Source organism: Sphingomonas sp. 3-13AW (assembly GCF_049311085.1).
Lineage (GTDB): Bacteria > Pseudomonadota > Alphaproteobacteria > Sphingomonadales > Sphingomonadaceae > Sphingomonas.
In genome coordinates, this window is the sequence record NZ_JASNVZ010000030.1 from 1 (window position 1) to 43,583 (window position 43,583).

The 43,583-nt window shown below is 66.4% G+C and carries 52 protein-coding genes; 20 read left to right on the forward strand and 32 right to left on the reverse strand.

What is annotated here, in order from left to right:
* From QP045_RS19295 to QP045_RS19330, 8 genes are all read left to right on the forward strand, one after another.
* Positions 1-1,038, forward strand: a 1,038-nt coding sequence (locus tag QP045_RS19295; protein WP_422516634.1) for an ATP-binding protein, incomplete at its 5' end; no start/stop codon positions are given.
* 73 nt (positions 1,039-1,111) lie between these two features.
* Positions 1,112-2,143 (forward strand): substrate-binding domain-containing protein, encoded by a 1,032-nt coding sequence (locus QP045_RS19300; protein ID WP_422516684.1) that lies wholly within the window; start codon positions 1,112-1,114, stop codon positions 2,141-2,143.
* Between the two features lie 7 nt (positions 2,144-2,150).
* Entirely contained in the window at positions 2,151-3,527 is a 1,377-nt protein-coding gene (gene pstC, locus QP045_RS19305; RefSeq protein WP_422516635.1) for a phosphate ABC transporter permease subunit PstC, read from the forward strand.
* Positions 3,520-4,815, forward strand: coding sequence for a phosphate ABC transporter permease PstA (gene pstA / locus QP045_RS19310; RefSeq protein WP_422516636.1), 1,296 nt, complete (start codon positions 3,520-3,522; stop codon positions 4,813-4,815). The genes pstC and pstA overlap by 8 nt, the downstream gene beginning before the upstream one ends.
* Positions 4,816-4,850: 35 nt before the next feature.
* Positions 4,851-5,597 carry a phosphate ABC transporter ATP-binding protein PstB gene (gene pstB / locus QP045_RS19315; protein WP_422516685.1) on the forward strand — a complete coding sequence of 249 codons (747 nt, stop codon included), beginning with the start codon at positions 4,851-4,853 and terminating at the stop codon, positions 5,595-5,597.
* Positions 5,598-5,607: 10 nt separating this feature from the next.
* Positions 5,608-6,306, forward strand: coding sequence for a phosphate signaling complex protein PhoU (gene phoU, locus QP045_RS19320; RefSeq protein WP_422516637.1), 699 nt, complete (start codon positions 5,608-5,610; stop codon positions 6,304-6,306).
* Between the two features lie 11 nt (positions 6,307-6,317).
* Positions 6,318-7,010 carry a phosphate regulon transcriptional regulator PhoB gene (gene phoB, locus QP045_RS19325; protein ID WP_422516638.1) on the forward strand — a complete coding sequence of 231 codons (693 nt, stop codon included), beginning with the start codon at positions 6,318-6,320 and terminating at the stop codon, positions 7,008-7,010.
* Between the two features lie 71 nt (positions 7,011-7,081).
* Positions 7,082-7,336 (forward strand): hypothetical protein, encoded by a 255-nt coding sequence (locus QP045_RS19330; RefSeq protein ID WP_422516639.1) that lies wholly within the window; start codon positions 7,082-7,084, stop codon positions 7,334-7,336.
* A gap of 92 nt (positions 7,337-7,428) precedes the next feature.
* On the opposite strand, the gene QP045_RS19335 is transcribed toward QP045_RS19330, so the two are convergent.
* Positions 7,429-7,773, reverse strand: coding sequence for a DUF2794 domain-containing protein (locus QP045_RS19335; RefSeq protein ID WP_422516640.1), 345 nt, complete (start codon positions 7,771-7,773; stop codon positions 7,429-7,431).
* The gene (gene epsC / locus QP045_RS19340) at positions 7,773-8,453 is read right to left on the reverse strand and encodes a serine O-acetyltransferase EpsC (RefSeq protein WP_422516641.1); all 681 of its coding nucleotides are present in this window, start codon (positions 8,451-8,453) and stop codon (positions 7,773-7,775) included. Before epsC ends, QP045_RS19335 begins: the two co-directional genes overlap by 1 nt.
* A gap of 154 nt (positions 8,454-8,607) precedes the next feature.
* On the opposite strand from epsC, the gene QP045_RS19345 reads away from it, so the two are divergent.
* Entirely contained in the window at positions 8,608-9,510 is a 903-nt protein-coding gene (locus QP045_RS19345; protein WP_422516642.1) for a hydrogen peroxide-inducible genes activator, read from the forward strand.
* A gap of 101 nt (positions 9,511-9,611) precedes the next feature.
* A complete protein-coding gene (locus tag QP045_RS19350; RefSeq protein ID WP_422516643.1) occupies positions 9,612-10,235 on the forward strand; it encodes a fasciclin domain-containing protein in 624 nt (207 codons plus the stop codon).
* 33 nt (positions 10,236-10,268) lie between these two features.
* On the opposite strand, the gene QP045_RS19355 is transcribed toward QP045_RS19350, so the two are convergent.
* From QP045_RS19355 to pgsA, 3 genes are read right to left on the reverse strand one after another with little or no spacing between them, the layout of a single operon-like run.
* On the reverse strand, positions 10,269-10,706 hold the full coding sequence (locus tag QP045_RS19355) for a molybdenum cofactor biosynthesis protein MoaE (RefSeq protein ID WP_422516644.1): 438 nt from the start codon (positions 10,704-10,706) through the stop codon (positions 10,269-10,271).
* On the reverse strand, positions 10,703-10,960 hold the full coding sequence (gene moaD, locus QP045_RS19360; RefSeq protein ID WP_422516645.1) for a molybdopterin converting factor subunit 1: 258 nt from the start codon (positions 10,958-10,960) through the stop codon (positions 10,703-10,705). The genes QP045_RS19355 and moaD overlap by 4 nt, the downstream gene beginning before the upstream one ends.
* Positions 10,960-11,526 (reverse strand): CDP-diacylglycerol--glycerol-3-phosphate 3-phosphatidyltransferase, encoded by a 567-nt coding sequence (gene pgsA / locus QP045_RS19365; RefSeq protein WP_422516646.1) that lies wholly within the window; start codon positions 11,524-11,526, stop codon positions 10,960-10,962. Before pgsA ends, moaD begins: the two co-directional genes overlap by 1 nt.
* Positions 11,527-11,657: 131 nt before the next feature.
* Between pgsA and QP045_RS19370 the strand changes: the two genes are divergently transcribed.
* Entirely contained in the window at positions 11,658-12,947 is a 1,290-nt protein-coding gene (locus tag QP045_RS19370; RefSeq protein ID WP_422516647.1) for an MFS transporter, read from the forward strand.
* Positions 12,948-12,981: 34 nt separating this feature from the next.
* Here QP045_RS19370 and QP045_RS19375 read toward each other — a convergent pair whose 3' ends face one another.
* The 8 genes from QP045_RS19375 to QP045_RS19410 form a co-directional block, all read right to left on the reverse strand.
* Positions 12,982-13,158: a hypothetical protein gene (locus QP045_RS19375; RefSeq protein ID WP_422516648.1), complete on the reverse strand. Its 177-nt coding sequence runs from the start codon at positions 13,156-13,158 to the stop codon at positions 12,982-12,984.
* 121 nt (positions 13,159-13,279) lie between these two features.
* A complete protein-coding gene (locus QP045_RS19380; RefSeq protein WP_422516649.1) occupies positions 13,280-14,299 on the reverse strand; it encodes a UDP-glucuronic acid decarboxylase family protein in 1,020 nt (339 codons plus the stop codon).
* A 31-nt stretch (positions 14,300-14,330) separates the two neighbouring features.
* Positions 14,331-15,416 carry a CgeB family protein gene (locus QP045_RS19385; RefSeq protein ID WP_422516650.1) on the reverse strand — a complete coding sequence of 362 codons (1,086 nt, stop codon included), beginning with the start codon at positions 15,414-15,416 and terminating at the stop codon, positions 14,331-14,333.
* Positions 15,413-16,501 carry a CgeB family protein gene (locus QP045_RS19390; protein ID WP_422516651.1) on the reverse strand — a complete coding sequence of 363 codons (1,089 nt, stop codon included), beginning with the start codon at positions 16,499-16,501 and terminating at the stop codon, positions 15,413-15,415. The genes QP045_RS19385 and QP045_RS19390 overlap by 4 nt, the downstream gene beginning before the upstream one ends.
* Positions 16,498-17,610 (reverse strand): CgeB family protein, encoded by a 1,113-nt coding sequence (locus QP045_RS19395; protein WP_422516652.1) that lies wholly within the window; start codon positions 17,608-17,610, stop codon positions 16,498-16,500. Before QP045_RS19395 ends, QP045_RS19390 begins: the two co-directional genes overlap by 4 nt.
* The gene (locus tag QP045_RS19400) at positions 17,607-18,710 is read right to left on the reverse strand and encodes a glycosyltransferase family 4 protein (protein WP_422516653.1); all 1,104 of its coding nucleotides are present in this window, start codon (positions 18,708-18,710) and stop codon (positions 17,607-17,609) included. The genes QP045_RS19395 and QP045_RS19400 overlap by 4 nt, the downstream gene beginning before the upstream one ends.
* The gene (locus tag QP045_RS19405) at positions 18,710-19,807 is read right to left on the reverse strand and encodes an SDR family NAD(P)-dependent oxidoreductase (protein WP_422516654.1); all 1,098 of its coding nucleotides are present in this window, start codon (positions 19,805-19,807) and stop codon (positions 18,710-18,712) included. The genes QP045_RS19400 and QP045_RS19405 overlap by 1 nt, the downstream gene beginning before the upstream one ends.
* Positions 19,804-20,916, reverse strand: coding sequence for an NAD-dependent epimerase/dehydratase family protein (locus QP045_RS19410; protein WP_422516655.1), 1,113 nt, complete (start codon positions 20,914-20,916; stop codon positions 19,804-19,806). The genes QP045_RS19405 and QP045_RS19410 overlap by 4 nt, the downstream gene beginning before the upstream one ends.
* A 223-nt stretch (positions 20,917-21,139) precedes the next feature.
* On the opposite strand from QP045_RS19410, the gene QP045_RS19415 reads away from it, so the two are divergent.
* From QP045_RS19415 to QP045_RS19435, 5 genes are read left to right on the forward strand one after another with little or no spacing between them, the layout of a single operon-like run.
* A complete protein-coding gene (locus QP045_RS19415; protein WP_422516656.1) occupies positions 21,140-21,727 on the forward strand; it encodes a histidine phosphatase family protein in 588 nt (195 codons plus the stop codon).
* A complete protein-coding gene (locus QP045_RS19420; RefSeq protein WP_422516657.1) occupies positions 21,724-22,530 on the forward strand; it encodes a TIGR04290 family methyltransferase in 807 nt (268 codons plus the stop codon). Before QP045_RS19415 ends, QP045_RS19420 begins: the two co-directional genes overlap by 4 nt.
* Positions 22,527-23,468, forward strand: coding sequence for a glycosyl hydrolase (locus QP045_RS19425; protein ID WP_422516658.1), 942 nt, complete (start codon positions 22,527-22,529; stop codon positions 23,466-23,468). The genes QP045_RS19420 and QP045_RS19425 overlap by 4 nt, the downstream gene beginning before the upstream one ends.
* Before the next feature lie 24 nt (positions 23,469-23,492).
* A complete protein-coding gene (locus QP045_RS19430; RefSeq protein WP_422516659.1) occupies positions 23,493-24,470 on the forward strand; it encodes an MDR/zinc-dependent alcohol dehydrogenase-like family protein in 978 nt (325 codons plus the stop codon).
* Entirely contained in the window at positions 24,467-25,453 is a 987-nt protein-coding gene (locus tag QP045_RS19435; protein WP_422516660.1) for a Gfo/Idh/MocA family protein, read from the forward strand. Before QP045_RS19430 ends, QP045_RS19435 begins: the two co-directional genes overlap by 4 nt.
* 13 nt (positions 25,454-25,466) lie before the next feature.
* Here QP045_RS19435 and QP045_RS19440 read toward each other — a convergent pair whose 3' ends face one another.
* On the reverse strand, positions 25,467-25,862 hold the full coding sequence (locus tag QP045_RS19440; RefSeq protein ID WP_422516661.1) for a MerC domain-containing protein: 396 nt from the start codon (positions 25,860-25,862) through the stop codon (positions 25,467-25,469).
* Positions 25,863-25,996: 134 nt separating this feature from the next.
* On the opposite strand from QP045_RS19440, the gene QP045_RS19445 reads away from it, so the two are divergent.
* Positions 25,997-26,806, forward strand: coding sequence for an SGNH/GDSL hydrolase family protein (locus tag QP045_RS19445; protein WP_422516662.1), 810 nt, complete (start codon positions 25,997-25,999; stop codon positions 26,804-26,806).
* 37 nt (positions 26,807-26,843) lie between these two features.
* Here the strand turns inward: QP045_RS19445 and QP045_RS19450 are convergent, their stop codons facing one another.
* From QP045_RS19450 to QP045_RS19530, 17 genes are all read right to left on the reverse strand, one after another.
* Positions 26,844-27,857 carry an inorganic phosphate transporter gene (locus QP045_RS19450; RefSeq protein WP_422516663.1) on the reverse strand — a complete coding sequence of 338 codons (1,014 nt, stop codon included), beginning with the start codon at positions 27,855-27,857 and terminating at the stop codon, positions 26,844-26,846.
* Between the two features lie 9 nt (positions 27,858-27,866).
* Positions 27,867-28,928 carry a DUF47 family protein gene (locus tag QP045_RS19455; protein WP_422516664.1) on the reverse strand — a complete coding sequence of 354 codons (1,062 nt, stop codon included), beginning with the start codon at positions 28,926-28,928 and terminating at the stop codon, positions 27,867-27,869.
* Positions 28,929-29,184: 256 nt separating this feature from the next.
* Positions 29,185-29,979 carry a MipA/OmpV family protein gene (locus QP045_RS19460; protein ID WP_422516665.1) on the reverse strand — a complete coding sequence of 265 codons (795 nt, stop codon included), beginning with the start codon at positions 29,977-29,979 and terminating at the stop codon, positions 29,185-29,187.
* 94 nt (positions 29,980-30,073) lie between these two features.
* Entirely contained in the window at positions 30,074-30,841 is a 768-nt protein-coding gene (locus QP045_RS19465; RefSeq protein WP_422516666.1) for a hypothetical protein, read from the reverse strand.
* Between the two features lie 270 nt (positions 30,842-31,111).
* Positions 31,112-32,191 (reverse strand): patatin-like phospholipase family protein, encoded by a 1,080-nt coding sequence (locus tag QP045_RS19470; protein WP_422516667.1) that lies wholly within the window; start codon positions 32,189-32,191, stop codon positions 31,112-31,114.
* Positions 32,178-32,426 (reverse strand): glutaredoxin domain-containing protein, encoded by a 249-nt coding sequence (locus tag QP045_RS19475; protein ID WP_422516668.1) that lies wholly within the window; start codon positions 32,424-32,426, stop codon positions 32,178-32,180. Before QP045_RS19475 ends, QP045_RS19470 begins: the two co-directional genes overlap by 14 nt.
* Complete coding sequence (locus tag QP045_RS19480) at positions 32,423-32,968, reverse strand: hypothetical protein (protein ID WP_422516669.1); 546 nt, start codon at positions 32,966-32,968, stop codon at positions 32,423-32,425. Before QP045_RS19480 ends, QP045_RS19475 begins: the two co-directional genes overlap by 4 nt.
* Before the next feature lie 11 nt (positions 32,969-32,979).
* Positions 32,980-34,128 (reverse strand): zinc-dependent alcohol dehydrogenase, encoded by a 1,149-nt coding sequence (locus QP045_RS19485; protein ID WP_422516670.1) that lies wholly within the window; start codon positions 34,126-34,128, stop codon positions 32,980-32,982.
* Positions 34,129-34,250: 122 nt separating this feature from the next.
* On the reverse strand, positions 34,251-34,697 hold the full coding sequence (locus tag QP045_RS19490) for a DUF2243 domain-containing protein (protein ID WP_422516671.1): 447 nt from the start codon (positions 34,695-34,697) through the stop codon (positions 34,251-34,253).
* Positions 34,694-34,924 (reverse strand): hypothetical protein, encoded by a 231-nt coding sequence (locus QP045_RS19495; protein ID WP_422516672.1) that lies wholly within the window; start codon positions 34,922-34,924, stop codon positions 34,694-34,696. The genes QP045_RS19490 and QP045_RS19495 overlap by 4 nt, the downstream gene beginning before the upstream one ends.
* Before the next feature lie 69 nt (positions 34,925-34,993).
* Positions 34,994-35,860, reverse strand: coding sequence for a formate/nitrite transporter family protein (locus QP045_RS19500; RefSeq protein ID WP_422516673.1), 867 nt, complete (start codon positions 35,858-35,860; stop codon positions 34,994-34,996).
* A 5-nt stretch (positions 35,861-35,865) separates the two neighbouring features.
* Positions 35,866-36,531: an HAD family hydrolase gene (locus QP045_RS19505; RefSeq protein WP_422516674.1), complete on the reverse strand. Its 666-nt coding sequence runs from the start codon at positions 36,529-36,531 to the stop codon at positions 35,866-35,868.
* Between the two features lie 51 nt (positions 36,532-36,582).
* On the reverse strand, positions 36,583-37,119 hold the full coding sequence (locus QP045_RS19510; protein ID WP_422516675.1) for a DUF1003 domain-containing protein: 537 nt from the start codon (positions 37,117-37,119) through the stop codon (positions 36,583-36,585).
* Positions 37,120-37,155: 36 nt separating this feature from the next.
* Entirely contained in the window at positions 37,156-38,013 is an 858-nt protein-coding gene (locus QP045_RS19515) for a type 1 glutamine amidotransferase (protein WP_422516676.1), read from the reverse strand.
* A gap of 118 nt (positions 38,014-38,131) precedes the next feature.
* Positions 38,132-38,893: a DUF72 domain-containing protein gene (locus QP045_RS19520; protein ID WP_422516677.1), complete on the reverse strand. Its 762-nt coding sequence runs from the start codon at positions 38,891-38,893 to the stop codon at positions 38,132-38,134.
* Positions 38,881-39,210: a hypothetical protein gene (locus QP045_RS19525; RefSeq protein WP_422516678.1), complete on the reverse strand. Its 330-nt coding sequence runs from the start codon at positions 39,208-39,210 to the stop codon at positions 38,881-38,883. The genes QP045_RS19520 and QP045_RS19525 overlap by 13 nt, the downstream gene beginning before the upstream one ends.
* Positions 39,211-39,218: 8 nt before the next feature.
* The gene (locus QP045_RS19530; protein ID WP_422516679.1) at positions 39,219-40,004 is read right to left on the reverse strand and encodes an SDR family oxidoreductase; all 786 of its coding nucleotides are present in this window, start codon (positions 40,002-40,004) and stop codon (positions 39,219-39,221) included.
* 170 nt (positions 40,005-40,174) lie between these two features.
* Between QP045_RS19530 and QP045_RS19535 the strand changes: the two genes are divergently transcribed.
* Positions 40,175-41,122 (forward strand): manganese catalase family protein, encoded by a 948-nt coding sequence (locus QP045_RS19535; RefSeq protein WP_422516680.1) that lies wholly within the window; start codon positions 40,175-40,177, stop codon positions 41,120-41,122.
* 90 nt (positions 41,123-41,212) lie between these two features.
* Here QP045_RS19535 and QP045_RS19540 read toward each other — a convergent pair whose 3' ends face one another.
* Positions 41,213-41,527: a hypothetical protein gene (locus QP045_RS19540; RefSeq protein WP_422516681.1), complete on the reverse strand. Its 315-nt coding sequence runs from the start codon at positions 41,525-41,527 to the stop codon at positions 41,213-41,215.
* A gap of 289 nt (positions 41,528-41,816) precedes the next feature.
* Between QP045_RS19540 and QP045_RS19545 the strand changes: the two genes are divergently transcribed.
* Positions 41,817-42,311 carry an Hsp20/alpha crystallin family protein gene (locus QP045_RS19545; RefSeq protein WP_422516682.1) on the forward strand — a complete coding sequence of 165 codons (495 nt, stop codon included), beginning with the start codon at positions 41,817-41,819 and terminating at the stop codon, positions 42,309-42,311.
* Positions 42,312-42,353: 42 nt separating this feature from the next.
* Positions 42,354-43,361, forward strand: coding sequence for a L,D-transpeptidase (locus QP045_RS19550; RefSeq protein ID WP_422516683.1), 1,008 nt, complete (start codon positions 42,354-42,356; stop codon positions 43,359-43,361).
* Positions 43,362-43,583: the final 222 nt, after the last annotated feature.

Sequence of the window (43,583 nt, forward strand, 5' to 3'; positions counted from 1 at the left end):
CCGCCCGCCCGCGCCCGTCCGGAACAGCCGAGCGTCCAGGCCCTGATGGACGCGCTGGCGGGCCCGGTTCTCGTCACCGCTGGCACCCGAGTGGCCCGCGCCAATGCGGCGGCACGCAGCCTGCTTGGCGAGCATATCGTCGGGCAGGACGTGCGGATCGCCATCCGCCATCCCGCCGCAGCAGAACGGCTGGTCGGAGACTCCGGCGATGACACCGGCAGCACGACCCATCTGGTCGGGATCGGCGGTCGCGATCAGCGCTGGGAAATGCGCGTCCGGCCCATCGGCGACGGCCGCCGGCTGGTACAGCTGGTCGACGAGACCCAGATCCACGCGGCCGAGCGGATGCGCGTCGACTTCGTCGCCAACGCCAGCCACGAACTGCGCACGCCGCTCGCCTCCCTCCGCGGCTTCGCCGAGACCCTGCGCGAGGAAGCCGGCGAGGACCCGCAGCTGCGCGACCGCTTCCTGGGGATCATGCTGGCCGAGACGCGCCGGATGCAGCGGCTAATCGACGAGCTGATTTCGCTGTCCCGGATCGAGGCGGGCAAGTTCCGCGCCCCGGACGCGACGGTGGCGCTCGACGCGCTGGTGCGCGAAGTGCGCGGGGCGCTTGTCGACCTGCACGGCGGGCGCGGTGCCGATCTGGTGCTCGAGGTGGCGGAGGTGCCGCCGGTGATGGGCGACCGCGCACAGCTGTCACAGGTAATTCACAATCTGGTCGGCAACGCCATGGCCTATGGCCGCCCCGGCACGCCCGTGCGGGTCGAGCTGGAAGCCGTGGGCGAGATGGTGCGGCTGCAGATCATCGACCAGGGCGAAGGCATTGCACCCCAGCACCTCCCCCGTCTGACCGAACGCTTCTATCGCGTCGATGCGGGACGGAGCCGTTCGATCGGGGGCACGGGCCTGGGGCTTTCGATCGTGCGTCACATTGTCGAACGCCATCGCGGGCGCCTCGATATTACGAGCACGGTGGGGGTCGGGACCACGGTCACGGTGCTGTTGCCGACGGCGAACGGTGACGCAGTGTCATAAAAGCGTAATGTTCGTGCGGAAGGGCGGGATCAACAGGCGGCCGAGTCCCTCGGCTGCCGTGGAGATGACGACGATGATCCGCCGTATCGCGATTGCCACCGCTGCGCTGCTCGCGCTGGCGGCGTGCGATCGTAACGTTTCGCGCGACCAGATACGGGTGGTCGGCTCTTCGACGGTGTTCCCCTTCACCACCGCGGTTGCCGAGGCGATGATCAACGCCAACCCGTCGCTGCGCGCGCCGGTGATCGAATCGACCGGTACCGGTGCGGGCGTGAAGCTATTCTGCGCCGGCGTCGGCCCGCAGCATCCCGACATCCTCAACGCGTCCCGCCAGATCAAGAAGTCCGAGATGGACGGGTGCATCGCCAATGGCGTGAAGGATGTGATGGAGGTGCAGGTCGGCGTCGACGGGGTCGTCCTGGCGGAAGCGAACAACGGCCCCAAGCTCAAGCTCAACGACCACGACATCTATCTCGCGCTGTCGGCCAATCCGCTCGGCAAGCCCCAGAAGGCGCGCTTCTGGAGCGATGTGAACCCGGCGCTCCCGCACCTGCCGATCCAGGTCTATGGCCCGCCCTCCACCAGCGGCACGCGCGACGCGCTGGTCGAGCTGATCATGGTTCCTGCCTGCGAGGCAGCCGTGCCGGAGGCGAAGGCGCTGAAGGAAACCGACAAGGACCGCTACGAAGACATGTGCACGCGCATCCGCGATGACGCCGCCTATGTCGACAAGGGCGAGAACGACAATCTGATCGTGCAGAACCTCTCCACCAACCCCAATGCGATCGGCGTGTTCGGCTTCAGCTATCTGGAGGAGAACCTCAACCGGTTGCGCGGCGTGCCGCTGGACGGGGTGCCGCCGACCTACCAGACCATTTCCGACGGGAGCTACCCGGGGGCGCGCCCGCTCTTCATCTATGTGAAGAAGGCGCACCTGCGCGCGGTGCCGGGCATGGCCGATTTCCTGACCCGCTATGCGGACTCCTGGAACCCGGACGGGCCGCTCACGCGCCGCGGCATGATCGCCGCCCCGGAAGGCGTCCGTTCCGCCTCGCATGCGATCATCGCTGAGGGCACCCCCGTCGACCCCGCAACCCTGCATTGATCCGGTCATGAGCAGCTTTGCCCTTTTCTTCCTGCTCGCCGGACTGGCGCTGATCGGGTGGATCGCCGCCCGCGCCCGTGCCGGCAGCTTCACCCAAGGCGGTTCGGCGCGCGTCCACTCGCTGCCGAGCCAGCACGGCTGGTACATGGCGATGTGGGTCGCGATCCCCGCGCTGTTGTTCCTCGCGGTGTGGTCCGCGGTTGCGCCGCAGCTCGCCAAGGAGGCGGTGCTGGCGAGCCCGGCCGCCGCCACCCTCCCCGCCGACGGGTTTGAGCGCGCGGCAGTGCTGGCGGAGGCTCGGGCGCTCGCCAACGGCACCGCCTATGGCGCGTTCAACCCCGCTTCCGAGCCCCTGGCGCCGGTGTTTGCGGCTGCCGAGGCGCGCTATCGCTGGATCGGGACGGCGGTTGCGCTGCTGCTCGCCTTTGCGGGCGCAGCCTATGCCTTTACCCGCATCCGGCCCGATTTCCGGGCACGGACGCGCGTCGAGCGCGCAGTCATGCTGCTGCTGCTGGCCGCGTCCCTGATCGCAATCCTGACGACGCTCGGCATCTTCCTCTCGCTGCTGTTCGAGAGTGCGCGCTTCTTCTCGATCGTGCCGATCACCGACTTCCTGTTCGGAACCCGCTGGAGCCCGCAGGTGATCCGCGCGAGCGATCCGGGCGAGACATTGGGCGCCGTGCCGCTGTTCTGGGGCACCTTCTTTATCGGTGCGGTGATCGCGATGCTGGTCGCGATCCCGTTCGGCCTGATGAGCGCGATCTACCTCACCCAATATGCGCACCCGACGACGCGGCGCTGGATGAAGCCGATCCTGGAGATCCTCGCGGGCATTCCGACCGTGGTCTATGGCTATTTCGCAGCCCTTACCGTCGGCCCCGCCATCCGCGACCTCGCCGTCATGCTAGGGATGCCCTATGCCAGCTCCGAAAGTGCGCTTTCGGCCGGGCTGGTGATGGGCGTGATGATCATCCCCTTCGTCTCGTCGATGGCCGACGACTCGATCGCCGCGGTGCCCCGCTCGATGCGCGACGGCAGCCTGGCGATGGGGGCGACGACGTCCGAAACCATCCGCCGCGTCCTTCTGCCGGCCGCGCTTCCGGGCGTGGTCGCGGGCGTGCTGCTCGCCGTCAGCCGGGCGATCGGCGAGACCATGATCGTGGTCATGGCCGCCTCCGGCGCCGCCACCATCACGCTCAACCCGTTCGAGAGCACCACCACCGTCACCAAGCAGATCGTCGACCTGCTGACCGGCGAGGCGGAGTTCGACAGCCCCAAGACGCTTGCCGCCTTTGCCCTTGGGCTGACGCTGTTCGTCGTCACCCTGCTCCTCAACATCGTCGCCCTGCGCGTCGTGAAGCGCTATCGGGAAGTCTATGAATAGCCCCCTCGTCGCGGGCGTCCCCGCCGCCGGGCACGAGCCGGCAGAGCGTCGCCCCACCGATTGGAAGACCCATTCGATGCAGCGGCGCATCCGCCGCCGCTATGCGGCCGAACGGCGGTTCCGCATCGTCGGCATGGCTGCGGTGCTGATGTCGGCAGGCTTCCTCGCCTTCCTGCTGATCTCGATGCTGTCCTCGGGAATCGGAGGGTTCCAGCGGGTCGAGGTCGCGTTGCCGATCGACTTCCCGGCCGCCGGGCTTGAGGTAACGCCGGCGCAGCTCAACAGCGCCGGTGCTGATCTCGCGCTTTCGGGTGCGGGGCTGGAGGGCGTGACCAACGTCGCGGCGGTCGAGGCGTTTGGCGAGGACCTGCCGGTGATTGCCGACAGCGCTTGGCTGACCGTGCGCAACGCGATCAAGGCCGACCCCACCCTTCTCACGCGCAAGGCGACGATTTTCGTGCCCGCCGCGCCCGGCATCGAGGAAGCGTACAAGGGCGATGGCACCCCTGCCGCCGAGCAGATGGTCGAGCGGCTGAAAGCGGCGCACGCGATCCGCAAGGACTTCAACTGGACGTTCCTGACCGGCGCGGACTCGACCGATCCGACGGCCGTCGGCATCTGGGGGGCGCTCAAGGGCTCGCTGCTCACCATGGCGGTGACGCTGCTCATCGCGTTCCCCGTGGGCGTGCTGTCCGCGCTCTATCTTGAGGAATATGCGCCCAAGAACCGCTGGACCGACCTGATCGAGGTTTCGATCAACAACCTGGCGGCAGTGCCCTCGATCATCTTCGGACTGCTCGGCCTGGCGCTCTTCCTGGGCACCTTCAACTTGCCCCGCTCGGCGCCGCTTGTCGGCGGCCTGACGCTGGCGCTGATGATCATGCCAGTGATCGTGATCGCCGGGCGCAACGCGATCAAGGCGGTGCCGCCGTCCATCCGTGATGCGGCCCTGGGTATCGGTGCGAGCCCGGTGCAGGTGGTGTTCCACCATGTGCTGCCGCTGGCGCTTCCGGGCATTCTCACGGGCACGATCATCGGCATGGCGCGCGCGCTGGGCGAGACGGCACCGCTGCTGATGATCGGCATGCGTGCCTTCATCGTGCAGGCGCCCGACGGCCTGGAAGATCCCGCGACCGTGCTGCCCGTGCAGATCTTCCTCTGGTCCGACCAGGTCAGCCGCGGCTTCATCGAGAAGACGTCTGCCGCCATCCTGGTGCTGCTCGCGTTCCTCCTCGCGATGAACGCCTTTGCCATCTACCTCCGCAACCGATTCGAGACCCGCTGGTGACCGATAGCTCCCTTTCCGACACCGTCGCGCCCAAGATGTCGGCCCGCGACGTCAACGTCTTCTATGGCGACAAACAGGCGATCAAGGACGTGTCGATCGACGTCGACATGGAGAATGTCACCGCGTTCATCGGCCCGTCGGGCTGCGGCAAGTCGACCTTCCTGCGCACGCTCAACCGGATGAACGACACGGTCGCCAATGCGCGCGTGACCGGCGACATCCGGCTGGACGGCGAGGACATCTATGACAAGTCTATGGACGTGGTGCAGCTGCGCGCCCGTGTCGGCATGGTGTTCCAGAAGCCGAACCCCTTCCCCAAGTCGATCTTCGAGAACGTGGCCTATGGGCCCCGCATCCACGGCCTGGCCTCCAGCCGCGCCGACCTGGAGAGCATCGTCGAGCGCTCGCTCCGCCGCGCCGGCCTGTGGGAAGAGGTCAAGGACCGCCTGACCGACAGCGGCACCGCGCTTTCGGGCGGCCAGCAGCAGCGCCTCTGCATCGCGCGCGCGATTGCGGTCGACCCTGAAGTGATCCTGATGGACGAGCCCTGCTCGGCACTCGATCCGATTGCGACCGCCAAGATCGAGGAGCTGATCCACGCGCTGCGCGGCCGCTATGCGATCGTGATCGTGACCCACAACATGCAGCAGGCGGCCCGCGTGTCGCAGCGCACGGCGTTTTTCCACCTGGGCACCCTGGTCGAATATGGCGACACGTCCGAGATTTTCACCAATCCCCGCCAGGAGCGGACCAAGGATTACATCACCGGCCGCTATGGCTGAGGAGAGCGACATGCCCACGGGCCAGGAACATACGATCAAGGCGTTCGACGAAGAGATCGGCCACCTGCGTGCGCTGATCTTGCAGATGGGCGGGCTTGCCGAACACGGCATCTCCGACGCGATGCTGGCACTGCAGCGCAACGACCCGAACCTGGCGAAGGAAGTGCGCAAGGCCGACGAGAAGATCGACGCGATCCAGGCCGAGGTCGAGCGCCTGGCCGTGCGGGTGATCGCGTTGCGGGCGCCGATGGCGGACGACCTGCGCGAGGTCGTCGCCGCGCTCAAGATCGCGGCCGTGGTCGAGCGCATCGGCGACTATGCCAAGAACATCGCCAAGCGCGTGCCGATGATCCACCATGGTGACGACCGGATCGAGGCGGTGTCGTTGCTGCCGGCGATGGCGCAGATGGCAAGCGACATGGTGCACGAGGTGCTCAACGCATTTTCGGCACGCGATGCGGAAGCTGCCGTCAGGGTGTGCGCGCGCGACCGGGCGCTCGATGACTTCTACGACAGCATCTTCCGCACGCTGGTGACCTTCATGGTCGAGAACCCACGCACGATCGGCCAGGTCGCGCACTTGCTGTTCGTCGCCAAGAACCTGGAACGGATCGGCGACCACGCCACCAACGTGGCCGAGATGGTCTATTTCGCCGCAACAGGCCGCTACCTGGTCGATCGGGAAACCGCCGACACCTCTAACGACTGAGGAATCGCGCAATGGCAAACCCAAGCATGTTGCTCGTGGAGGATGACGCGGCGCTCGCGGAGTTGCTCGCCTACCACTTCCGCCGCGAGGACTTCGACGTGCGACATACGCCGGACGGCGAAGAGGCATTGCTGCTGGCGCGGGAAGCGGCGCCCGACCTGGTGCTGCTCGACTGGATGGTCGAGGGGCTTTCGGGGATCGAAGTCTGCCGACGCCTGCGACGGGCGCCTGAAACCGCGAACGTGCCGATCATCATGCTCACCGCGCGGGGCGAAGAAGAAGACCGGGTTCGCGGCCTCGAGACCGGCGCGGACGACTATGTGACCAAGCCCTTTTCCCCGCGCGAACTGGTCGCGCGGGTCAAGGCGGTGCTGCGACGGGTGCGCCCGGCCCTTGCCGGCGAGACGCTCAGCTACGCCGACATCGAGATGGACACCGTGGGCCACAAGGTCCGCCGCGCCGGTGCGCTCGTGCCGCTGGGGCCGACCGAATTCCGCCTCCTCAAGCACTTCCTCCAGCACCCCGGCTGGGTGTTTTCGCGCGAACGACTGCTGGATGCGGTGTGGGGGCGCGACACCGACATCGAGACGCGCACCGTCGACGTTCACATCCGCCGCCTTCGCAAGGCGATCAACGGGGACAACCTTCCGGACATCATCCGAACGGTGCGATCGGCCGGATACTCCCTCGATTTAGGGATTTAATACGAGGGGCGGAAATAAACGCAATGTCGTGCGTTGAGCGTCGGCAGCTAAATAACCGTAGGAGACGACACATGAAGCTCCTTGTTCTTGCCGCCGCCCTAACTTTCAGCAGCGCTGCCTACGCGCAGACAAACACCGGTCAGCAGCCTCCGGCCGAGGAGGTGATCGTGGTGGACGAAACGGTTGTTCCGGCGCCCCCGCCTCCCGGACCCACGCGCGTCGTCTTCGGCCCGCCGATCAACGATCCGCCGATGCCGACCCCGAAGACCTATCCGGTCTGCACCCGGACCTTGCAGGACGAGTGCCGTAACCCCGGCGCGAAGTAAGTCACGGTTGCCGACTGTTTTCCCTGCGCGCCCTCCTTCGGGAGGGCGCGTGTTACTGGACGAGTCCCTGGTCCAGCAGCAGGCAAAGCAGCCTATTCCTCGACAAGCTTCATGAAGCGACGCTCTACCGGTGCCAGCACCGGGCCGAGTTCGTGCCCGCGCTTGAGCACTGCGCCCACTTCATTGACGAGCGCCCACATGCCCTGACGATTGCGCAGGCCCGGGCGTTTCTCGATCCGGAACTCCGGCCGCTCCGTCGCGCGCCGGAAGGCCGAGAACACGGCTGCCTCCTTGCCGAGGTCGATCGCATAGTCACGCCAGTGGCCGGCCGCGACCATCCGTCCATAAAGATCGAGGATGCGCGTGAGCTCCGCACGCTCGAAGCCGATCTGGCTCGGGTGCCCTGCCGCGGCGGGGAAAGGTGTGACGATTCCCATCAGGCGCGGTTGCGATGCTCTTCTGCTTCGGCGACCGCCGCATCGAACCTACGGCGCAAGGCGTCCAGTTCTGCGCGCAGGGCTTCGATCTTCTGCGCCTGCGGATCCTGCATGTCCCGGCAGGGCGTTCCGTAGGGGACGAAGTCGCGTTGATAGGCCGTGGAATCGACGACCGTCGGCCGCGCCGGGATGCCGACCATCACGGCACCCTCCGGCACATCGCGCGTCACCACCGCATTGGCGCCAACGCGGGCGCGGGCGCCGACCTGGATCGGGCCCAGTACCTGCGCACCGGAACCGATGATCACGCCATTCCCGATGGTCGGGTGGCGCTTGCCAGCGATGCCGTTGTCGGGGCTCGTGCCGCCCAGCGTCACATTCTGATAGATGGTGACGTCGTCACCGATCTCCGCAGTCTCACCGATCACGGTAAAGCCGTGGTCGATAAAAAAATTGCGACCGATCTTCGCGCCGGGATGGATGTCGATCGAAGTCAGGAACCGCGCCAGATGATTCACCGCGCGGGCAAGGAAGAACCGGCGCGCCTGGAACAGCCTGTGAGCGATCCGGTGAAAGCCCACCGCCCATACGCCAGGGTACAGCAGGATCTCGGCGCGCGACCGCGGAGCCGGATCCCGTGCCTTGATCGAATCCAGATACGCACCGAGCCGGCCGAGCATTCCAGTACCTTCCCCTTGTCGGCACACATTTAGGATCCCTGCTGTAGAATTTCCAGCAATCGTCGCGGATTGGCGTGAAGAGAGGGCGAGCCCGTCCCAGCCTGAGTCGCTCAGTCACTGGCGCGTGATCGACGCAGTCGATAAGAAGCGGGTGATGAGCACCACCTATCTCCCGACGCTGAAGCAGCTGCAGTATCTGGTCGCGCTGCGGGATGCCGGCCATTTTGGGCGCGCTGCGGAGGCCTCCTTCGTCACCCAATCCACCCTGTCGGCAGGTATCCGTGAGTTGGAAACGCTGATCGGCGTGACGTTGGTCGAGCGGACCCGGCGGGTGGTGCGCTTCACACCGCTCGGCGATGCGATCGTCGACAAGGCCCGCACCGTCATCCGCGAGGCGGAGGAACTCGCGGACATGGCACGTGCGGCCGGTCGGCCGCTGTCGGGAGAAATGCGGATGAGCGTCATCCCGACGATCGCGCCGTTCATGCTGCCCCGCATCCTGCCGCGGCTGCGCGAGGATTATCCCGACCTGAAGCTCTTCCTGCGCGAGGAGCCGAGCCAGGCCGCGTGCGAAGCGCTCCATCATGGGCGCTCCGACTGCGTGCTGCTAGCGCTTCCGTATGCGTGCGGCGACGTGGAGGTCGCCCCTTTGTTCGACGACCCGCTCTATTTGGCGGTGCCGGAGGGTGAGGCGCGTCCGGGCTCGGGCCCGATGGTCGCGGATGACATCGACGCGGCGCGACTGCTGCTGCTGGAGGATGGGCATTGCCTGAAGGACCACGCGCTGCGCGCCTGTCCGCATCCGGAACTTCGCGGCCGCGCGACGATGCTGGGCACCTCGCTCCACACCATTGTCCAGATGGTCGACAACGGCCTGGGACACACCATGCTGCCCGAAATGGCCGTAAAAGCGGGGATCCTCGACCATACCCATGTGATCGCCCGACGGATCGATGCCCCGCGCGCGTCGCGGGAAATCGCGCTGGTCTGGCGCCGCGCCTCGCCCCGCGAGCGCGACTTCCGATTGCTGGCAAGCATGCTCTCCGCCGCGCATTGACCACGACTCGTCCCGGCGGAGTGGACAGCATGTGCCGCAGGAAGCCGAATGGCGCCGTGAGCGTTCATGAACGCACATCGCAACTTCTGGAGGAGAAATTGATGTTCCGTCTTCCGATCGTATCCGCACTGGCCATCGTTGCCGCTACTGCGGCACCGGCGCTGGCGCAGACGACGACCGCGACGCCCGCACCCCAGGCCGCTCCGGCCGCGACCGTCGGCACCGCTACCGCCCAGCCGAACACTGCTGCGGGCGGCACCGACGCAGCAGCGGCCAAGCCGATCCTCGAGACTCTCACAGCCACCCCGACGCTCTCGACGCTGGCGAGCGCGGTGAAGACGGCGGGCGTGGACACCGCGCTGGCCGGCCCCGGCCCCTTCACCGTCTTTGCGCCCGACAATGATGCGTTCGGGCGGCTGGCGCCGGGCACCATGGACACGCTGCTGAAGCCGGAGAACAAGCCGACCCTCGGCAAGATCCTCAACTACCATGTCGTGTCGGGCAAGCTCGATGCCGAGACGCTCAAGAAGCAGATCGAAAGCGCCGGCGGCACGCTGACGCTGACCACCGTCGCGGGCCAGCCGCTCGCAGCCGCTCTGGAGAATGGTGCGATCACGCTGACCGACGCGAACGGCACCAAGGCCTATGTGACCACCTACGACGTCGCCCAGTCGAACGGTGTGTCCCACGTCATCAACGGCGTGCTGGTGCCCAAGCTGGGCTGAGCCGCTTCGGGGGAGGCTGCGCCCTCCCCCGCCCTAACGCCAGCGGTCGGCGGCGCCGGTATCCCCATGCCGTGCATCGACCCAGCGCGCGCCCTCGGTCCGGCGCTCGCGCTTCCAGAAGGGCGCGTCGGTCTTGAGCCGATCGATCAGGAACGTGCAGGCCTCAAGTGCTGCATGGCGGTGCGGGGCCGCCGTCACCACCAGCACGATGCGCTCGCCCGGCGACATGGGGCCGATGCGATGGATCACCGTCACTGCCTGCAGCTGCCAGCGAGCGACTGCTTCCTCGGCCAGGGTCTGAAGCACCGCGTCGGTCATGCCGGGGTAATGTTCGAGCGACAGCTCGCGGACCCCGTCGTCCTCCCGGACGAAGCCGGAAAATGTTGCGACGGCTCCCGCACCGCCGCTCTCGACCGCAGCGAGGGTCGCCGCCAGGTCAATCGGCTCGGCCTGGATGATCGCGCGGATCATCCGCCCGTCACCGGCGGGAAGATCGCGATCTCGCGCGCGCCGGCAATCGGGGCGTCGAGGGGCACGAAGCGCTGGTCGATCGCGGCGCGCAACCGCTGGCGGTCGGCAAACGCCTCCGCATGGGCAGCGCTACCCGCCGAAAGCCAATCCACCAGCTCGCCGACCGTGGCGACCGTCTCCGGCGGCGCCACCGATTCCTCGCCGGTGCCGACTGCCTCGCGCACCCAGGCGAAGTAGAGCATGGCGATGGCCATCAGCTGTCCATGTGCTTCAGGCCGACGCGGAGATAATCCCAGCCGGTCACTAGCGTCAGCAGCGCCGCACTCCAGAGGCAGGCCAGGCCCACCGTGCGCACCCACACCATCTCGGGAACCGCGCCTGCCAGGATCAACGCGCCGAAGGCGACCAGCTGCAGCGCAGTCTTCCACTTGGCGAGCTGCGACACCGGCAGCGACACCTGAAGTCCGGCCAGGAACTCCCTAAGGCCCGACACGGCGATCTCCCGCAGCAGGATCACCAGTGCCGCGATCAGGTGGATGCCGGTGATGAGCGCGGTATCGTGGCGAGTGCCCACCAGCATCAGGATCACCGCGGCGATCATGATCTTGTCCGCGATGGGATCGAGGAAGACCCCCAGCTTCGACACCGTCCCGTTCGATCGCGCGAGATAGCCGTCGAAATAGTCGGTGATGCCCATCAGGCAGTAGAGCGCGAAGGCGATCGCGTAGCCCGCATGCCATTGCGGCCACCACAAAAAGGCGACCAGCAGGGGCACCGCGAAGATCCGCGAGAGCGTGAGGATATTGGGAAGCGTCAGCACGCACCGGGGTCTAGCACCGGCCCCTTGGCCGCGAGAAGCGTTAATCGCGCATTGAAGCGCCTTGCCCCCCTGCGCTATGCCCGCCCGCATCAAACCGGCGCGACGCAACGACATAAGGTACTGACAACACGATGCTGAATGCGCTCGGGCTGCTAAGGAAGCGCCGCTTCCTACCCTTGTTCGTCACGCAATTCCTGGGTGCCTTCAACGACAACCTGTTCAAGCAGGCGGTCGTGCTGTTCGCCACCTACCAGATTTTCGCGGACGCGCAGGCGGAGCAGAATTTCAACGCGCTGGCGACCGGACTCGGCATCCTGCCGTTCTTCGTGCTCTCCGCGCTTTCGGGGCAGCTCGCCGACACCAGCGACAAGGCCAGAATTATCCGCATCGTCAAGACGGCGGAGATCGGCATCATGATCCTGGGCGCGATCGGCGTGTTCCTGGCGCGCGCCGGGTGGATCAACGTGGGCCTGTCGTTGATGCTGGGCGCGGTGCTGCTGCTCGGCGTCCACTCGACCTTCTTCGGGCCCATCAAATACGCGATCCTGCCGCAGCATCTGAAGGACGACGAGGTGCTGGGCGGCACCGGGCTGGTCGAGGCCGGCACCTATCTTTCGATCCTGCTGGGGACGGTCATCGCCGGCTGGATCTCGGTCGAGGCCTCTGCGCTGCTCGTGATCGTGGTCGCGGTGATCGGGTGGACCACCGGGCGCATGGTGCCGGTGGCGCCGCGCTTGGGCAGCAAGCTGAAGCTGAACTTCAACCCGTTCACCTCGTCCTGGCGGCTCGTCGCGGCGACGATGCACATCCGCCGGCTGTTCCTCGCCATCCTTGCGATCAGCTTTTTCTGGACGATCGGATCGGTGATGATCGTGATCTTCCCGCCGCTCGTGAAGAACGTGCTCACCGCCAACGAGCGCGTGGCGAGCCTCACCATCGCGATCTTCTCGGTCGGGGTCGCGATCGGCTCCGTCGTCATCAACGCGCTGTTGCGCGGCAAGGTCTCGGCCAAATATGCGCCGGCCTCGGTGCTCGCGATGGGCGTCGCGGTGGTCGCACTTTCGCTGGAAGCGCGGGGCTGGGTCCAGGCGCCGGCGGGGACGCTCTATGGCTTCTACGACTTCCTGACGCTGCCGCGCGCGGTCGGTCTACTCGCCACGATGCTAGCGATCTCGATCACCGGCGGCATGTTCGTGGTGCCGCTCTACGCGTTCCTGACCACCACGGTGACGAAGGACCAGACCGCGCGCACCGTGGCCGCGAACAACATCGTCAACGCCGGATCGATGACGATCGGCGCGATCGTGGTGAGCGTCGTCAGCGCAGCGGGCGTGACACCCGAGGACATGCTGCTGGTCGTTGCCGCGATGTGCCTCGCCTCAGCCTGGCTGGCCTGGAAGCTCCATCGCGCCTGCGACTGACGCCCGTCCTTTCAGGGGTGCGGCGGCGGTCTGATTATAGCAGGAAGGTGTAGAAGCAGACGAAGAAGGCGGTGAAGCTCACCACGAAGAGCTTCAGGTCTTCTTCACCGTTCGCTTCGGCAGACGCCTGGCGCGTCTGGGTGAGCGCACGACGGAACGGGTGCGACGGGCCGGAAACGGGCGCGGAAGCGCGAGGTTCTCGTTGATGCATATGGACAGGTTAACGACCTGTTTACGAATTGCACCAAGGTGATCCTATCGCTCGCGTCCCGATGTGAAACGACCCGCCCCGGGAGGACCGGAGCGGGTCGCGGAGCTTCGGTTTCGGCCCATCAGGCGCGGGCGCGGAGCGGCTCCTCAACGGTCGTCGTGTTCATCTCCACCCCCAGTTCCTCGGCGAACCAGGCGCTGGTGCGGGCAAGCCCATCCTCCAGCGGCACCTTCGGCTGCCAGCCCAACACGGCCTTTGCACGGCTGATATCCGGGCGGCGGCGGCGCGGATCGTCCTGCGGCAACGGCGCATAGGTCACCTGACCCTCGACGCCTGTCGCGAGCAGCACCTTCTCCAGCAGTTCGTTAACGGTGAACTCGATCGGATTGCCCAGGTTGACGGGCTCCATCGGGTTGATGTCGCTTTCCATCAGCCGCATCAAGGCGTCGACCATGTCCGACACATAGCAGAAGCTGCGGGTCTGGCTGCCGTCGCCGTACACCGTGATGTCGCGGCCCGAGAGCGCCTGGCAGATCAGGTTGGAAACGACCCGGCCATCGTCGGGGTGCATCTGCGGGCCATAGGTGTTGAAGATGCGGGCGACGCGGACGTCGGCGCGGTTCATGCGGGCATAGTCGAAGGTCAGGGCCTCGGCAGCCCGCTTGCCCTCGTCATAGCAGGCGCGCGGTCCGGTGCAGTTCACCCATCCGCGATAGCTCTCCGACTGCGGGTGCACCTCCGGATCGCCATAAACCTCGCTGGTGGAGGTCAGCAGGAAGCGCGCACCGGTCTTCTCCGCAAGCCGCAGCAAGTGGTTCGTCCCGACAACGTTCGTCAGCATCGTGTGCTCGGGATCGGCCTGATACTGCGGCGGCGACGCCGCGCAGGCGAGATTGTAGATCCGGCTGATGCCGTCCGCGCGTTCCAGGACCGCCTCTGGCAGCGGGTTCACGATGTCTCCCTCCACAAAGGTGAAGTTCGGCAGGGCCTCCAAAAGTCTCAGGTTCGACGGACGCGCAGTCTGCAGATTGTCGAGGCATAGTACCTCATATCCCCGCTCCACCAGCGAGCGGCACAGGTGCGAGCCGATAAAGCCCGCCCCGCCAGCGACTAGCGCCAACCCAACGTCGTCCTGCGCCATGTTCGGTTCCTCGTCCCTTGTTTTCGTTTTTCTATGCTGCGCCGGCCAAGACGCCCCTCGGTGCCGACCGTGCCATTGCGTCGCTCAGGTGCTGCTCCAGCTCTGCTGCACGGTGTGCGGCGGTGTGGGCGCCCAGCACGCGAGCGCGCGCAGCCTCCCCCATCGACGCGGCATCTGCGCCTTCCAGCGCCGCGATCACCGCATCCCCGTCGCCAGCAAGCAGGATCTCCCGGTCGGCCACGAACAGGTCGTCAATCCCGTCCCATCGATCGGACACAATCGGGGTCCCGCAGGCGCCCGCCTCGAACAGGCGCACCGAGGGCGACCATCCGGCCGCAATCATGTCCGCGCGCGTCACGTTGAGGGTAAAGCGGGAGGCCGAGTAAAAGTCGGCGTGCTCGGACGGCCGCAGGTGGTCGATGCGCTCGACGTTTGCCGGCCAGTCGATCGTGTCCGGATATTGCGGGCCCGCGACGACGAAGCGGCGGTGCGGCAGGGCCCGTGCGGGCTCGATCAGCAGCCGCTCAAGCGTCGGCTGGCGATCGTCACTGTAGGTGCCGAGGTAGGAAAGGTCCCACCGCTTCCCGGTACCCGTCGGCGCATAGAGCGCCGGGTCGACGGAGCAGTAGAGGGCACGTGCGGCTGGCGAGCCATAGTCGCGCTCGATCCGATCGAGCGTGGGGCCGCCGGTGAACGACAGATAGAGGTCGTAGCCGGGGATGACTTCTGGCGAGAGATATTCGAAGTCGCCGCGCGCAAGCTTTGCCAGCGTTACCGGCGTGTCGATGTCGTAAAAGGCGGTGACGCCCCCGGCCACGTCCTGCACATAGCGCGCCACCGCCACGCCCTCCGGCACATAGGACCCGACGATCACCGCATCCGCGGTCGCAATCTCGTTCCGCCACGCGTCCAGGGCGCCCAGGTCCGCATAGAACTCCAGCCGGCAGTAATCGGGATCGACGTGGTCGCGGTGCGATGCGTACCAGGGCACGTCGCGTTCCAGGAACAGGATCTCGTGGCCCCGGCTTGCATAGGCCTTCAACAGCGCCCGGAAGGTGGTCGCATGGCCGTTTCCCCACGAGGAGGACAGCGAAAGGCCGAGGACGACGAGCTTCATGCGAGCTCTCGCTGCTGCTCGGCATGGGCGCGGAACAGCTGGTCCACCTGCGCACCGCGCAACGTGTAGCTATGTTCGGCAAGCACGCGCCGGCGCGCCGCCTGGCCGATCGCCTGCGCGCGCTCGGGCGTGAGGGCCGCCAGATGATCCGCCACGTCCTGCCCGTCGCGCGCCACCAGCACTTCTTCGTTCGGGATCAGGAACTGCTCGATCCCTTCCCACGCGTCGGTGATCAGGCAGGCGGCAGCGCCCGCCGCTTCGAACACGCGGGTTGCGGGCGAGAAGCCGACATTGGCCATGCTGTCGCGGGCGACGTTCAGCACCGCCCGCGGCGTGCAGTTGAAGGCGTTGTGCTCGGCCGTATAGACATGGCCGCGGTGGCGGACATTGCCAGGCATGTCCTTTGTTTCCCAGCCGTTTCCTCCAATCAGGAACTGCTGCCGGGGCAGCAGCGCCGCTGCCCTCAGGAAGAACTCCTCCACCCGCGCCTCCCGGTCGGGCAGACGGTTGCCAAGAAAGGCGAGATCGCACGCAAAGCGGGGATCGGGCTCGACCGGGAAGTGCGTCGTCGGGTCGAGCGCATTGTAGATCGGGACGCACTCGGCCGCGCCAAAGCCCTTGTAGGCATCGATCACCGGCGGGCCGCCGCCATAGGTGAGCACCATGTCGAGGTCGGGCAGCGCGCGGCGGACCGGGTGATCCTCGTCCGCGCGCATTTCGTCCAGGGTTGCGGCAGCGTCGACGTCCCAGAAGGTCTTGAGCGCGCCGGGCCGGGCCTGGGCGATGATGCCCTCCAGCAGTTCGCGGTCGAACACGCCGACGCCATTGGCCTTGACCACGATGTCCGCGTCGGCGGCCTCGGCGAGAACGCCGCGCATCGCTTCTTCCGTCGCCGGGTAGACGACCGAGCGCGCCCAATCGGGTGCGTCGATGTCGCGGTGCTTTTGGCGATCGAAGGCGTCCGGCTCGTAGAAGGTGATCTGATAGCCGCGCTGCGCGAGGTCGCGCAGGATGCCGCGGTAATAGGTCGCAGCGCCGTTCCAGTAGGACGACACCAGGCTGGATCCGTAAAAGGCGATCTTCACGCCACATTCCTCTCGAATTGCGGGGCGCCAAGGCTCGCGACGACGGCGAGCAGCTCATCGACGCGGTGGGCGCAGGTGTGGCGGGCGCGGATCGTCTCCAGCCCGGCGGCGACAAGTGCCGCCCGCAGGTCCGGATCGTCGCGCAGCGCCGTCAGGTGGCGTGCCATCTCCTCCCCGTCACGGGCGACGAGATAGTCGGTGCCGGGACGGAACAGCCCCTCGGCATCCTCCCACGGGGCCGATACTAGGGGCAGGCCGCAGGCGAGCGCCTCGAACACGCGGATCGTGGGAATTCCAGGCAGGATCGTCGCATAGTAGCGCCGCGGCACGTGCACGGTGGCGAGGTGCCGGGCGAAGATTTCCGGCGCCTTCGCGTTCGGAGCCCAGCCACGATAGCGCGCACCGTGCGCAGCGAGCATCGCCCGGGCCTCATCCGGGTAGCGCACGCCGTAGATGTCGAGCGGCAGGACCGCAGCATTTGCCGGGCGGAAGAGAAAATCCTCCAGCTCCTGCGTGCGTTCGCCGTCGCCCCAGTTGCCGATCCACACCAGTCCTTCGCGGGCGCCTTCCTCCGCAGGTGGGTGGAAGTGGCGGGTGTCCGCCGCCTCATGCCAGGTCCAGACGCGCCCTTCCCAGCCCCAGCGGCGATACACTTCCGACAGCGTCTCCCCGAAGGCGAGCACGCCGTCATAGCCCGAAAGGTCGAAGGCGCGGATCGCGTCGGGATCGCTGACGGCGCGATGGTGGGTATCGTGAAACAGCAGGGTGAAGCGCCCGCCCCGCCTGCGCAGGTCGCCGATCGCCGCCACAAGCGCTGGATCATTCCATTCGTGCACGATCACCAACTCGGCATCGTCGATCAGTTCGGCGGGATCGGTGCCGGGCGCGAAGCTTTCACAAGACAGGTCGGGATAGGCAGCGCGGTAGGGCTCCAGCCCCGCCTCTCCACCATCGGCGAGCAGGTTCGCGAGGCTCCAGTTGCCCGCCGGCTCATAGGTGCGGACGTCGTGGCCGCGCGCGATCAGCTCCCGAAGCACGCCGCGCAGGAAGTGCGCGTTGCCGTGGTTCCAGCAGGAAAGCAGCGAGTGGGTGAAATAGGCGATCTTCATGCCGCAGCACTCCGCTCGGGGGTTGCCACGGGCGCAAGCAGGCTTGCGTAGAGCGCCGCCATGTCGCGCGCGACGGCGGCTGGGGTGTAGCGTTCCGCCCGCTGCTGTGCCGCGGCGCCCATCACCGCCCGGGCGGCGGGATCGGCACGCAGCGCCTCGATCGCGGCAACGAAGCCGTCCTCATCCTCTGGCGCCACAAAGGTCGCGGCGCCGTCCCACAGCTCGCGGAACGTTGGCAGGTCGGTGAGAACCAATGGACAACCGGCAGCGGCCGCTTCGAGCACGGCGAGACCGAATGGCTCGAACCGCGCGGCGGAGACGAAGATCGGGCGCCTGGCGAGCCAGCCGGCGAGTTCCGCCTCACCGAGCAGCCCAAGCGGATGGAGATGGTCGACGGGCACCTGCTCGCCGTGCGGCCCTACCAACGCGCCCGCTGCATGGAAGGGCACGGAGAGGCGGGCCGCGACGCGGTCCAGCAGTCGTGTCTGCTTGACCTGATCCCACAGCCGGCCGGCGGTGAACACGGCGTCGGATTCCTCTCCCGCGTCGATCGTGAGTGGACGGCGTCCGTTGTGGACGGGAATCGGCAGGTCGGTCAGCCCGTAGGTGGTCTGGATGACCGCCGCGAACGCCGCCGTCGGTGCAACGACGCGGCTGGCGGCCCGGAAGCCCTGTTCGGTGAGCGTACGCTGCCACCGGAAGTCGGGAGGCAAGTTCGTGCCGTTCGCCGCGTCCCACCAGGTTGCCAGGCAGCCGTGCGCCACTGCTACCACCGGCACGTCGAACGCACCGTTCGCGGCCAGGGTGGGCATGTTGCAATGTACGAGGTCGAAGCCACGCTCGCGGACCAATGCGCACAGCGCCTTGCCCGCCTCCCGCACCGGCACCGGGCCGTCACACAGCCAGTCGAGCGGCAGCCCCGTCTCGATGAGCGGGATGCCCGCTTCGTCGAGCGCTGCCCGCTGGGCTGCCGATGGCTCGGGCCCGAGCACCGCTACCGTCGGTTCGAACCCGAGCGCCGGGAGCGCACAGGCGAGATCGGTAGCATATTGCCACACCCCACCCACCGCATCGGCGGTGATCAGGACCCGCGTTGCCATCAAACTGCGCCCGCGGAAGCGTCCGCGGGAACCCCGATCGGCGCATTGATCCCGCGCGCCTCGGCAAGCCAGCGTGCCAGTCGAGCCACCCCGTCCTGCCAGTCGACGCGCCGGCCGAGACCCAGGGCTTCCTGTGCCTTGCGCGTGTCGGCGACGAAATAGCGCTGGTCGCCCGCGCGCCAGCCTGAAAAGCTCAGGTCGACCTCTCTGCCGAGGACGTCGCCGATATAGGCCAGCAGCTGGCGCAGGCTGACCGCGTTGCCGGGACCGCCGCCCAGGTTGAACGCCTGGCCCGCAACCGCATCGATGTTGCGCCACGCCGCGACATAGGCGTCGACCGCATCGGATACGTCCAGGATGTCGCGAACCTGGCAGCCGTCACCATAGAGCGTGATCGGCTTGCCCTCGAGCGCGCGGATCAGGAAATGGGCGACCCACCCCTGGTCCTCGGTGCCCATCTGGCGCTGGCCATAGATGCAGCTCATCCGCAGCACGGCCGTCTTGAGGCCGAAGCTGCGGGCATAATCGAGCACATATTGGTCGGCCGCCCCCTTTGAGCAGCCATAGGGCGTGTGGAAGTCGAGCGGACGCGACTCGCCGATGCCGTGCGCGCGCACCTCCGCATCGAGCGGCCGGTAGGCGTCGCCCTCGAGCGCGAAGTCGAGATCGGTCAAGTCGCCGTAAACCTTGTTGGTCGAGGCGAAGATGACGGGCGTTTCCGGCGCACGCGTGCGGATCGCGTCGAGCAGGTTGAGCGTGCCTGCGATATTGATCGCAAAATCGTCGCGCGGATCGACCATGCTTGTGGTCACCGCCACCTGCGCGGCCATGTGGAACACGGCCTTCGCACCCGCCGCGGCACCGGTGAGCCGAGCCTCGTCCCGAATGTCGGCATGAAGGAAATCGACCCGCTCGCCGTGCCGCTGCTGCAGCCAGCCGAGGTTGGTGTCGACTCCGGCGCGGGACAGAGCGTCGTAGACGAGCACGCGATTGCCCTCGCCCGCCAGCCGATCGGCGAGGTTGGACCCGATGAAGCCCGCGCCGCCGGTGATCAGGATCGGCCGCGGATCGGCCGCGGCGCTCCCCTCCCCGGTCATGCCACCAGGCCCCGCTTTTCCAGTTCGGAACGCATCTGCTCGACGCGGTCCTGCGCCGTCTGCTGCGCCACCCATTCCGCCAGCTCAGCCAGCCCTTCCTGGAAGTCCTGGCGTGCGCGGAAGCCGAGCCGCTCGGCTGCCATACTGGTGTCGCAGAAGCAGTGACGGATGTCGCCGATCCGCGCCTTGCCAACCACCTCGGCACTGAGGTCATTCTTGCCCATCGCCTTAGCGAGTTCCTCGGCCACTTCCTTGACCGAGCGATCATGGCCGGAGCCGATGTTGAACGTGCCCCCCACCGCCTGCGGCAGCACTAGTGCGTCGGCAAAAGCCCGTGCCACGTCGCTGACATGGACGAAATCCCGGCGCTGCTCGCCGTCTTCGAAGATCAGCGGGGACTGGCCGTTCAGGAATCGCGAGGCGAAGATCGCGAGCACGCCGGTGTACGGGTTCGAAAGCGCTTGTCCCGGGCCATAGACGTTGAACAGACGCAGGCACACGCCCTCGATCCCATAGGGTTCGGACATGATGTGCGTCGTGCGCTCCTGCACATATTTGTTAAGCGCGTAGATCGAGGACAGGTTCGGACGCTTCCACTCCGGCGTCGCGACGGGGCTGAGTGGGCGGCCCTGGGCATCGGTCGGTTCCCAGTTCTTCTGGCCGTCCTTCAGCGATTTGCGCTCGGCATTCTCGACCAGCTCGCCATCGGCGTCGCAGTAGAGTCCCTCACCATAGATGCTCATCGACGAGGCGGTGACGACGCGGCGGACGGGCTTGTCGATCAGCGCCTCAAACAGCACCGCGGTGCCGACGTCGTTGGTGGAGGTGTACCGCTCCACTTCGTACATCGACTGGCCGACGCCCACTTCGGCTGCCAGGTGGATGACGCTGTTGACGCCGTCCAAGGCCTTCAGCACCGCATCCTTGTCCCGCACGTCGGCGCGGATCAGCTCGGCTTCCTTGTTGAGCATCTGCGAGCCGTCGGTGGCGCCGTGGACCTGCTCGATCAGGCTGTCGAGCACGCGAACCTCGTTGCCGCGCGCTAGGAGTTCGTCGGCGACGAAGCGCCCGATAAAGCCCGCTCCCCCGGTAATCAGTACACGTTCCATTCTTCCTCCCGCCATCGCCGCCGGATCGAGTTCCCAGCAGCGCTCCCGTTGACTTGCCCCATGAGCCTGTGCAGTCACGTACGAATACCGGTGAACCGCTTCTTCTTCATCTTTGTTCCAAGTATTGATCTATGTTAGTCAGGTTTTCACTTCGCTTGCGGAACTAAAATGCGGCAGACGCGCTTGCAGCATCTATGTTGATCCTGCCCGGCATTCGCGCACATTGAGCGCAACCGTCCTTCTTGCGCGTCACGGAAGCCATGATGAGGTCGGAGCTGTCCTAAGCGGCCGTTCCGAAATCGCGCTCAATGCGGCGGGGCGGGCGGAGGCCGAGCGGCTGGCGGAACACCTCGCCTCGACGCCGCTGACGGCGATCCATAGCAGCCCGCGCCGCCGCACGCGGGAGACGGCGGATATCGTCGCGGCCCGCCACGGCCTGACGGTGCAGCTGATCGACGCACTCGACGAAATCGACTTTGGAGACTGGGCCGGACGCAGCTTCGCCAGCCTCGACGGCGACCCCGACTGGGCACGGTGGAACGACGCACGCGGAACGGCTCCCACGCCAGGTGGCGAGACGATGGCTGCTGCGGCAGGCCGCGCCGCGCGACACCTCGCGACCTTGGAAGACGAAGGCGGCACTATCCTGTGCGTGAGCCATTGCGACGTCATCCGGGGGGCGGTCGCCGACTACCTCGGCCTGGACCTCGACCGGCTGCTCACGTTCGACTGCGCGCCGGGCTCGCTTACCACCCTGGCGCTGGCGAACGGCCGGGGCCGGATCGTCACGCTCAACGAGGTACCCCGATGACCAAGATGCCGACCGAACGGCTCCGGGAGGAGGTGGCGCGGCTCGCGCCCTGGTTCCACAACATCGATCTGGGCGACGGCATCCAGACGGCGCCGGAACATTTCCTGGGCGACTACCCCCGCTTCAAGTTCGAGCGTTTCGGCCCTGCCCTGCCGGCGGATATGACCGGCAAGACCGTGCTCGACATCGGATGCAATGCCGGCTTCTACTCGGTGGAGATGAAGCGGCGCGGTGCCAGCCGCGTGTTGGGCATCGACAGCGACGAACGCTACCTCGCCCAGGCGCGGCTTGCGACCGAGGCGCTGGGATTTACCGGCGTCGAGTTCGCCAAGCTCTCGGTCTATGACGTCGCGCGACTGGGCGAGAAGTTCGACCTCGTGATCTTCATGGGGGTGCTCTACCACCTGCGGCACCCGTTGCTCGCGCTGGACCTGATCCGCGAGCACGTCGCCGGCGACCTTATGCTGTTCCAGACCCTGCAGCGCGGATCCGACGAGGTGTGCGACGTGCCGGAGGATCACCCCTTCTACGTGCCCGGCACTCATGACGCGCCGGCGTACTTCGATGATCCGGGCTATCCCAAGATGCACTTCATCGAGCGCGAATATGCGCATGACTGGACCAATTGGTGGGCGCCCAACCATGCCGCGTCGGAGGCGATGCTGCGCGCATCGGGCTTCACCGTCGAGGCGCGCCCGGAGCGGGACGTCTATTTGTGCCGCGTGGCCCCGGTTCCCTACGCGGAATACGGGCCGGCAGCAGTCTATCCGGCCCGCGCGCCGGGACAGGGGGAAAGCCAATGATCGAAGCCGCGATGCTCTGGAACGAGCCCAACAACAAGTCGCACTGGGACCCTGAGCTCGACCCCGAATGGGCCATCTTTGCCGACACGATGATCCGAGCGGGCAATGCCATCCAATCCATCAACCCGGCGATCACCCGCGTGCTCGGCGGCATGTCGCCGATTGACCCGGCCTGGGTGAAGCGGATGGAAGATTATGGCGTGCTCGACACAGTCGATGCTGTCGCGGTGCACGGCTTCCCGCTCGACTGGAACCTGTGGCCGATCCATGCCTGGCCCGACAAGATCGCCGAGATCGAGGCGGTGACGGACAAGCCGATCTGGGTCACCGAGGTCGGCGTCGGTTCGTTCGGAGCCGAGGAGGTGCAGGTGTTCGGCGTCAACAAGACCGCCGAGCTGCTGATCGGCCGCGTGCCCCGCATCTTCTGGTACTCGCTCTATGACCTGCCGCAAAGCTGGGGCGCGACCACGCGCCATCGCGAGGCGGAAGGGTCGAGCTATTATCGCCACTTCTACATGGGGCTGATCCGGGAAGACGGCACCCCGAAGCCGTCACTCGACGACTATGCCAAGGTCGCGTCCGAGATGGGGCTGATGCAGTGGTTCCACTTCGAGGATCCGCGACTGGACGAGGCCGTCGCCTGGATGAAGCGGCTGGGCACCCGGAAGCTGCGGACGGGCCTGAGCTGGGCCGATAGCTTCCGCCCGAACGCGATCGATTGGTTCGATCGGCAGATGGAGGCGATTGCCGACTTCGACGTCACCGTCACCTTCTGCTTCACGCCCGAGCATCTGGGACCCGGCAAGCATCACACCAGCCCGCCGTACGAACCGCAGCAGTTCGCAGACTTCTGCGCGTGGATGATCGACCGCTATGCGCCCGCGGGCGGGAACGCGCCGGCCGTCGAACCGGTGCCGGCGCTCGAACTGCGCGTCTGATCCCATCACCGAACAGGAATGACGATGACCGAGACGATGCGCGCGGCCGTGCTTGCCGCGCCCGCCACGATGGAACTGCAGCACGTCGCCCTGCCCCAGCCGGGCCGGGGCGAGGTGCGCGTCAAGCTGGAGGGCTGCGGCGTCTGCGCTTCCAACGTCGAGCCGTTCGAGGGCCAGCCCTGGTCGCAATTTCCGGGCGAGCCCGGCGGCATGGGCCACGAAGGCTGGGGCATCGTCGACGCGCTTGGCCCCGATGTTACGGACGTGGCGGTAGGCGACCGGGTGGCGATGCTGTCCGGCAAGTCCTACGCGGAATATGACCTGGCCAGCGCCGATGCGCTGGTGAAGCTGCCAGAGGCACTCGCGGGCAAGCCGTTCCCGGGCGAGCCGCTGGGCTGTGCGTTCAACATCTTCCGCCGATCGGACATCCAGGCAGGGCAGACGGTGGCGATCGTCGGGATCGGCTTCCTGGGCGCGGTGCTGACGCGGCTCGCGACCGAGGCGGGTGCGCGCGTGATCGCGATCTCTCGCCGCCAGTCCTCGCTTGATCTCGCCCGCCATTATGGTGCGGCAGAGACGATCGTGATGGATGACCATTGGCGCATCCTCGAGGCTGTGAAGCGCTTTAGCGGTGGCACAGGCTGCGATCGGGTGATCGAATGCGTGGGGAAGCAATGGCCGCTCGACCTGGCCGGCGAGCTCGTCCGCGAGGGCGGTCGGCTGGTGATCGCCGGCTATCATCAGGACGGCCCGCGCCAGGTGAACATGCAGATGTGGAACTGGAAGGGTATCGATATCGCCAGCGCGCATGAGCGGGACCCGGGCGTCAACCTGCGCGGCCTGCGCGAAGCGGCCGAGGCGGTCGCTTCCGGCCGGTTGGACCCTGCTCCGCTCTACACGCACCGTTACCGGCTAGAAGAGTTGGACGCGGCACTGATCGCTACCCGCGACAAGCCGGATGGCTTCGTAAAGGCGCTGGTGACGTTCGGAGAGGCGGCATGAGCCGCCCCCGGCTGGGGTTCCTGGGGGTAGGCTGGATCGGCCGGCACCGGATGGAGGCGATGCTGGCGACCGGTGCGGTCGACGCCGCCGCGATCAGCGACCCCTCCCCCGAGATGGTGGCGGAAGCGCAGAAGCTGGCGCCCGAGGCAGCCGTCGTGGACTCATTCGAGGCGATGCTGGGACTCGACCTGGACGGGATCGTGATCGCCACCCCGAGCGCGCTCCACGCTGGCCAGTCGATCCAGGCGCTGGAGGCGGGCTGCGCGGTCTTCTGCCAGAAGCCGCTCGGGCGGTCCGCGACCGAGGCACGGGCCGTGGTCGAGGCAGCCCGGCGCGCCGACCGGCTGTTGTCGGTAGATTTCTCCTATCGCTTCACGGCGGGGATGCAGCGGATCGCGCCCATGGTGCGCGGGGGTGCGCTCGGCCACGTCCATGCGGTCGACCTGACCTTCCACAACGCGTACGGCCCGGACAAGCCGTGGTTCTACGATCCCGCGCAGTCGGGCGGTGGCTGTGTCATGGATCTGGGGGTGCACCTGGTCGATCTGGCACTGTGGACGCTGGGCTTCCCGGAGGTCGTGGCGGTCACCTCCCACCTTTCGAGCGGCGGCCAGCCGCTTACGGACCCGGATCGCCAGGTCGAGGACTATGCGGTCGCGACCCTGGTGCTGGCCGGGGGGACCGTCGTTCGCCTCGCCTGCTCGTGGCGGCTGCCGGCGGGGCAGGATGCGGTGATCGAGGCGAGCTTCTATGGCACCGGCGGTGCCGCGGCGCTGCGCAACATCAACGGCTCGTTCTACGACTTTCGTGCCGAGCGGTTCGAGGGCACTTCGCGGCACCTGCTGACCGACGGAGAAGACGCTTGGGGCGGGCGCGCCGGTGCGGATTGGGCCGAGCGGCTCGCCCGCTCGCGCGGCTTTGCCGAAAATGCGGAAGAACTCGTCCGCAGCGCCGAGGTGCTGGACCGCATCTACGGACGCTGACGCCCGCAGCCGCCTAGCAGGTGGCGGGCCGCATCCCGGCTCGCCAGTTCCATGCGTGCCCGAGCGCCAGCAGCAGCGCACCGGTGACGCTCAGCGTCATCTCCAGCCAGGGACCGGTAGGCAGGAACGCTCCGGCGCCGAGCAACGGCAATCCGACTGCGGCGATCGCGAGTGGCAACGGGTGCCGGTGGCGGCGATAGCCGAGCCCCAGCGCAAGCGCGCTGGTCGGCACGGCGAACGCAAAGGCGAGCGCGTGGAAACTCTCCGGCAGCGTGAGGAACGCCGCCAGCATCGGCACCGCGACGAGCAGCGTCGGCAGCAACAGGCAGTGCATGAGGCACAGCAGCGATGCGCCCATCGCCGCGGCGTCCAGCCAATGCTGCCGCTGAACGGCGGGTCTTCGATCCATGAAACTACCTTGGAGTGCTGCTGAGGCACGCACATGATACTTCGTAACATGCGCGTCAAGTCCGCGTGGGCGGTGCCGGACCCCTGTCGTTCCGTGAACATGGTTGCTATCCCTCAGCCGAACGGGGGAGAGACATGCCGCACTGGATCACTGCACCGTCCGGCATGGCCATCCTGCTCGCCGCACTATCCGGCTGCGCCCAGATGCCGGCCCCCGGGACGCTGCCGCTAAACGCGCGCTACGTCGCGATGGGGAGCTCGTTCGCCGCCGGACCCGGTATCCCCGTCCCTGCCGACTCCCCGCCCACCCGTTGCGCCCGCTCGACGAACAACTATCCGCAACAGCTTGCGCGCAAGCGTAGCCTCACGCTCGTCGACGTCAGCTGCTCCGGTGCAACCACCGCGCATCTGCTCGGCCCCTGGAACGAACTCGCGCCGCAGCTCGACGCGCTGACGCCCGACACGGCATTGGTGACCGTCACGATCGGCGGCAATGACGTGAACTATATCGGAAGGCTGATGCGCGCATCGGCGGGAGGTGCCATCGAAGCCCCCCACGCCGGCGACTGGGCGCGGCTGGCGGCAAGCTTCGATCGCATCGCGCAGGAGGTGCGCCGCCGTGCGCCCGGCGCTCGGCTGATCTTCGTGGACTATGTCAGCCTGCTCCCGGAGGGAAGGCCGTGCGACCAAGCGCCCGTCCCTGCCCTCGAAGCGGCGATCCTGCGTGCCACGGCCCGCCGGCTGGAGGCGGAGACGGCGTCCGCCGCACGCCGCGCAGGCGCTCGGCTGATCCGGGCGTCAGCGCTGTCGCGCAATCACGATGTGTGCGCGGCCGAACCCTGGGCGACCGGCTATCCGGCGCCTCACGGTCGGGTCGCCTATCACCCCAATCCGGCGGGCATGACGGCGATCGCCGCCGCACTCGACGCCGTGTTGATGCAGTAGATCTAGCTCCCACAGCCGCGCCCGAGTGGCGCGGCGCCTAGAACAGCCGGGTCAGCAGGTAGAACAGCGCTCCGACCGCCGCCGATGCGGGGATGGTGATCACCCAGGCCACGACCACGCTGCTCGCGACGCCCCAGCGGACGGCCGAGGCGCGGCGTGCCATGCCGGCGCCGATGACGGCCCCGGTGATGGTGTGGGTGGTCGACACCGGGATGCCGAGCAGCGACGCCGTGAACAGGACGATCGATCCCGCGAACGAGGCGCTGAACCCCTGGTGCTGCGACAGCTTGGTGATCCGCGAACCCATGGTCTCGATGATCTTCCAGCCGCCCGTCAGCGTGCCCAGCGCGATTGCGATATAGCAGCTGATCGCGACCCAGTGCGGCACCGCGAACTCGCCGTCGAGATAGCCGGTCGAGTAGAGCAGGACCGTGATGATGCCCATCGTCTTCTGGGCATCGTTCAGGCCGTGGCTGAGCGAGTAGGCGCCCGACGAGATCAGGTGCAATGCGCGGAAGGACCGCTCGGCGGTACGCGAACTCGCCCGCGCGAACATCCAGCTGGTCACCAGCATCACGCCAAGCGCCAGCAACATGCCGATGGTGGGCGACAGGACGATGGCGATCAGCGTCTTGTTGAGGCCGCTCCACTGGATGCCGCTCAATCCGGCATGGGCCACGCCCGAACCGATCATGCCGCCGACCAGCGCATGGCTGGAGGAGGACGGGAGGCCCTTCAGCCAGGTAACGACGTTCCAGAACATCGCGCCGATCAGCGCGCCGAACACGACGGCCGGCGTGATCAGGTCCTTGTTGATCAGCCCCTGGCCGATGGTGTCGGCCACCTTGTGCAGCGCCGGAAACGCCATCGTCAGGAAATAGGCGGCGAAGTTGAAGACGGCGGCGAACAGAACCGCATGGACCGGCCGCAGCAGCCGGGTGGCCACTACCGTCGCAATGGAGTTCGCCGCGTCATGCAGGCCGTTGAGAAAGTCGAAGGCCAGCGCAACCAGGATCAACCCGATCAGCAGCGGCAGGGCAAGTTCGTGCATGGGATCGCGTCAGGCGTGATCGACGACGATGCCGTCGATCTCGTTCGCGACATCCTCGAACGCGTCGACAATCCGTTCCAGGTGCTTGTAGATCTCGCGCTGGACCGTGAAGCGCAGCATATCGGTCGGCCCCAGTTCCTTGAACGCGCGCTTCAACCCCGCAGCGTGAATTTCGTCGGCATGGCTTTCCATGCGCACCAGTCGTTCGGTGAGCTCATGGAGCCGGCCACCGTTTGCGCCGAGATCGCGGAGCAGCGGCATCGCTTCTGCAGTGATGCGCGACGCGTCGACGATGATCGCCGCCATGTCCTTCATCTCCTGCTCGAACTCACGCACGTCATAGAGGTCGATGGCCTGAACCGCGGCCTGCATCTCGTCGATCGCATCGTCCATCGCGCCGATCAGGCTGATGATCGCACCGCGATCGAAGGGCGTGAGAAACGTCTCACGGACTGTGCGGAGGACTTCGCGGATGATCTCGTCGGCATCGTGCTCGCGCTCGATGACCTCCTGGATGTGATCGCGGTTACCGTCCTGCAGCAGCCGCGCCAGCGCATCGGCGCCGGCCGTGACCGTCACGGCATGGGCCTCGAACATCTCAAAGAAATTACCGGTTTTCGGAAGCAGCCGCTGAAACCAACCGAGCATGCGATTCACCTTAGACTTTTCGGCCACCGCGCTGAATAAATCGGTGCGCCGCATTGCTGCTTTCATTTCGGACGGCCCGAACGAGCGAATCAGTTCGCCAAGGTCCGGCTCCTCGACCGCGGCCGCAGCCTCGGCCAAGCTGAACCAGCGACGTTCGCGCTGTTCCTGCTCCTTCCACGAGTCGAGTTCCTGGCTGACTGCCAATGGAAACACCTCGACGTCGATCATCAGCGACGCGCCGTTGCGACGCCGCTTGCGATACCGGTACCAGCCAAGCGAGGTCGGGCAGACGAGGCCGCGGACACCCGCCTCCTCCTCTGCCTCGATGGCGGCCCCGGCGTGCGGGGACGCGCCCTTGTCCAGGTTTCCCTTGGGAATGACCCAGCGCTTGCTCTCCCGCGAGGTCACCAGCAGCACGCGCACGGGTGCATCGATGGCGGAACCATCGAAGCGGTACGGCAAGGCGGCAATCTGACGGATGAGACACTCCTCGATGGGCGGGCCCGTTACAAGCTGTGCGGTGCCCGGCGCAAGTCAATCCGGTCACGCCGCAACCGGGCGCGAGAGACCGCGCCGGCAGCCTACCGCCGGAACTGCTTCGGATGGAGACGGAAAGACCGCAATCGGACCGAGGACCGGCAGTTCCTCTTTTGTCAGTGTGCCGCGGTCCTTCCATGGATCATCGGAACGTGAAGCTCAGGGCCAGGCCACCGGAGATCTGGTTGCGCGAGCCGAAGCTCCGGACCACGGGCGACCGGCCCGCATCCTCCACGAGCCGGTCGTACTTCGCGTAGCTGTGGACGCCCCAGCGCGGCGTCAGCTGATAGAGGAAGCCGGCTGCCGCGCCGACGGATTGCAGTCCGCCATCCGCCTTGTACGCAGGCAGGCCGCTGGCCGCTGCCGCCTGCGAGTCGATGCCGAAATAGGCGCGGTTGTAGCGGCCATTGGCAAAGGTCGCGCGCGGTCCGACCGAGAAGAGCCACTGGTCCCCGTCCCGCGCGACATAATCCGCGCTGACCGTGCCGATCAGCCCTTTGTGACCGCCGATTCCCTGCCGGAACTCGGTCCGGAGACGGATGGGCGCGGAAAGCTGATATTGTACGAAGCCGCCCACTTCGACCGTGAAGCCGACCTTTGGCAGCAACCCGTCAGTGTCCCGGCGCGACCGCTTGCCCTCAACCCCCACCGCAGGACCAAATTGCCAGCCATTGCTGCGAGCGAGGATCGGTCCGGACGATTCGTCCGGCGCCTCGAACGGAAAGGGGTCTTCTCCGCGGGCGCGCGCGATGTCGATGAAGGGGCGGACGTTGACGGAGTCGGAGCCGGGGAAACTCGGAACCAGCTGCGCGCCCAGCGCGACGCGGGTCCGGCGGGGTCTGCGGTCCTCACCGCCCTCCTGTGCGAAGGCGGGAGCACCGGCAGGAACCAGCGCGATCGCCAGCCCCATCTTCTTGAGCACACTTGCTGACATCATGACCGACGGCACCTCACCATCTGTGAAATAGGGGCGTGCCTGTTTGGGGCTTCTTACGGCCGTCAGGTCACGAGCAGCTTCTATTCTGTTTTACTTACCCGAACCAGCGCGCAGCATCGCTACGCCGCAGACCCAGAAGCATGCCGATTAGGACGATTACTGCCGAGACCAAGGTGGCAAGCGCGACCACCCGCGCCTCTTGTCCACCAGACGCGTAAATCCCTGCGAGTGCCCAGAAAAAGACCAGCGCGTAGGGCGGATTGCCGCGGCCGCTCAGCAGTGCCTTCGAGGCGATGATCCCGCCGACGAGAACCACGATGGCGGTCACCAGCGCGCCGCCGCTTTCGAGCGCGAGGCCGTGGAAGCGAAGTGCGGCGGTGATGTTCACGATGGTCGCCGCCGTCAGCCAGGCGCCAAGAGCACTCAGCGGCAGCACCGCGAGCCAGCGCTCCCCGGTCGTGAACGACGGCGCCCAGCCGGAAATGCGACGATACGCGGTCAGCAGGCACGCCAGCGTGAAGATGATGATCAAGGCGGAGATGAAGCTCAGGCCGGCAACCTGGGTATAGGCAGCCCAGAGGGCATTCCCGAGGAACGCACCTGCCGCAGGCCAGCGTAGTTGCGCCACCAATGCATTGTTCCGCTGACTGGGAAGTGCCTGATAGATCGCGAACAGGATCGAGCCGGTATAGAGCGGCCCCCAGATCGCGAACGCCCATCCCGCCGGCGTGATCAAGGTCCGCACACTATCCGACTGGGCGCCGATCGGCTCACCGATGCCGAGCGACGGAAGTACCGGCGTCAGGATCTGAAGGATGGCGAGGAAGATCACGGCAAGCCGTGAAACGGGGTCTCCGCTCAACGCGCGAGAAGTAGCGACACTGGACATTGCGGCTGAACGCGCAAATTTGCTGCAAGTTGCGCGGCATCTCTCGCAAGTTCAGATGTTTCTGAAAACCGTTTCGCGATCTTATTGCTAAATGAAACGGTTTGTTTCCCGGTCTTATCCCCAGGCACTTGCAAGTCGTGAGCGGACGGAGATCACGTCCACGCCTTTGCCTCGCCATACGCCTACGAAGTGTCGGCGGTGACGCGGCAAGTTCTGAATACGCTGCGAAAGCTGCCGCTACGCTTAGCGGGGCAATGGATCATCGGCACCGGTTGCCTGCAGGATCGAGAGACCGGCATGCCCAATCGAAAGCTCGCCACGCCGAAGGCGTCCGACCAGCGCCTCGCCATCCGCGCGGCCGCTGGTCCAGCGCTGCAGGATTGTCTCGGGCGAGAAGTCCATCGCCTTGCCGGCAACTTCCCGCTGCTGATCAGTGTAGGCCGTGGTCACCAGCGTGATCGATCGGGGCGCGGCGCCGTCCCGAGGGCCTGCGTCGAAGAACCGGCGCCAGTGCGAGAGCGTCCGCTGAGTCTGGGCGGCGAAGGCAAGGTCCTGCATCCGCGCCGCCACCTCACCCAGCGTCTTGGGGCGCCCGGACGCCAGCGGCAGGAGGTCCGAGGCAATGCACAGGATGGGTGCGTCGCCCTCGTCGACCATCACAGGATCCAGGGGCAGGTTCATCGACAGCCCGCCATCGGCCAACAGCCGCCCCTCCACTTCGACCGCGGGGAAGGTCGTCAGCAAGGATGCGCTCGCGCGGACGTGCTCTGCCGAAAGCGCCTGCCGGCGGGTGTCCATGGTCACTTCCTCGCCAGTCTCCACGTCCACCGCGATGGCGGTGAACCGCACGGTGCCCGTGTTGACGAGGTCGAAGTCGACAAGCTCGCGGAGCGTGGTGCTGAGGGGTTGGGTGTCATAGACCGCCGGGGAGCCCGCAAGCGGATCCCGCGGCCAACCCGCGGCCGAGGACCACAGGCCCCCGAACATGCCGTCCCGGCCCGTAAGCATGGTCTCCAGAACGGCGCCGGTGCGACGCCATTCCTCCGGCGCCACGGCCCAAGGGAGCGGCCAACCGCTGCGTGCATCTGCCGGACGCCAGAGCTGCCGCAGCCGCTCCAGCCGCCGCTCGCGCGGGTTCCCCGCGATAATGGCGCCGGTTACTGCACCGATCGAGGTACCCAGGATCCAGTCGGGCTCGATTCCGGCCTCGTGAAGTGCCTCGTAAAGACCGGCGTGATATGCGCCCAGCGCGTTGCCGCCGCCCAGAACCAACGCCACGCGCAGATCGGCGGGCGCCCCAACTACGACGTCAGGTGCGAGCAAGATAGCGTTCCAGGTCGTCGCTCCCGCCGATGCGTTCCCCATCGATGAACACCTGCGGCGTGGTGGCCACCCCCTGCTCCTCCATGTAGCGGTCCACCTCCTCGCGCGAACGAAGCAGATGGTCCTCGACCTCGTAGCCGTTAGCTTCCAGCAGTTCCTTGGCGCGGACGCCGAAGGGGCAGGTGTGGTCGGGGAGGACCATCCGATACAATATCGCCTTGCGACCTTCGCTCATTGGGTACGCTCCGTGATGGGATCATAAGGGGCAGGTCCGCTCTCGATCGACCTGCGGTTCGCCTTCGCCCGGCGCGACCAAGCCACGAGTGCGACGCCGAGCACTGCGGCCACGCCCACCTTCTTGGCGAAGCCTTTGCGGTTGTGACGCAGTTCGGACCGTAGCCCGAGTTCGGCCGGGATGTTGGGTACCTTCCCACGGGCAAGGTCCTCGACCACGCCCTCGACCACATTGATCCGGTCGGCGCCCATCAGCAGCAACCAGTGCCACCAGTCGGACTCGCTGCGCCGGAAGGCATAGCGGCGGATCACCCCGCTGAGGCCGCTGGGCGGGGTGGAGGTGCCCACGACTGCGGGCAGCCGGTTGTGCTCGATCGACTGCAGGATCTCGACGCCCGGCTGCTGCTGCACCGGGCGCGGCCAGGTGAGGCCGCGAGTCTGCTGATCCTCGATGTGGCGCATCGGATAGGTCGGATCATTCTCTGGGTCGGCATCCACGCCCCAGCCTGGGATGGTGGACGTATCGACAAGCGCCTTGGTCATGGTGCGCTCCTTCAGGCAGCGTTGGGGATGAGCACGGGCTTGATGCAGCCGTCGAGCTTGGCCGAGAAGATGTGATAGGCGTCCGCCACATCCTCGAGCGGAATGCGGTGGGTAATCATCTCCTTGGGATTGATCCGCCCTTCCTTGATATGTTCGATCAGGCGCGGGAGCAGCCGCTTCACCGATGCCTGGTTGGCGCGGATCGTGATGCCCTTGTTCACGACGTTGCCGATGGGCACGATGTTGCCGGTGGGGCCATAGACGCCGACGATCGAGACGATCCCGCCCTTCTTCACCGAGTTGATCGCCCAATGCAGCGCAATCGCATTGCCGGCTTCCAGCTTGAGCTTGTTGCCGAGCAGCCACTGCGGGGCATTACCCGACGCGTCCCCGCCCACCGCGTCGATGCAGACATCGGCGCCCAGGGAGTCGGTCTGCTTCTTGAGGAACACGACGACGTCGTCGATCTCGCGGAAGTTATAGACCTCCGCATTCGCAAACTTCTGCGCGAACTCCAGCCGGTATTGCTGGCAGTCGATCACGATCACGCGTCCGGCGCCGAACAGCCAGGCGGACTTCGCCGCCATCAGCCCGACCGGCCCCGCCCCGAACACGACGACCGTGTCGCCACGCGTGATGCCGCCCATTTCCGCCGCCTGGTAGCCGGTCGGTACCACGTCGGTGAGGAGCACCGCATCGTCATGGTCCATCCAGTCCGGGATCACCGTCGGGCCGACATCTGCATAGGGGACCCGGACATATTGCGCCTGACCACCGTCGTACCCGCCCGCCGTGTGCGAATAGCCAAAGATGCCGCCGACGGCCGTCGCCTGCGCGTTGGACTCGTGACAGTTGCCGAACAGGCCCTGCTGACAGAAGTGGCATTTGCCGCAGGCGATGTTGAACGGGACCAGCACATGGTCCCCGACCTTCAGGTTGCGCACCTCGGGCCCGACCTGTTCGACGACGCCGCAGAACTCGTGGCCAAAGGTCATGCCGACGCGCGTGTCCGGCACCATGCCGTGATACAAGTGGAGGTCGGAACCGCAAATGCACGAGCGGGTGACCCGCACGATCGCATCTTCGGGATGCAGGATCACCGGCATCGGCTTCTCATCGGCGCGCACCCGAAACGGCCCGCGGTAATTCATCGCCAGCATCGTGAAGCTCTCCATTCTGCGCCGTGCATTTCGCGTGCCGGCGTTCTTGATCGTTCCGGTTTGCAACGCGGGCCACCCCGAAGTGTTGCGCCCGCCCGCGATATTCCGCACCTCGGCAAGAATTAGCTCCGCCGGCAGAGCCACCAGCCGCCGCCCAGCATCCCCGCGCCCCACAGGAGAAACAGCCAGTCCCAGGCCGAAAGCCCCATGGGTTCATAAACATGGTGCAGGTGCAGGAGATGATGGTCGATCACGCCCTCGACCAGGTTGAACAGGCCCCAGCCGATCAGCAGCGCGCCCACCAGCAAACGGCCGGAAAGGTTGGCACCCGGGCGGCGCCCCGCGCGCCAGAGCAGCGCTATGCCAAGGGCGGTGATCGCCCACACCCCGGCGTGAAAGACGCCGTCCCACACCATGTTGACCTTCGCGCCGACATAATCGGTGTTCGGGATGCGTGCGGATAGCATGTTGTGGAACTGCAGGATCTGGTGGAACAGGATCCCGTCGAAGAAGCCGCCCATGCCCATGCCAAGCGCCAGGCCGGCGGACAGCAGCGGACGGCGGGTCATTCCGCCGCTCCGGGAGTTTCCGGCTCGCGCAGCACCAGCGCCACCACGGCCAGCAAAAGCGAGAGCGGCAATATGATCGCGCAGGCGTTCCACCACAGGTCCGGCGCCATCAGCCGATCGCGTATCGAGGCTGCCTGTGCCGACTGGCACAGCGTGCATGCAAGCGCAGGGACCGGCAGCAGCAGCAGAACCACCGCTGCGGCCAGACGTGACCACGAGAATTCCATGCGCTCTGGGAAAGCAAATCGCATCGGGCGCAGACGCGTGGGCAACGGCCGGGGTTCCCCTGCGCGGCGTCAGGCGTCGGGGTCGGCCTGAAGTTCATGACGAACCTGACCATGGGCGAGCAGGGCGAACAGCCCGGTGCCGCCGATGATGTTGCCGATCAGCGAGGGCAGGATCAGGCGGCAGGTCGCGCCGAACAGGTCGGTCTCCCCCTGCAGCCACAGCAGCCAGGCCTCTCCCGAGCCGGCGACGACGTGGCTGAAGCCGCCTAGTGCGATAACATAGGTGATCAGGACGATCACCCAGAACTCGCTGCCCCGCGCGTTCGGCTGGATCCAGGCGATCGAGGCGACGAGGAAGCCGGCCGGCATCCCCAGGAACATCGTCGTCAAAGGGCCTTGCTGCAACACCGACCGCGCGACTTCCAGCGTCGCGGAGAGCTGCGGCCCGCGCACGATGATCTGCCGCGACACCAGCAAGGCCACGAACAACGTGCCGGCCATGTTCGCGGCGAATACGACGGCCCACAGACGGAGCAACCGGCCCAGGTTACGCCAGCTGGGATGCGTCGCGACGGGCAGCACTGCCGTGACGGTGCTTTCCGTAAACAGCTGGAGATTGCCCATGATGACGATCACGAAGCCGACGCAGTAGCCGAATGAAGACACGAGCTCGGTCCAGGGGGCTTGGGGCAGCCGCGCGTGCAAAAACGCCTCCGCCAGGATCGACGTGCTGATCGCGACGCCCGCCGCGAAGCCCGAGCAGAGCAGCGAAACCAGCGGTCGGCCGAGTTCCTCGTCGCCCTGCAACCGGATGACTTCGTGGACGATCTTGGCCGAACCGGACTTCCGCTCGTCGACGGACTCCACTTCGTCTTCGGAGAGGCCGTCGAGCGGCTCCGCTTCGTCGGGCGGATCGTCTTCAGGGTCGCCCGACATCGGCATCAGCCTTTTAGAGGTGAACGATCATAGTTCGCGAGCAGATCGGCGGCATCGTTATACAGCGCGAGGGCGCCGGCCGCGCGCAGCACCGCATCCGGGAACTTCCCGGACCGAAGCGCCACGGTCCCGATCCGGCACCGTGCCGCCGCCTCGACGTCATAGGGCGTATCGCCGACCACCAGCACCTCCTCGGGCGCGAGCGGCGCGACCTTTTCCAGCGCCGCCGCGAAGATATCCGGCGCGGGCTTGGTCCGCTCGACATCGTCCGAACTGGTCGTGGCATGGACGAGGTTCCGTACGCCCAGCAGGTCCAGATAATGGTCGACCTCGGCCGCCGATGCGGAAGAGGCGAGCACCACCGCCTGCCCTGCCGCATGCACGCGCACCAGCAGATCATGGGCACCCGGGAAGGGCTTCACCTGCCCCATCAACCTGCCCTTGAAGACCTTGCCATGGGCTTCGCCGAGCCTCTCCTGAAGGCCCTCGTCCGCGTCCGGGATAAGTGTGGGCACCAGCATGTCGGTGCCCTTGCCGATCTGCGCGTGGATCGTCGCGCGATCGAAGTGCGCGCCGATGGTGGCGAACGCCTCCTCCCATGCGCGGACGTGCAGGTCGTTGCTGTCTACCAGCGTTCCGTCGATATCGAACAAGATGGCTCGGATTGCCAAGATAGGTGGTCCTTTGCGTTCGGTGGGTTGCTCGGCGTGGCGGGTGCGCGATCACGTTTCCAGTTGGTCGAGCCCGTCCAGCACCGCCTCTGGAGAAACATCGCTTTTGATTTCTTCGAGCTCCTCCGCGGCCAGTACTTCGACCCCCAACTTCCTGGCGACCGCATCGACGAGCGCGACCAGCCGCGTCAGTTCATGCTCCGCGAGCAGGTTGATCTGCAGATCCAGGTCCGCCTGCCGGGCCGCGGAGGCCATCATCCGGTTCTGGCTGATCAGCACGAAGGTAGAGAGGAAGATCGCCTCCACGCTGGCTTCCATTGCCAGCATCACGAACGTCGGGTCGAACGGCGTGATGCCGGGAACCAGGCCGATGTTCACGAGGATCCAGGTGCCGTATGCGACCGCGTGGATCAGCACGAAGGTCATGCTGCCGGCGAATTTGGTGATCGCGTCCGACACCCGCTGCGACAGGCTTGCGTTCGCCTCTTCCTGAGCGCGGCGCTCCCGCATCCGCTGCATGTTCCGCCGGAGCACGGAAGTCATGCCCAGCGGCGTTGGCGACGGGTGGGTAAGCGGAACCTGGGTCACGGTTGCTCCCCTTCATCGGGATTTGCCGGGTCGGCCTCATGCCCGGCCGCGCGCCGAGCATGTGGGCAACACCAGATGCGTCAGGAAGTTGCGCAGCTCCGTCATGCGCTGATCATCATCGACGACCTGCTCGTTGAGCCCGAGCCGCCAGGCCAGATCGCGCCGTTCCGGCTCCCGATGCAGCGCATCGACGGCAGCGGCATGGACTTCGACGTCCGTCTCATCGCGGGCCAGCCCATGCTCGATCAAGTCCGCCGCCTGCCTGCGCAACGCGGCCGCCACTTCGCGCAACGAGATTTCGGGATGATATTGCACGCCCCAGAAGATGCCGCCGCCGTAACGGATTTCCGCCGCCTGCACGCACGTGACCGAGTTGGAGGCCAGCACCGTGCCGCCGGGCGGCAGTGCCTCCACCTCGTCTGTGTGGATGGCGGGCGCGTCGAAGGACGGCGGACGCCCGTCCAGCAGGGCATGCCCCTCGCCCGCCTGCCGCCGCGCGATGCGCCGGGCAAAGCCAGCCTCGCGGCGGTCTCGCATCGATCGCACGGTGCCGCCCGCGGCGACCGCCGCCACCTGCAGTCCCGCGCAGGAGCCGAACGCCGGCGTGCCCGACCGGAATACGGCGCGCATGAAGTCGATCTCCCGCCGTGTCTCGGGTGTATCCTCATAGAGGTGCAGCGGGGAACCGGTAAGGAAGACGGCATCATAGCCTTCGATCCCCGCGGCGTCGGGCACCGCAGCGCCGCGATCCGCGGGCTTCACCCGGTCGCAGGTGGCAGCCGGGGCAAGCGCGGCGAGACGCTTGATGAACGTCTCCCCGGAACTGCGCCCGACGCTTTCCCGGCGTTTCTCACGCGCTGCGGGCGGCTCACTCTCAGCAACAAGGATACGCATCGACACTCACATGAAAAGGGAGGTGCGGCGACAGCCGCGAAGACGATGCTCGCACTCGGCCGAGTGGGAGGAGCGGGTGGAACGCCAAGGATCCCAATTGGTTGCGGACGATCCGCTGTCAGCCAGTCGCCGTCTGCAGGGCGGATCGCAGGTGAAGAGCGTTGGCCATGGCGGCACCCGAGGCGGTGTTGTCAAAGATCGTCCAGCACTCGACGCCCCGTGCGTGGCACGCCGCCACTGCCTCGCGCTGGCGGGCCAGAGCGGCATCGTCATAGGAAGAACGATAGATTACCGGAGACCCGTGCAGCCGGTAATAGACCAGCCCCGGCCAGCCACCGGGCACCGCCGCAGCCGAGCTGAGGGCGGGATCGGCGGCCACGCGTGCGATGCGATGCTCGACCAGCATTCGGTCGGCCGCTTCTTCGAACCAGCTCGCATGGCGCGGCTCGCAGACGACGGCGTCGCCGAGCAGCCGGATCACCTCGGCGAAGAAAGGTCCCGCGACCGCCGCGTCGAACGCCAGGCTGGGCGGCAATTGCACGAGCGTCGGCCCGCGGCTGGCACCCAGCCCCGCGACCTCTTCGGCAAAGGTTTCGAGCAGCCCACCATAGCCGACCAGCTTGTGCTGGTGGGTGATGGTCTTGGGCAGCTTCACCGAGAAGCGAAAGCCCGGGGGCACGCTTGCTGCCCAGCGGGCGTAGGTGGAGGGGCGATGGGGTCGGTGGAAGCTGCTGTTGATCTCTGCGGCATCGAACACGCGCGCGTAGCGCTGCAGGTGGGAGTCCTCACCCGCCAGTTCGGCCGCTAGGTCGCGGGGGATGGCCCAGCCGGCCGTGCCGACGCGCAGCGGCGGCGCTTCGTCGCCCGCTACAGCTTCCACAGGCGATAGCAGCGCATCAGGATCTCCTCCTGGGAGAAGCGCTCCTCCAGGTCCCGGCGATAGTCCGCCCACCAGCGCGGATCGACGCGGTCCGTCATCACCTCCGCGGTAAGGACCTCATCGCGCGCAGCCCCTTCCCCCTCGCCCTCTGCCCACAAGCCTTCCGCGGGGTTTCGGCTGAACAGCGTGACGCCGCCGAACGCCTCGAGAAGCTCGTCGCGCACGCGGCCGAAGGCTTCGCGGGGAAAGGGTGTGCCGTCGTTGGTGGTGGTTGGCAGGAACAGTTCGACAAGCCAGCTTCCGGGAAGTTCGTCCATGCCGCCGCTTATCCCACCAGCAGGGATTCGGCGCCGTCGATCCAGACGGGAGTTCCGGTGATGTGCCGGGCGCGATCGGAGAGCAGGAACAGCACCAGATCCGCGACCTGATCGGCGGTGCCGGGGTCGCCGTCCGTCAGCGGGATCTTGCCTTCCGGAAACACCACCGGCTCCCCGGAAACCTCGGGATCGCGGTGGGTGGTGCTGTCCTCGATGTTGGTCTCGATCTTGCCCGGGCACACCACGTTGACACGGATCCGGAACTTGGCGAGCTCCAGCGCAAGCATCTGGGTCATGGCGACCTGCGCCGCCTTGGTGCAGCTGTAGGCGGTGGCGCCGGCATTGGAGAAGATGCGGGTGCCGTTCACCGACGCGGTGATGACGATGGCACCGGCCCCGGCCCGCTTCAGATGCGGGACCGCATAGTGGAGCGTCAGGTAAGTGCCGCGCAGGTTGGTGTTGATGGTCCGGTCCCACTCGGCCGGCGTAAGCTCGTCGATTGGCGCCCAGACGCCGTTGATCCCGGCATTGGCAAACACATGGTCGAGCCGCCCATAGGCGCGCACCAGATCGTCCACCGCCGCCTTCACCTGATCCTCGTCCGAGACATCCGCAACCAACGCCAGGGCGCGGCCGCCGTTGCTCTCAATCTCTCGCGCGATCTGCTCGGCGTCTTCCTCGGTATGGGTCAGCACACCCACCGCGCACCCTTCGCGCGCCAGGCGCAGGGCCGCCGCCTTGCCGATGCCGGAGCCTGCGCCGGTCACCAATGCTACCTGCTGGGAAAAGCTCATGTCGTCGTCCGCCTGCCTCATCTACCGGGGCCGAACGATCTTCCTTCCGCTTCTATCCCGAATATCCCGCCTGAGCCACGGACCAGCCCTGAGAGTCACTCTCAGGTGGAACGATCGCGTGTCGTGAAGCGCTGAAAGATCAAGTCGTTACGACGGAAGGATCTCATTCTATGTTCATGCACAACAAGCGCCTGCAATATACGGTGCGCGTTTCCGAGCCCAATCCTGTGCTTGCTTCCCTGATGCTCGAGCAGTTCGGCGGTGCGGACGGAGAATTGGCCGCCGCGATGCGCTATTTCACGCAAGGGTTGGGCGAAGTGGACCCGGGTCGTAAGGACCTTCTGCTCGATATCGCCACCGAAGAGCTGAGCCATCTCGAGGTGATCGGATCGATCGTCGCCATGCTCAACAAGGGTGCCAAGGCACAGCTTGCCGAGGGTGCGATGAAGGAAGCCGAACTCTATCTTTCGATGACCGCCGGCGGCAACAGCCACACCCAGTCGCTGCTCTATGGTGGCGGCCCGTCGCTGACCAACTCGTCCGGTGTTCCCTGGACGGCTGCCTATGTCGATAGCCGCGGCGAGCCGACCTGCGATCTGCGCTCCAACATCGCCGCAGAGGCACGCGCGAAGATCGTGTATGAACGGCTGATCAACATCACCGATGATCCCGGCATCAAGGACGCGCTCGGCTTCCTGATGACGCGCGAAGTCGCCCACCAGAAGTCCTTCGAAAAGGCGCTTTATGCGATCGAGGATAATTTCCCGGCCGGAAAGCTGCCCGGCATCGAGAAATATTCGAACCTCTATGTGAACACGTCGCAGGGCGAAGGGGACGAGGTCGGCCCCTGGAACTCGGGCGATCAGTGGGAGCGCATCGACGACCTTACGGAAACGATGCCCATCGACGACGGCGACGGTGACGCCACCGTCAAGCTCTCGGCATCCGATCGCGCCGTGGCGGAAAAGCTCGCCGCACGAACCGCATCCGATCCCACGAGCAACCCTGAGACGGGAGTGGATCTTGGGGCGGGCCCCGGGGCCGGCATGATCACCGGCGACAACCTTGGCGGAGCCAAGGATATCAAGGACGCGGTGAAGACCGCCGACAAGAAGTAATAGGGCCGCCGGCTTCCAACGAGCCGGCGCCGATCGACACGCAACAGGGGTGGCGTTTTCGCGCCGCCCCTGTTGTGCTGTTGAATGCGGCTATCGCCTCTTCAGCCCTTTCCCCAGGAAGTCCACCAGTTCAAAGCCCTCGGATTGCAGCGTGTAGATCACGCCCCCGATGCATCGGTAAGGAAGCTCAGAGCCAGACACGATACGGGCAGTCTTCCGAGACTTCCTCTCGACCTGGGCGAGGAAACGCAACTCGTTCATCGAGACGGTGCGGCCGTTCACTTCGAGCGTGCATGACGGATCCGGAATGACGACGAGGAACGGCGGCGGTTCGGCCGCGGTGGTGCAGCTTGCCAGGCCTGCTGCAAATGCCGCGATGGTCGCCCGTCGGAGTGTCGACTTCATCCCGTAATGATGGTCAGAGAACGTCAGTGCCGCAATGTGCACGTCACTTGCCGGAAGGGATGAAAAGCGAAATTCCGGCGCGGCCGTCCTTGATGATCACAGCCCCGTTTGAAACCATCATCTTGCTCAACTCCGGCTGAAACTTTGCGCAGACACGTAGCGGGTGCCCGCCCGCGCGCCGGCGCCAAAAGCACCGAGATCGCCCCAATCCCGGTCGTAGGGGACATACGTATTCCAGCCATTTCCGACGAGAGATAGGCCTCCCCCAGTGCTACGACCGGAGGTTAACATGGCTCGCGATCTCGCTGTACTCCCCCATCAAAAGCGTCAGTCTCCCGGGGTCCAGATCTTTGCGCCACTCGCTCGACTGCGGGATGAAGTGGATCATTGGTTCGACGATGTTCCTCAGTTTCTGCAACAGTTGCAGATGGGCAAGTTCCGTCTCCCTGTCTCGCCGCCCGCAGTAGACATGCGGGAAACCGAAGACGGATATCAACTTACCGCTGAAGTACCCGGCGTCGATGCCAAAGACGTCGACGTTTCTGTCGTCGACGGCATGATCCGAATAGCCGGCGAGAAGAAGGATGAGCGCGAAGAGAAGGATCGCGACTTCACCTTCTCGGAACGCTCCTATGGCAGTTTCGAGCGGTATATTGCATTACCCTCGGACGCAGATCTGGACAGCATCAAGGCCAATTCCAAAAACGGCGTGCTCAAGATCACGGTGACCCGCGACAAGAGCGCTGAGGACGGCAAGCGGCGCATCCCGGTGGAGCCGGGATAATCGGCGCACACAGATGCGGATCTTGATGTGCCCCGCCAAAGGGTGGCGGGGCATCCTCTTGACGAAGGGCCAACGCCGTTGCGGATCCTGATCGCGGCCACCGCTTTGCTCCTTGTGCAAATGCCGCACGCGGGCTCGGCAGGACAGTCCGCATTCCCACGCGGTTCCATCGTCGAGTCCGTGAACCGGCTCCCGCCGGGAGGGTACCTATGGGCGCCTGAGGTTTCGCCTCAGGGCCCGTTGCTACTCGCCGTGAGCCTCGCGAAGCAAAGGGCGATCCTGTACCGCAATGGCGTGCCGATCGCGGTCTCGACGGTGTCGACCGGCCGCCGCGGTCACGAGACTCCGGTCGGCGTCTTCACGATCCTTGAGAAGCAGGTTCATCATAAGTCGAACCTGTACGATTCGGCGCCGATGCCGTTCATGCAGCGGCTCACCTGGGATGGCGTTGCGCTCCACGCCGGAAAGCTGCCCGGCTACCCCGCTTCCCACGGGTGCATCCGACTTCCCGCCGGCTTTGCGAAACTGCTGTTCGGACAGACGCATCGCGGCATGACGGTGGTCGTCACCGACCAGCCTGCCCTCCCCAGGGTCGCCCCCCGCGCCGCGCTGCTGAAGAAGGGCACGAGCACGCCGGTTGTTCAGGGAAGGCCGGAGTGGACCCCGGAGCGTTCGCCCACCGGCCCCATCTCAATCATCGTCAGCGCTGCGGATCGAAAGATGGTCGTGCTGCGTTCGGGCGTGATCATCGGGTCGACGCCGATCGAGGTGACTGCCCCCATCCGCGACACGTCCGCCTATGCACTTCGATCCAGGGATGCCACCGGCCTGCATTGGTTTCGCATCGGCTTGCCGGGTCGCAAGGACGCGGGCAGCGAAGCCTCCTTGGACAGTCAATCCAAGATCGTCGTGCCGGAGGCGTTTCGCGAACGACTGGCGGCTCTCGTGGAACCGGGCACCACGGCCATCATCACGCCGGATTCACTGGTTGCAGGCAGCACCGGCAATGCGGTCACGCTTTTCGAGAGCGACGCCGCACCGCAGCCGTGAAAGCATCCAGGCAGTAAAGGCCGCGCCGAAGATGGCCCGCGCCACGCGCGACCTTCTCATCAAGATCAAGCCACGTCCGAGCGGACATGGCGTTGCCTAGGGTCCAAACCCAATCAGCGGCTTGAAGGAGTGAGACTTTCCTGATTCACCGGTGGTGTGGATCAAGGGAGGTGCGTGATGGCGCTGTTCTGGTTGTCTGATGAGGCATGGGCGGCGATCGAG

Bases quoted from the DNA above. Each gene is read 5' to 3' on its own strand.
- QP045_RS19300 (WP_422516684.1), top strand. From the start codon at position 1,112: ATGATCCGCCGTATCGCGATTGCCACCGCTGCGCTGCTCGCGCTGGCG.
- pstC (WP_422516635.1), top strand. From the start codon at position 2,151: ATGAGCAGCTTTGCCCTTTTCTTCCTGCTCGCCGGACTGGCGCTGATC.
- pstA (WP_422516636.1), top strand. From the start codon at position 3,520: ATGAATAGCCCCCTCGTCGCGGGCGTCCCCGCCGCCGGGCACGAGCCG.
- pstB (WP_422516685.1), top strand. From the start codon at position 4,851: ATGTCGGCCCGCGACGTCAACGTCTTCTATGGCGACAAACAGGCGATC.
- phoU (WP_422516637.1), top strand. From the start codon at position 5,608: ATGCCCACGGGCCAGGAACATACGATCAAGGCGTTCGACGAAGAGATC.
- phoB (WP_422516638.1), top strand. From the start codon at position 6,318: ATGGCAAACCCAAGCATGTTGCTCGTGGAGGATGACGCGGCGCTCGCG.
- QP045_RS19330 (WP_422516639.1), top strand. From the start codon at position 7,082: ATGAAGCTCCTTGTTCTTGCCGCCGCCCTAACTTTCAGCAGCGCTGCC.
- QP045_RS19335 (WP_422516640.1), bottom strand. From the start codon at position 7,773: ATGGGAATCGTCACACCTTTCCCCGCCGCGGCAGGGCACCCGAGCCAG.
- epsC (WP_422516641.1), bottom strand. From the start codon at position 8,453: ATGCTCGGCCGGCTCGGTGCGTATCTGGATTCGATCAAGGCACGGGAT.
- QP045_RS19345 (WP_422516642.1), top strand. From the start codon at position 8,608: ATGAGCACCACCTATCTCCCGACGCTGAAGCAGCTGCAGTATCTGGTC.
- QP045_RS19350 (WP_422516643.1), top strand. From the start codon at position 9,612: ATGTTCCGTCTTCCGATCGTATCCGCACTGGCCATCGTTGCCGCTACT.
- QP045_RS19355 (WP_422516644.1), bottom strand. From the start codon at position 10,706: ATGATCCGCGCGATCATCCAGGCCGAGCCGATTGACCTGGCGGCGACC.
- moaD (WP_422516645.1), bottom strand. From the start codon at position 10,960: ATGGCCATCGCCATGCTCTACTTCGCCTGGGTGCGCGAGGCAGTCGGC.
- QP045_RS19370 (WP_422516647.1), top strand. From the start codon at position 11,658: ATGCTGAATGCGCTCGGGCTGCTAAGGAAGCGCCGCTTCCTACCCTTG.
- QP045_RS19375 (WP_422516648.1), bottom strand. From the start codon at position 13,158: ATGCATCAACGAGAACCTCGCGCTTCCGCGCCCGTTTCCGGCCCGTCG.
- QP045_RS19380 (WP_422516649.1), bottom strand. From the start codon at position 14,299: ATGGCGCAGGACGACGTTGGGTTGGCGCTAGTCGCTGGCGGGGCGGGC.
- QP045_RS19385 (WP_422516650.1), bottom strand. From the start codon at position 15,416: ATGAAGCTCGTCGTCCTCGGCCTTTCGCTGTCCTCCTCGTGGGGAAAC.
- QP045_RS19395 (WP_422516652.1), bottom strand. From the start codon at position 17,610: ATGAAGATCGCCTATTTCACCCACTCGCTGCTTTCCTGCTGGAACCAC.
- QP045_RS19400 (WP_422516653.1), bottom strand. From the start codon at position 18,710: ATGGCAACGCGGGTCCTGATCACCGCCGATGCGGTGGGTGGGGTGTGG.
- QP045_RS19405 (WP_422516654.1), bottom strand. From the start codon at position 19,807: ATGACCGGGGAGGGGAGCGCCGCGGCCGATCCGCGGCCGATCCTGATC.
- QP045_RS19410 (WP_422516655.1), bottom strand. From the start codon at position 20,916: ATGGAACGTGTACTGATTACCGGGGGAGCGGGCTTTATCGGGCGCTTC.
- QP045_RS19420 (WP_422516657.1), top strand. From the start codon at position 21,724: ATGACCAAGATGCCGACCGAACGGCTCCGGGAGGAGGTGGCGCGGCTC.
- QP045_RS19425 (WP_422516658.1), top strand. From the start codon at position 22,527: ATGATCGAAGCCGCGATGCTCTGGAACGAGCCCAACAACAAGTCGCAC.
- QP045_RS19430 (WP_422516659.1), top strand. From the start codon at position 23,493: ATGACCGAGACGATGCGCGCGGCCGTGCTTGCCGCGCCCGCCACGATG.
- QP045_RS19435 (WP_422516660.1), top strand. From the start codon at position 24,467: ATGAGCCGCCCCCGGCTGGGGTTCCTGGGGGTAGGCTGGATCGGCCGG.
- QP045_RS19440 (WP_422516661.1), bottom strand. From the start codon at position 25,862: ATGGATCGAAGACCCGCCGTTCAGCGGCAGCATTGGCTGGACGCCGCG.
- QP045_RS19445 (WP_422516662.1), top strand. From the start codon at position 25,997: ATGCCGCACTGGATCACTGCACCGTCCGGCATGGCCATCCTGCTCGCC.
- QP045_RS19450 (WP_422516663.1), bottom strand. From the start codon at position 27,857: ATGCACGAACTTGCCCTGCCGCTGCTGATCGGGTTGATCCTGGTTGCG.
- QP045_RS19460 (WP_422516665.1), bottom strand. From the start codon at position 29,979: ATGATGTCAGCAAGTGTGCTCAAGAAGATGGGGCTGGCGATCGCGCTG.
- QP045_RS19475 (WP_422516668.1), bottom strand. From the start codon at position 32,426: ATGAGCGAAGGTCGCAAGGCGATATTGTATCGGATGGTCCTCCCCGAC.
- QP045_RS19480 (WP_422516669.1), bottom strand. From the start codon at position 32,968: ATGACCAAGGCGCTTGTCGATACGTCCACCATCCCAGGCTGGGGCGTG.
- QP045_RS19485 (WP_422516670.1), bottom strand. From the start codon at position 34,128: ATGCTGGCGATGAATTACCGCGGGCCGTTTCGGGTGCGCGCCGATGAG.
- QP045_RS19490 (WP_422516671.1), bottom strand. From the start codon at position 34,697: ATGACCCGCCGTCCGCTGCTGTCCGCCGGCCTGGCGCTTGGCATGGGC.
- QP045_RS19495 (WP_422516672.1), bottom strand. From the start codon at position 34,924: ATGGAATTCTCGTGGTCACGTCTGGCCGCAGCGGTGGTTCTGCTGCTG.
- QP045_RS19500 (WP_422516673.1), bottom strand. From the start codon at position 35,860: ATGTCGGGCGACCCTGAAGACGATCCGCCCGACGAAGCGGAGCCGCTC.
- QP045_RS19515 (WP_422516676.1), bottom strand. From the start codon at position 38,013: ATGCGTATCCTTGTTGCTGAGAGTGAGCCGCCCGCAGCGCGTGAGAAA.
- QP045_RS19525 (WP_422516678.1), bottom strand. From the start codon at position 39,210: ATGGACGAACTTCCCGGAAGCTGGCTTGTCGAACTGTTCCTGCCAACC.
- QP045_RS19530 (WP_422516679.1), bottom strand. From the start codon at position 40,004: ATGAGCTTTTCCCAGCAGGTAGCATTGGTGACCGGCGCAGGCTCCGGC.
- QP045_RS19535 (WP_422516680.1), top strand. From the start codon at position 40,175: ATGTTCATGCACAACAAGCGCCTGCAATATACGGTGCGCGTTTCCGAG.
- QP045_RS19540 (WP_422516681.1), bottom strand. From the start codon at position 41,527: ATGAAGTCGACACTCCGACGGGCGACCATCGCGGCATTTGCAGCAGGC.
- QP045_RS19545 (WP_422516682.1), top strand. From the start codon at position 41,817: ATGGCTCGCGATCTCGCTGTACTCCCCCATCAAAAGCGTCAGTCTCCC.